We start from the raw sequence: 57,048 nt of genomic DNA on the forward strand, positions 1-57,048 counted from the left end.
GCCGTGCGCCTCGACGATCTCGGCGAAGCGGGCGTTCTCGCTCAGGAAGCCGTAGCCGGGGTGGACCGCGTCGGCGCCGGTGATCTCGCAGGCGGCGACGAGCTGGGGGATGTTCAGGTAGCTCTCCCGCGCCGGCGGCGGCCCGATGCAGACGCTCTCGTCGGCGAGGCGGACGTGCATGGCGTCGGCATCGGCGGTCGAGTGCACCGCGACGGTCTTGATGCCGAGCTCCTTGCAGGCGCGCAGCACCCGGAGGGCGATCTCGCCGCGGTTGGCGATCAGGATCTTGTTGAACATCCGCGCCTCGCTCACTCGATCACGACGAGCGGTTCGCCGTATTCGATCGGGGAGGCGTCGTCGAACAGGATGGCGGTGACCGTGCCGGCGCGCGGGGCGGGGATCTGGTTCATGGTCTTCATCGCCTCGACGATGAGCAGCGTCTGGCCTTCACGGACCTTGGAGCCGATCTCGACGAAGGGCGGCGAGCCGGGCTCTGAGGCGCGGTAGGCCGTGCCCACCATGGGGGACTTCACCAGGCCGGGGTGGCTGGTGTAGTCGGGCTCGCCCGCCGCCGCCTTCGGCGCCAGGCCGGCGGGCACGGGCGCGGGCTGCGCGACGGCCGGCGCGGCGACCGACTGGGGCGCGGCCACGTGGACCGGCGCCGTGATAGTGACGTTCCGAGCCACCCGGATGCGCAGGTCGCCCTGGGAGACTTCGATCTCGGTCAGGTCCGTCTCGGCGATCAGCATCGCCAGATCGCGGATCAGGTCGGTATCGAACGGTTTCTTGGAATTGGCCATGTTGGATCGACTGAGCCTTCCCGGTTCGGGCGAGGTGCCGAGGGCGTGCGGGCGCGGAGCCGCGCCGCTGCCCGGGAGGCGGGCCGCCGATCCCCCCGCCCGGGCACCGTGGTGCCCGGCCGCGGGGACCCTGCGTCCCCGGGTGCCCGATCGGCGGCCAGCGGAGGCGACGAGGTCGCCCGACTCGCGGCCGGCCGGGGTGGGCCCCGATCCTCCGAGGCGCGCTTTATAGGCGCTCGCCCCCCGGAGGGAAAGCCCCTTCGCGCTGGGCCTGCGGGGAGGACGGCGTTCCGCCACCTGGTCGCACGGTACACGGACCGGCAGTATTACATCTTCGACGCGCGGGAGTTCCCGTCATCCGCCGCCCGATCCCGTTCCTGGACGAACCGCGGGCGATCGTTCCGGTCGGCGGCAGCCTGGTCCGGCCGCTGGGGACGATCCTGAAGGACACCAACCCCGCCCCGCCGGCGGTCATGCCCGCGCAAATGGCCTGATCGGCGCCATCGGGCAGTCCGGGCAAAGAAAAAGGCGTCCGGCGGGGGGCCCGGCCGGACGCCTCATGGCTTCCTGGGAATCGTGATCAGCAGGTCGTCTGGCCGCAGCGGGCTTCGGCGATGCGCTGCTTCAGCCGGTCATGGCCGATGGCGCCGGGCACGATCGACTCGCCGACCACGTAGGAGGGGGTGCCGGTCAGGCCGAGGCCGTTGGCGAGGGCGTAGGATTCCTCGATGGTCGCGGCGATCTCCGGGTGGGAGAGCTCCGCCTCGACCCTCTTGCGGTCGATGCCGACGGAGGCGGCGGCCTCGAGCGCCTTGGCCTTGTTGGCCTCGCCACGGCCGAGCAGCAGGGTCTGGTGGAAGTCGAGATACTTCTGCGGTGCGACGCGGTTGACGGCGGCGGCCACCTGGGCGGCCTCGACCGAGCCCGGTCCGAGGACGGGGAATTCCTTGAGGACGAAGCGGATGTTCTTGTCCTCGTTGATCAGCGCCATCATGTCGCCGAGCGCGCGTTTGCAGTATCCGCAGTTGTAGTCGAAGAACTCGACGACCGTGACGTCGCCCTTCGGATTGCCGAGGACGACCTGGCGGGCGGAGTTGAAGAGGACGCCGGACTTCTCCGAGATCGTCTGCTTCTGCTGGGCGGCGGCCTGGTCGGCCTTGCGCTTCTCCAGAAGGTTCAGGGCCTCCTCGACGATCTCCGGATTGGCCAGGATGTAGTCGTGGACGAGCTTCTCCACCGCGGCCTTCTGGTCCGCGCTCAGCGCCTCGGCGGCGACCGCCGGCCGGGCCGACAGGGGAGCGAGCGCCAGGGCGCCGGCGAGAAGGAGGGCGGTCGGGGCAAATCGCATGGGAACGGATCTCCGGGGCGCGCGGCGCGCCGCTTGCGCGTTATAGGGCGCCGCGGCTTACGGCACGAATAGGGCGCGCGGCCGTCCTATTCAACTTTCCTTGAGGACCGGTCGCCCGCGACGGTGAGCGGGCTGTGGCGTCGGGGCTTCGCGGGGGCGGGCGGGACTGGTAAGGGGAGGGTGTCCGGAGGAGCCCCATGCCGTTCGAACCCTCGTCCCGCAGCCGCGTCGAGCCCTTCATCGCCATGGAGGTGCTGGCGGCCGCCGTCGAGCGGGAGCGGCAGGGGCACCGGGTCGTGCGCATGGAGGTCGGTCAGCCGGGGGCGCCGGCGCCGCGGCCGGTGATCGCGGCGGCCGAGGCGGCGCTGCGGTCGGGGCGGCTCGGCTACACGGAGGCGATGGGGATCCGGCCGCTGCGGGAGGCGATCGCGGCGCACTACGCCCGGACCTACGGGGTGGCGGTCGCGCCGGAGCGCATCGCCGTCACGGCCGGCTCCTCGGGGGCCTTCACCCTGGCGTTCCTGGCCGCCTTCGACGTCGGCGCGCGCGTCGCCCTGCCGACGCCCGGCTACCCGGCGTACCGCAATCTCCTCGGCGCGCTCGGGCTCGAGGCGGTCGAGATCGAGACCACGGCGGCGACCCGCTGGACGCTCACGCCCGACATGATCCGGGCGGCGCATGCCGTGCGGCCGCTCCACGGCATCCTGATCGCCAGCCCGGCGAACCCGACCGGCACCATGTACACGCCCGAGGCCCTGCAGGCGCTCATCGAGGTCGCCGACGAGCTGGGGCTTTGGTTCATCTCGGACGAGATCTACCACGGCCTCGTCTTCGCGGGCGAACAGCGGACGGCGCTGTCCTTCTCGCCGCGGGCAATCGTGGTGAACAGCTTCTCCAAGTACTACTGCATGACCGGCTGGCGGATCGGCTGGATGGTGCTGCCGGAGGTGCTGGTCCGTCCGGTCGACCGGCTGGCGCAGAATCTCACACTCTCCAACAACGAGATCTCGCAGCGGGCGGCCGTGGCGGCCTTCGATCCGGCCTCCACGCTCGAACTCGACGCCGTGAAGGCCTCCTACGCGGTGAACCGGGCGCTTCTCCTCGATCGTTTGCCGCGGATCGGCTTCGACGAACTCCTGCCGGTGGACGGGGCCTTCTACGTCTACGCCTCCGTCAAGCGCTTCTCCAACGACAGCCTGGACTTCTCGCGCCGCATGCTGGTGGAGGCCGGCGTTGCCGCGACCCCGGGCCCCGACTTCGACGGCGCCCGCGGCCACGGCTTCATGCGATTCTCCTTCGCGGGCACGGAGGCCGACGTGGCGGAGGCGGTGGAGCGGATCGGGGGATGGCTCGGCCGCGGCTCGTCCTGAGACAAGGGACGGCGGCGGATCGGGTCAGACCGCGATCCGGCGGCCAGCGGCGGGGGTGGGATCCTTCGACCCCTCCGTCAGCAGGGGCGCGGCCCTGCGGACCCGCCTGTAGAGAGCCGGACAACCGTAGCAGAAGGAGCACTTTAGGGACGGATCGCGATCGGCCGCCGAGGGATCCGACGCGAGGCGGCGCATGTCGCGGTAGGCGGGCCCGTTCCAGATCTCTTCGAGGGGCGTTTCGAAGACGTTGCCGGCAGCCAGCGGGTCGGCGCCCTCGGCATACTGACTGCCGGTCCGGAAGTTGCAGCAGGGAATCACGTCGCCGTCGAACTTGACCACCATGGACGTGAAGGGCCAGTGGCAGCGCGGCATCAGCCCGGCGGGGTGGGGGCCGACGACGTCGTGGAGCTCCGGGTCCTCGTCGGTCACGTTGTCGAAGGGATAGGGCGTGATCGGCGTGAAAATATCAGCGCCGGCCTCGAGCGCCAGCGCGCGGACCCGGGCGGCCTCGCCGGCCGGGTGGTGGGCGTGGGTGACGTACTGCACTTCGACCACCGGGTGCGAGCGCCCGTCCCGGCGCCGGACGGCGCAGAGGCGCCGCAGGTTCGAGACGACCCAGTCGAAGCGTCCGCGGATGCGCGTCGAGCCGTAGACCTCGGGGGTGGACCCGTCGAGCGCGACGGTGACGTGGGAGATCCCGGACCGGGCGAGCGCCGCAATTCTGTCGTCCGACAAGGCGTAGCTGAAGTGCGTCGTGATGTGGACGTTCATGCCGGCATGGCTGGCGATGGCGCCGATCTCGTTCAGCCGGGGATGCATCAGCGGGTCGCCGAAATAGTAGAGACTGACGGCGAGCACGCGGCCGTCCGTCGCCTCGACGAGGCTGCGGAACGGATCGACTTCCATGCGGTCGGCCTTTCCGAAGCGCTGGGTCGCGAGGCGGCCGTGCCCGGCGCTGTTCGGATCCGCGTGGAGGCACACGGGGCATTGCAGCGCGCAGAGCGGAGAAATGTCGACCTTCAGCACGGAGGGCGTCCGTCCGGCCCGGCTCCGCCGGGTCGCATAGGCGAGAAGGTTGGCGAGGAGCGTGCGCAGCTTCCGTCCGTCGAGGCCCTCGAACAGCCAGGCGCGCCGGCGTGCCGCCGAGCGGACCACGCGCTTCGCCAAAGTCACGGACTCGGTCCAAACTCCCACAAGGGTCTCCTGGCCGGAAAACGCGCCGGCCCGCGCATGCGGTCGAGCGCTTTCGAGAGAGGCCGCGCTCGTATCGCGGGCGCCCTGATCGTCGCAATTCGATGCAAATCCATGCATCTACGCTCGTGCTGATAAAAAAATAACGGAGGTTGCTCGGGTGGAGCAACCTCCGTTCTTGAAGATCGGCAGAGACCGTTAACGCAGAGACTGGACGTCAGCTCTTGCGAGCCCACCAGCCGGAGCGCTTGGGCTTCGAAGGATCAACCTCGGTCGAGCTCGGGATCGGACGGGCCGCGGCCTGGGGGACCTCGGCGACTTCCGCCAGCTCCGGCTCGGCGGCGGGCCGTTCTGCGTCCGCGTCGTCCGCCGGGGCAGGGGCCGGGGCAGGGGCCGCCGCCTCGGTTGCGGCGGCCTCGGGCTCGCTGGCCGGCGTCTCGGCCACGACTTCGGCGGCCGGCTCCGCGGCGACCGCCTTCTTGCGGCTGCGCGGTTTGGCCGGCTTCTTGGCCTTGCGGCCTTCCTCGACCTCCGCGGTCAGGGTCTCGCGATCGACGACCAGCACGTCCGGCACGGTCTCGGCGGCGGCCTCGACGGGAACGCCGACAGCCTCGGTGCCGGCGCCGTCGGCAACCGGCTCTGCGGGCTCGGCGGTTACGCCGCCCGTAGCCTCGCCGCCGGTCACCGCACCGGCCGTCTCCTCGCCACCCTCGTCCGACTCGTCCTCGGCGCCGCCGAACTCCATGTCGGACCCGGCCGTGGTCTCGCCACCCTCGCCGCCTTCACGGCGGTTGCGGCGGCCGCCGCGCCGGCCGCGGCGGCGACGCTTGCGGCCCTCGCCGTTGCGGTCGCCCTCGGCCGAGGCACGCTCGCCCTCCGCGCCGGCCATCGCCTCGTCCTCGCCCTCGGCCTCCTCGCCCTCGTCGCCCTCGTAGGATTCGCCGGCCTCGTAGACATCGTCCTGGCGGACGGCACCCTGGGCCTGCGGCGCGCCGGGACGAACCTCCTCGCCGTTGCGGCCACGGCCGCGACGACGGCGGCGGCGACGGCGGCGTCCACCGTCCTCGCCCTCGGCGCGCGCCTCGCGCGGGCCCTCACGCTCCCGGTCGCGGTCGCGATCCCGCTCCCGGCTGCGCGGCGGCTCGGCCGCCTCCTCGTCCTCGTCCTCCTCGACGGGCTCCTCGTAGACCTCGTCCTCGGGCTCGATCGACTGCGGCGTGACAAGCGCCTGCGGACGCGGCTCGGCGGCACGCGTGACCGGGTCGCCCTTCTCGACGACGAACAGGTGGCCGCCCATCGAGGCGTGGTCGTCGGCCAGGATCGCGATGTCGAGGCCGAAGCGGCGCTCCAGGTCCGACAGGTGGCCGCGCTTCTGGTTCAGGATGTAGAGCGCCACCGTGGTCCGCGTGCGGACGATCAGGTCGTGGGTGACGTTCTTGATGAGCGCCTCCTCGAGCGAGCGCAGGACGTGGAGCGCGACCGATTCGGTCGACCGCACCATGCCGGTGCCGCCGCAATGCGGGCAGACGATCATCGAGGATTCGAGCACGCCCGTGCGGATGCGCTGGCGCGACATCTCGAGCAGGCCGAAATGCGAGATGCGGCCAACCTGGATGCGCGCGCGGTCGTTCTTCAGGCAGTCCTTGAGCTTGCGCTCGACCGACCGGTTGTTGCGCTTCTCCTCCATGTCGATGAAGTCGATGACGATCAGGCCGGCCAGGTCGCGCAGGCGGAGCTGGCGGGCGACCTCCTCGGCGGCCTCGAGGTTCGTCTGGAGGGCGGTGTCCTCGATGTTGTGCTCGCGGGTCGACTTGCCGGAGTTCACGTCGATCGAGACCAGCGCTTCCGTCTGGTTGATGACGATGTAGCCGCCGGAGCGCAGGACGACCTGGGGCGAGAACATCGCGTCGAGTTGGCTCTCGACCCCGAAGCGCGTGAAGACCGGGGTCGGCTCCTTGTACTGCTGGACGTTCTTGGCATGGCTCGGCATGAGCATGCGCATGAAGTCCTTGGCCTCGCGGTAGCCGTCGTCGCCGGAGACGAGGATTTCGTCGATGTCCTTGTTGTAAAGGTCGCGGATCGACCGCTTTATCAGGCTGCCTTCCTCGTAGACGAGCTTCGGCGCGGTCGACTTCAGGGTCAGTTCGCGCACGTTCTCCCAGAGGCGGAGCAGGTACTCGAAGTCGCGCTTGATCTCGGCCTTGGTGCGGGCGGCGCCGGCGGTGCGGACGATGACGCCCATGCCCTCCGGAACCTCGAGTTCCTGGGCGATCTTCTTCAGCCGCTTGCGGTCGGTCGGCTGGGTGATCTTGCGGGAGATGCCGCCGCCCCGGGCGGTGTTGGGCATCAGCACCGAGTAGCGGCCGGCGAGCGACAGGTAGGTGGTCAGCGCCGCGCCCTTGTTGCCGCGCTCCTCCTTGACGACCTGGACCAGCAGCACCTGGCGGCGCTTGATGACCTCCTGGATCTTGTAGCTCCGCTTCAGCCGGGGCGCGGAGCGGCGCTCCGGCAGCTCCTCGAGGGCGTCCTCTGAGCCGACCGATTCGACCTGATCCTCCTCGTTCTCGGCATCCTCCGAGGCCTCGTCGCCGTTCGAGGCGGCCGCCTGGGCCTTCTGGCGGCGCGGGCGAGCGTCCTCGCGGTCCTCGGCGGAGTGCATGCGCGCCTCCTCCTCGAGGAGGGCCTGCCGGTCGGCGACCGGGATCTGGTAGTAGTCGGGGTGGATCTCCGAGAAGGCCAGGAAGCCGTGCCGGTTGCCGCCGTAGTCGACGAAGGCGGCCTGGAGCGACGGCTCCACGCGGGTGACCTTCGCGAGGTAGATGTTACCCCTGAGCTGCTTCTTGCTGGCGGCCTCGAAGTCGAATTCCTCGACTCGGCTGCCGCGCACCACCACGACCCGGGTCTCCTCCGGGTGGGTGGCGTCGATGAGCATCTTGTTCGCCATTGACAGAAAACTCCGCGGCCCATGCGCGTCGGCCCGGCGACCCATGGGGGTGGCCGGGGCTCGAGGGGGCCGTTCTGACGGGAGGGAGGAAGAACAGGGCGGGCGCGGAGGCGTGCGCGGCGCGCGATCGGGGCGACAGACGACGCGACGGGTCGCGGTGGTGCTCCGGACCTCCTTCGGTCGTCCTGGCGGTGATCGTACCCCTCATGGCCTCGGCATGGACCCTGTCACACGAGCGCGACCGCGCAGTCCTCGTGGAAGGGGGGCACGGCCGGTATTCACGATGCGCGTCGGAGACCGCACCACGCGCGGACGTCCTCGGCGGCGAGGACCCTGCCACCAGCATGCGCGGGCACGCGTCGGCGGCGAGATCCAGGACGTCCCGCCCTGAACATCCGGATGAAAAGTCGCGACGTCCGCTCCGGCCGCGTGGTTCGCCGCTCGGGCGAAAACCGGTTCGGGACGCTTGTCCGCGACGTCGTTTTCCGGAACACGTGTTCGGACGGATGACGAATTCCTTGAGCCCATCTTTTAAGGAGGCATGGCTTCGAATGCAAGGGAAACACCATACGGGCCGTCGAGGGCGGTAAATGGACCGCGACACGGCGGCGGTCATCCAAGTATCGGGCGGACAACAGGGATCGAGACGGGAGCGGGGCGTGACGGAACGGATGAAGATGTCGGCGGACGAGGTATCGGCCTTCCTGGATCGGGAGTTCCCGCAGATCCACGAGGGCGGGCGCTGCTTCAGCGTCGAGTCGCTCGCCCCGGGCGAGGCGGTGATGCGCCTGAAGGCGGCGGAGCGGCACCTGCGGCCGGGCGGGACGGTCTCGGGGCCGACGCTCTTCACGCTCGCCGACCTCGCGGCCTACGTGGTCATCCTCGGCCATATCGGCCCGGTGGCGCTGGCGGTCACGACGGGCGCCACGATCAACTTCCTGGCGAAGCCCGAGCCCGGGGATCTCCTCTGCACCTGCCGAATCCTGAAGCTCGGCCGCCGGCTCATCGTGGTCGAATGCGCGATTCGGGCGGAAGGTCATCCCCAGATCGTCGCCCATGCCACCGCGACCTATTCGGTACCGACTAAGACTTGATTGAGAACCGGGCCGATCACCGCTGAATTTCCCGATCCGCCGGCGGGCACGGCCATGATCTTTCTCACGATCGTCTCAGCTCGCGATGCCCTTCGTGGCGGTGCCGCAACAGGGTCGTGGGATTTCACCTCGCCGGTCTCGCTTTCATCTTGAACGTCGGGCAGGGACCCGTAGCGTCAGGTGCTGCCTGCACTTCGGAGATCCCGGCATGATCGGCTCGCGACTACTCCCCGGCGTCCTTCTGGCCGCCGGCCTCCTCGTCGGCCCCGCCGCCACCGCCGGCCAGCCTGCGGCGCCATCGGCCGCACTCGTCCCGGAGGACGACGGTTTCGAGATCGAGAACGCCTTCGGGTTCGGGCAGGGGGCGGGCATCGCCCAGAAGGGCGAATGGGAGGTCGGGACGACGCTGTCGGGCCGCTTCGGCAAGAGACGGGGCAGCTATCGGGCGCTCGGCACGGAGACCGAGGCGGAATACGGCATCACGGACCGCATCCAGGCCGGCTTCGCGGCCTTCACGTCGAGCCACCGCATCCGTGGTGTGCCGGGCCTCGACAACCGCTCGGCCTTCGGCTTCGACGGGTTCGCGGTCGGCGGCAAGGCGGTGATCCTGGAGCGCGACGTCGACGGGCCGATCGGCTTCTCGGTGGCGACCGAACTGGAATGGCATCGCTACGACGAGACCGAGGGCGCGCGCGGCCGCACCTTCGGCAACGAGACGGCGGCGATCCTCGAGGCCTCGCTGGTGCCGAACCTGCTCTACGTCGCAGCCAATGCCGGCTTCGAGATCGAGCGCGGGCGCGCCCGGGGCGAGAAGGCGGAGACCGAATCGAGCCTCTTCACCAGCGCGGCGCTCGCCTGGCGGTTCCAGCCGCGCATGACGCTGGGCGCCGAGGCGCGGCTGGAGCACGCCTTCGAGGGCGTCCTCGGGCGGCACGAGGGCAGCGCGCTCTTCCTCGGCCCGACCTTCTACGCGAAGGTCTCCAACAAGGTGACGATCTCGGCGGCCTTCGGCACGCAGGTCTGGGGCAGCGGCCCGGGACGGCTCAACCTCGACGCCTTCGAACGGCATCGGGCGATGGTGCGGGTCGGGGTCGAATTCTGAGGCGCGGCACGATCCTCTGCGGATCCCCGGCCCTTGCGCCGGAGCCGGACGACTGTGGTGATAGGATACCGCTATGTGGTATCTGGTTGCCACCATACTCTAAGCCATTGTGTGATCGAAGATTTCGTCCCGGCTCGCCTGCGAGATCGCGCTTGACTTCCGCCGTCCCTGGCCTTATCACCCCGACCGAACGCGGCGGCCGGGAGGTCGCCGCACGATTTTCCGGATCAGGACAAACAATATGAGCACCTATACGGCGAAGCCGGCCGAGGTGGAGAAGAAGTGGATCCTGATCGACGCCCAGGGCCTGGTCGTCGGTCGCGTCGCTTCTCTCATCGCCATGCGGCTGCGCGGCAAGCACAAGCCGACCTACACGCCCCACGTCGATTGCGGCGACAACGTCATCGTGATCAACGCCGACAAGGTGGTGTTCACGGGCAACAAGCTGGCCGACAAGGTCTACTACTGGCACACCGGGCATCCCGGCGGCGTCAAGGAGCGGACGGCGCGCAAGCTGCTCGAGGGCAACTTCCCGGAGCGCGTGCTCGAGAAGGCCGTCCTGCGCATGCTGCCGCGCGGGCCGCTCGCCCGCAAGCAGATGACCCACCTGAAGATCTACGCCGGCACCACGCATCCGCACGAGGCCCAGCAGCCCGTCGCGCTCGACGTGAAGAGCCTCAACCGCAAGAATGCGAGGGCCTGACCATGGCCGAAGTCCAGTCTCTCTCCGAACTCGGCCAGGCCATGGGCGCGCGTCCGGCGGCCCAGCCGGACGCTCCCGTCCACGTCCGCAAGGTCGACGCCCAGGGCCGCTCCTACGCGACCGGCAAGCGCAAGGACGCGGTCGCCCGCGTGTGGCTGAGCCGCGGCACCGGCAAGATCACCGTCAACGACAAGGACTTCACCGCCTATTTCGCGCGGCCGGTCCTGCAGATGCTGATCATGCAGCCGATCCTGGCGGCCAACCGCGACGGCCAGTTCGACATCGTCGCCACCGTCGAGGGCGGCGGCCTGTCGGGCCAGGCGGGCGCGCTGCGCCACGGCCTCTCCAAGGCGCTCACCTACTTCGAGCCGGAGCTGCGCGGCGTTCTGAAGCCCTACGGCTTCCTGACCCGCGACAGCCGCACGGTGGAGCGCAAGAAGTACGGCCGCCGCAAGGCCCGCCGCAGCTTCCAGTTCTCGAAGCGCTGACCGGCGCAGACCGGCGCGAAGGTTGCTGAGGGGCGGGCCGCGAGGCTCGCCCTTTTTGCGTATCTCCCTGTCGGTCTTGAGATGAGAGCGTGCTGCCCCAACTCTCGATGCGATGCTTTGAAATACGAGTTTGTAGCGCATGACCGAAGCGGAGGCATATGTTAAGTTGAGTTCCGTAACGTCGGTTTCCTCGATTCTGCGCCGAGGCTCAATCATGAGGATGAAACGAAAGGAAACTGGAAACACCGGTACTCCGATTGTGGCGGGGTTGGCTCAGAGCGGTACCGCAGTACTGAAGACGTACACGCTCCCAGGGGGAAAGAAGATACGTCTGCTACGCCGCGACGCACTGCGGAAGGCGGCAGCTGCTCTTGCGAAAAGCAGCCATGGCTGAAGTAGAGACAGGCGAGGTACGGATCGTCGGTGCTAGCCGAAGTCTGCGACGGCTGGCAGAGGACAGGAACGACCTCGTCGGGATGATCGCCTACTCGCTTTTCAAGTTCGAACAATCCGAATGGGCCGAGAGCGCCAAGCCTAAACGTGACGAGGTCGACCGCCATCATGTGACGCTTCAGGAGGCTAGAATCGAAAGCCTGCGGTCGAACGCCGCCCTGAAGCTGAGCGAATGGGTGGAGGATCTTGAGGCGGCGTGGCGGGCCGACATGTATGACCAGATCCGTGCCGAGGTGATTGCGGAGATCGTTAAGGAGATCAATCTCGGAGTTCGGCGCGAGATCGAGCCGCTCGGAGCCAGAATTGATGCGCTCGGTCTCGATGTCTCACGAAGCAACGATTTCTGGCGCGCTGTCTGGACAAACATGGTGGCCTGGCTTCTCAGTCTCATGGTGTCCGCACTCATCATTGTGTTGTATCTGTTGCCGGGTCTGAAAATCGTACCGGCGAACTGATGGTCACCACCCCGAAAGACCCCCTGCGTCCCCGTCCCACCGACAATGCCGTGTTCGGCCCCTCGCTGCTCGGCGGGGCGGCGGAGCCGACCTACGGGGGGGTGCTGTCGTTCATGCGGCGGCGGCTCACGCGGGATCTCGCGGGGGTCGACGCTGTCGTGTGGGGCATCCCGTTCGACAGCGCGGTGTCGAACCGATCGGGCGCGCGCTTCGGGCCGCAGGCGATCCGGCGGGCCTCGGCGATCTTCGACGGCGACCCGCAGTATCCCTTCGAGGCGGATCCCTTCGCCGAGATGGCGGTCGTCGACTACGGCGACGCGGTCTGGGACTACGGGCGACCCTGGGAGGCGCATGGGCTCATCGAGGCGCAGGCGCGCGAGATCCTGGCGGCGGGCTGCCACCTGTTCTCGCTCGGCGGCGACCATTCGGTCACCTGGCCGCTCCTCAAGGCGCATGCGGAGGTCTACGGGCCGCTCGGGCTCGTGATGTTCGACGCGCATCAGGACACCTGGCCGGACGACGGCGAGCGGATCGACCACGGCTCCTTCGTGCTGCGCGCCGTGCGGGCTGGGGTGATCGACCCGGAGCGGTCGATCCAGGTCGGCATCCGCACCCATGCGCCGGAGACCTGCGGGATCGAGATCCTGCATGGCTACGAGCTCGACGACATCGGCATTTTCGGGGTGATCCGGCGCATCGAGAACCGGGTCGGGGAGGGGCCGGCCTACATGACCTTCGACATCGACTGCCTGGACCCGGCCTTCGCGCCGGGAACAGGCACGCCGGTCTCGGGCGGACTCTCCTCCCGGGAGGCGCTCTCGATCCTGCGCGCGCTCGGCGACGTCGGCTTCGTCGGCGGCGACGTGGTCGAGGTCGCGCCGGCCTACGACCATGCGGACATCACCGCGATCGCGGCCTCGACGGTGGCGCAGACCTACCTCGGCGTGCTGGCGGAGCGCCGGCGGGGCGGGGACTGAGGCCGGCCCTCGCGGTCGGGATCAGCCGGCGGCGCGGCGGTTCTTGCGGTCGGCGCGCTGGGAGGCGACCTCGATGGCGATGACCTTGCGACCGTCGAAGGACAGGGCGATCTCGCCGCGCTTCAGCTTCAGCGCGGTCTCGCCGAAGAGCTCCCGCCGCCAGCCCTTCAGGACCGGGATGTCGGCGTTGTCGTCGGCCGCGATGGCCTCCAGGTCGTCGACGGTGGCGATCACCTTGGCGGCGACGCCGTGGTTCTCGGAGGTCAGCTTCAGAAGCACCTTCATCAGGTCCACGGCGGCCCCGGCGCCGTCCGGCATCGGCTTGCCGCGCGGGATCGCCGGAAGCCGCTCGCGCGGCGTGGCGAGCGCGCGCCGCACGGCGGCGACGATCTCCTCGCCCTGGCGCGAGCGCTCGAAGCCCTTCGACAGGCTGCGCAGGGTGGACAGGCGGGACGGGTCGGTCGGCTGTTCGGCGACGATCTCGTAGATGGCCTCGTCCTTCAGGACGCGCGAGCGCGGCACGTCGCGGGCGCGGGCCTCGCGCTCGCGCCAGGCGGCGAGTTCCTTCAGGATGGCGAGCTCGAGCGGCTTCTTGACCCGCATCTTCAGCCGCTCCCAGGCGTCCTCCGGGTCGAGGTCGTAGGTCTGGCGGGCGGTCAGGACGTTCATCTCCTCGGCCACCCACTCCTCGCGCCCCTGCTCGCTCAGAGAGGCGTTGAGATAGTGGTAGACGTCGCGCAAGTGCGTGACGTCCGAGAGCGCGTAGGCGAGCTGCTTGTCGGTCAGCGGCCGGCGGCTCCAGTCGGTGAAGCGCGACGACTTGTCGATGTGATGGCCGGTGATGCGGTTGACGAGCTGGTCGTAGGAGATCGAGTCGCCGAAGCCGCAGACCATGGCGGCGATCTGCGTGTCGAAGACCGGGTGCGGGATGAAGCCGCCCAGGTTCCAGACGATCTCGATGTCCTGGCGGCCGGCATGGAAGACCTTCACCACGCGCTCGTCGCGCAGGAGGTCCAGCAGCGGCGTCAGGTCGAGCCCGGGGGCGAGCGCGTCGATGACGACGGCGGTGTCGGGCCCGGCGAGCTGCACCACGCAGAGCTTCGGCCAGTAGGTCGTCTCGCGCAGGAATTCCGTGTCGATGGCGACATAGGGGTGCCGCGCGAGGCGGCTGCAGGCTTCCGCGAGGGCCGCGGTCTCGGAGATCATGCTCATGGCCGCTCTATAGCGCGAGATCTTCGGCTTGTCCCCTCGCACAAACAGATATCGGGCAGAAGCCGCGCGAAACGCTCGGTCCAACTCCTCGCTTCTCTTCACGCGCGAAGGCGGATAGAAGTGCGTCCCGTTCAGCACCCCCTCTCGCATGTGGAAGCAGGATCCGATGCATCGCTATCGCAGCCATACTTGTGGGCAGCTCCGCCGGTCCGACGTGGGGCAAACCGTCAGGCTCTCGGGCTGGGTGCACCGGGTGCGCGACCATGGCGGCGTGCTCTTCATCGACCTGCGCGACCACTACGGCATCACCCAGGTGGTGGCCGATCCGGACAGCCCGGCCTTCAAGACCGCCGAGGCTGTGCGCGCCGAATGGGTGATCCGGCTGGACGGCAGGGTCAAGGCGCGCACGCCGGAGACCGTGAACCCGAACATCCCGACCGGCGAGGTCGAGGTCTACGCCCGCGAGATCGAGGTTCTCGGCCAGGCCCGGGAGCTGCCCCTGCCGGTCTTCGGCGAGCCCGACTATCCGGAGGACATCCGCCTCAAGTACCGGTTCCTCGACCTCCGGCGCGAGACGCTGCACGCCAACATCATGCGGCGGACGAAGATCATCGCCGACATGCGCCGGCGCATGAACGACGCCGGCTTCAACGAGTTCACCACCCCGATCCTGACCGCCTCCTCGCCGGAGGGCGCGCGTGACTTCCTCGTCCCGAGCCGCATCCACCCGGGCAAGTTCTTCGCCCTGCCGCAGGCGCCGCAGCAATACAAGCAGCTCCTCATGGTGGCGGGCTTCGACCGCTACTTCCAGATCGCCCCCTGCTTCCGCGACGAGGACCCGCGCGCCGACCGGCTGCCCGGCGAGTTCTACCAGCTCGACCTGGAGATGAGCTTCGTCACCCAGGAGGACGTCTGGGACACGATGGAGCCGGTGATCCGCGGGGTGTTCGAGAGCTTCGCGGACGGCAAGCCGGTGACGCAGACGTTCCCGCGCATCCCCTACGACACGGCGATCCGCAAGTACGGCTCGGACAAGCCGGACCTCCGGAACCCGATCGAGATGCAGGCCGTGACCGAGCATTTCGCCGGCTCCGGCTTCAAGGTCTTCGCGCGCATGATCGCGGACGATCCGAAGGTCGAGGTCTGGGCGATCCCCGCCAAGGGCGGCGGCAGCCGCGCCTTCTGCGACCGCATGAACGGCTGGGCGCAGAGCCAGGGCCAGCCGGGGCTCGGCTACATCTTCTGGCGCGAAGAGTCGGCCGACGATGCCGTACCGGTCTCGACAGGCCTCGAGGACAAGGGGGGCGTGGTCGGCGCCGGCCCGCTCGCCAAGAACATCGGGCCGGAGCGGACGGAGGCGATCCGCGAGCAGCTCGGCCTCGGGAAAGGGGACGCCTGCTTCTTCGTCGCGGGCGATCCAGCGAAGTTCTACAAGTTCGCCGGCGAGGCGCGCACGCGGGTCGGCACGGAGCTGAACCTCGTCGACCAGGACCGGTTCGAGCTCTGCTGGATCGTCGACTTCCCCTTCTATGAATGGGACGAGGACGAGAAGAAGGTCGAGTTCTCGCACAACCCCTTCTCGATGCCGCAGGGCGGCATGGAGGCGCTGACCTCGCAGGACCCGCTGACCATCAAGGCGTTCCAGTACGACCTGGTCTGCAACGGCTACGAGATCGCCTCCGGGTCGATCCGCAACCAGTCGCCGGAGACCATGGTCAAGGCCTTCGAGATCGTCGGCTTGAGCCGGGCGGACGTGGAGGAGCGTTTCGGCGGCATGTACCGGGCGTTCCAGTACGGCGCGCCGCCGCACGGCGGCATGGCGGCGGGCATCGACCGGATCGTGATGCTCCTCTGCGGCGTGCAGAACCTGCGCGAGATCACGCTCTTCCCGATGAACCAGCGCGCCGAGGACCTGCTCATGGGCGCCCCCTCGGACGCCTCGTCCAAGCAGCTCCGGGAGTTGCACATCCGCCTGAACCTGCCCGAGAAGGGCTGAGGCGGGGAGGGCAGCGGGATGCTGCGGCTCGCCCTCGTCGCCGTGGCGGCGGCCATCGCGGGCGCGGCCGGCGGCGCCGCCGGGTGGTATACGTTCGGGCCGCTGCTGCAGACCCGTGCGGTCGACGAGCCGCTGCCGCCGGAGTTCTCCGGGCGCGTGGAGGCCCGCGGGACGTTCCGGGACGGCGACGCCCGCCACCGGGGGCGCGGGTCGGTGCGGCTCCTCGTCACCGAACGCGGCACGCAGGTGCTCCGCTTCGAGGGATTCGCGGTCACCAACGGGCCGGACCTGAAGGTCTGGCTCGTGGACGCTCCGGCGATCCGGGCGGGCGGCGACGTCAAGGCCGCCGCCGCCCTGTCCCTCGGTCCGCTCAAGGGCAACATCGGCAACCAGACCTACATCCTGCCGGCCGGCATCGACACGCGCCGATATGGCGGCGTCGTGGTCTGGTGCGAGGCTTTCGGGGTCCTGTTCAGCGCCGCCGACCTGGAGCGCTGACGCGCGACTCCGCGCGATCGGGACAGCCCGCGACGCACGGCCCTTCGACCGCGACGAACGGGGTCACGGGGATGCGTTCGCGTCCGCTCGGGAGGATCTCGACCGGATGGCGTGGCTCACCGGCCGCTCCAGGTAGCGCCAGGAGAGGAGGGCCAGCACCGTCGTCGCAGTGGACAGGATGGCGAAGGTCGGCAATCCGGCTTCCAGCGACCACCAGCCCGTCCTGTCGCCGACCTTGGAAGCGACCCACCACAAGGGCAAGTGAAACAAGTACATGCCGAGGCTGATCCGGCCGAGAAGGACGACGGGTCCGATCAGGCGCTCGACGGCAGGGGAGCATGTCTTCACGGTGAAGGCCCAGTAGGCGAGCGCCGCCACGGGAAACAGCCGGTAGCAGTCCCAGAGCAGCGGGTAGGCGGCGGCGGCTGCGTCAGGACGAAGCGCGCTCAGGGCCGCGAAACCGGCCGGCAGAGCCATCGCGCATCCGAGCATCGCCCGAAGACCTCGATCCCCGCGCCGTGGATACCCCAGGGCGAGAAGGACGCCGAGGCCCAGGGCATCGAACATCGCCGGCGGCCAGGTGGCGGAGCCGGGCGTCGCGTAGAGTCCCGCGGCAAACAGCGCGACCCGAAACGCCCAACCGACGACGATCAACGCGACGGCGATGCGCGCCAGGTCCTGGCGGCGGACCCCGAGGACGACAAAGGGCCAGACCAGATACAATTGTTCCTGGAGGCTCAGCGTCCAAAGGTGACAGAGCTGCCATGGAACCTCCCAGGTCCCCATTGCCGCAATGGCTATGTTGGTCGCGAACAAGAGATGCCACTCGAGATTGAAGTCCTCCGAGCCAGCCAACGAGACGATGAGAAAGAACAGAAGCATCGTGTAGTACACGGGAAAGACCCGGCTGATCCGGCGAATGTAGAAGCGTCTCGCGATGCGGAATGGCTCGTCCGTTGTTCTTGACTTCTCACCCGCAATCGAGCGCGTGACGAAGTAGGCGCTGAGACAGATGAAATAAGAAACGGCAAGATCGCCTACTCGAAGCCCCAGCATGTAGTCTGTGTAGTGGTCGAACAAAACGGCCGTAATCGCGATTCCCCGGAGCGCATCAACCATCAGGTATCGGGAGCCGTCGGAACCCGGTCCGGTGTTCCCAGGCATTATCGAGTGCCCATGCAACAAGATCCTGGTCTCTTGGAATGAGGGGAAGGCGGACCGATGGATCATGGACCGTCTTCAAGTGAAATCCTAGCTGCCGCCGCCGAGGCCACGGCGGGCGATGTCGAGGGAGCGCTCACGCGGTGGGGGGAATCGCTCCGGAGCGGCCGCCCCGGGCCTCGCTCGGCGGCGGACCCGGCCGGGGGATCGGCGTCGCCTCGCCCGGCGGACGCTGGAGGGGGGCTGCCGTGCCGCGAGCCGGGACGCCGTCATCCCCGCCCGGCATGGCGCGGGTGACCGGCGGGCTCGACGGAGGCTCGCGTGTGAGGGGGAAGGGCGCCGGGGGAGGGGGATGGACCGGCCTTTCCGCGACGGATCACTCCTCGGAGGTGTCGGTCCGGCGGCCCCAGCCGGCGGAGCCGTCGCGCATGGCGAAGTAGCTGCCGCAACCGTATTTCCAGTCGCGCGGCGTGCCGACGTCGACATGGACCATGGACTGGTGGCAGTACTGGCCGACGCCGCCGACGCCCGAGACGGTCCGGGCATAGACGGTCAGCGCCTGCGCGCTGACGCCGGGAACGATGATGTCGGCGGCCGCGCAGCGGCGGTGCAGTGAGCCGGGGCGGCCGCGGTCGCGGTAGCCGGAGGTGATCACGACCTTCTTGCCGTAATGGCTCTCGATCTTGCGCAGCACTTCGATCAGGTCCGGCCGCAGGCAGGCGGTCTCGACGGACTCGGTCTGCAGCACGTAGGGCACGCCGAACGGCGTCTTCGTGACGATGGGCGCACCGGGGGCACCCGGCCCCTCGGTATCGGGCTGCGGGTTGAAGATGGCGGCCAGCAGGTTGCGCTCGCGCGGCGCCGGCTGGGCGGCCGGCGGCGGGACGGCGGCGGCGACGCTCGGCGGCTCCAGCGGCTTGGCGCCGGGCAGGGGGAGGTCGGCCGACTTCGAAAGGCCCGGGGGCGTGATCTCGCCGGGCTTCGCCGCGGGCGCGGCGGCGAGGTCGCCGGGCTTGGCGGAGGGAGCGGGAAGGCCGGGCGCCAGGCCGGGCTTGGCGGGCGGCATGGGCATGCGGCCGACGTCGAGGGCCGCCACGGCGCCGAGCTTCGGCTTCGGGCGCGGCAGCGGCAGGAGTTCGACGACGTCGTCGTCCTCCTCGGCCACCGGCGGCGGCTCGACGGCGCGCTGCGGCGCGATGGCCGGCTGGGCCGGGACGATCAACTTGTCGAAGGGGCTGGCGCGGTCCGCGTCGAGCGCCGCATAGGCGAGCGCCGGCATGGCCACGGTGACGCCGCCGTCCGGCATGGTGGTGGTGATGGTCATGCCGCCTTCCGCGGCCGGCCGGCGCGGCTCGGCCGGGCGGCCCGCGGCGGCGGCGAACTTCGGCGTCGGCAGGGGCAGGCGGTCGACCTTGGCGGCGGGCGGCTTCGGCCGGGCCGGCGTCGGGATGACCGCGGCGCGGGCGGACTTCGGCGCTTCGGCGGCCTGCTCGACGGGACCGGACACCGAGGCCGTCTTCACGCTCTCGTCGGGCGGCACCTCCGCCGAGGCGGCGGGCGGCGCCGGGGGCGAGGCGGGCGCGTCCTCCGCCCAGAGATCCCAGACGGCCGCCGCGCCGAGGGCGATCCCGACGCCCAGGGCAGCCAAGCCGTAACCGGGACCGCCGATCGATCGCATGCGCCTCCACCCTGTCCCGGCCGCTCCGGCCGTCGTCCCGGACCGTTCCGTGCGTCTCTCCGGAGCCGCGGGGCCCACAAGAGAGCGGTGGGACCGCCGGCCGCTTTCGGCAGTCCGCCTCGGTAAGGTTTCAGTCACCATACCCCGAGGCCCGAGCGGTCGCACTGTACCGTTTCGCGCCAGGGAGACAAGTCAGAACGGGTCGGGAACGAATCGTATTCAACTGTTCGTAGAATCTCACCTGTGTCCCGCCGACGTCAACGGGCTCTAGTCATCCGCACTTCATTCGGGTGCCCGAAACATCTGCGGATCAGCCGTGGGCAGTACGGAAACAACGCTTTGCGCAAAGGTTCGCCAAAGAAAAAGCCCGCCGGGACGACCGGCGGGCCAGATAGGACGGGCGGCCGCCGGTGGCGGCCGGGCCTCACTTGTTCGCCTGGATGTCCACGGCGAGCACGTTCGGGATGGTCTGCGGGGCGACGAGCGCGGTGCCGACGATCTGGGCGACCGGAACCGGCTGGGCCGGCTTGGCGGTCACGGTCAGGGACTTCGGCGTCTTCAGGAAGGCCGAGACGGCGTCCGAGACCTTCTTCTCGAAGTCCTTGTTGCCGATCGCCGAGATCATCAGGGGCACGGCGGCGGCGATGCCGGTGACGTACTGCTCGCGCTTGGTGCCCTGGGCCTTGGCCTGCTGGTCCAGCACGCGGTCGACGATCGAGGCGTTGTCGAAGCGGATGGTGAGGCCCTCCACCGAGAAGCCCTGCAGGATCTCCATCTGCTTGGTGCTGTCGTCGGCGGCGGCCTGCAGGGCCTTGACGGCCTCGGCCGAGACGCCCCCGAAGGCGAGCGCGATCTTGAGCGCGCCGATGTCCTTGCCGTTGATCGTGAGGTTGTCGACCGACAGGCGCTGGGCCTGCTCGTCCCAGGCGCCCGAGGCCGTCACGTCGACGGCGATCTCCTTGTAGCCGAGGGCGGCGATGTCGCGAGCCTCCGGCTTCGCGGCGTCGATCGGGATGACGAGACCCTTCACCTCGGTCGACATCTTGCGCGGGATGCCGTCGACATGACCGCTCGTATCGACCACGACGGAATAGATCGGGACCTTGGCCTCGCCCTCGTTCTCGATCTCGATGCCGGTCAGTTCCATGCGGCCGAAGCGGTCGCCGAAGCCCTTGGTGGCGGCGACCTTGGCGGGGCCCTGGCCGACGTAGTTGGTGATCTTCCAGCTGTCGACCGAGATGGTCGTCTGGTCGTCCTCGATGGCGAGGTCGGCGATGTCGATCTGGCCGACCGTGTAGCCGCCGCCGGCGGCCGGGGCGGCGTTGGTGTAGGTGGCCGAGGCGGCGGTCATCTCCGAGGAGCGGCCCTCCATCTCGATCTCGGCCTTGATGTCCTTGAGGGTGAACTTCGCGTCGTCTCCGGTCACGGAGCCATACGTGACGGTCTTGGCCCCGGCGGCCTTGAGGGCCTCCACCACGGCGCTCACGACCGTGTCGCGGGCGGACTGGGCGTGGGCGGCGGGCGTGAGCAGGAGGGTCGCGCCGAGCGCGGTGGCGGCGAGGCCGCCGCGAAGGAAGTTCATGGTCATTCTGTCGAGATCCTCGGAGGGGCCGGCCAGGGCCGGACCGGGGGACATTGGCGAGGGACCCGCGCCCGCGCAAGCGGGAACGGGGCCCTCGCGATCACGTTGCCGACAGGCCGCGGAGCAGAAGGCGGCGCCGTCACTGGTTGGCGGTGACGTCGAGCTGCAGGATATTCGGGAGCTGTTGAGGACCCGTCACCGCGGAGCCGACGATCTGCGTGACCGGGAGCGGGCGGGGCAGGCGGGTCACGATCGTGAGGGAGCGCGGAGCGCGCAGGAAGGCCGTGATCGCGTCGATCGCCTTCTGGCGCAGGCCAGGGTCGCGGATGTCCTTCAGGAGCGCGGGCACGGCGGCGATCGCCTGCTGGCGCAGGGTCTCGGGCGGCTGCTTGGCCTCCCGGGCGGCGAACTTCAGGAGGCGCTCGGCGAGGGACGCGTCGCGGTAGGCGAGGCCGAGGCCCTTCACGGTCATGCCGACCGCATATTGCTGGGCGTTCTCCGGGTTTTCGAAGAGCGCGCGGGGGACGTTGCCGAGCGCCGCGTCGAAGGCGAGCGTGCCGCCGTCGGCGAGGCTGGCGGACACGGTCTCCACCTTCAACTCGCCGGCTCCCTCGTCCCAGCGGACGACCACGTCGGAGGAGAGGTCGAGGGTCTTGTAGCCCAGGGCGTCGAACAGTTCGCGCGCCTTGGGGTCTTCCGCGAGCGCGGTCGGGATCACCACGTTGGCGAGCTTCATGCGCAGGCTGGTCGGGATCGCCTTGACGTAGTTGCCGAGGTCCAGGGAGAAGCCGCCGAGGCCGAGCGAGCCCTTGCCGGCGGCCTCGATCAGGACCCCGTCGAGCTTCACGAAGCCGAGGGTGGGGATGACGGAGGTCGGGTCGAAGTCGACGCCGGACTTGCCGGCCTCGATGGCGCGCTCGAAGTTGCGGTAGTCGGGGAAGCGGAGGCCGCCGAAGGCGAAGCGGGCGAAGCGGACGGCGTTGCCCTGCGCGGCCGCGTCGAGACCGTCGAAGGAGACTTCGCCGAGGCCGTCGGCGGACAGGTCGCGGACCGTGAAGCGGCCGAGCTGGAAGCGGTCGAGGTCGGGCCCGGCCAGCGACCAGCCGTCGAGCGTATAGTGCTCGATCGCCATCGCGCGGAGGATGCCGAAGCCGAAGCGGGCGGCGAGCTTCTCGTCGGCCTCCAGCGCCTTCGGGTCGCGGATGATCCGGTCGAAGATCTCGCCGATGGGCTCGTCCAGCTGGCGCATGCGCACCGCGCCCATGCTGGCGCGGGCGAGGGTGAACCGGCCGGGGCCGGCGGCGATCGAGATGTTCTCGACGGTGGCCGACTTCTGCAGGTCGCGCCAGACGCCGTCGCCGCGGCCGCCCGCGTAGGCATCGCCGTCCATGACGCGCACGTAGGCGCCGAGGTCGTAGCCGACGACCTCGCCCTTGCCGATGCGGATCTCGACGGGCACGGCCTGGCCGTCCTGCGGGCTCGTGCTGTTGATCAGCATGGGGCCGGACTGGATGCGGTCGACCCGCCCGCCCGCCATGCCCGTGAGGGTCAGGCCCTCGTAGGTGAGGTTCACGCTGGCTTCGGGCGCGCGCACGTCGAGGGTGACGCGGCCCACCGTCATCGAGTCGGCGCGGACGGCGGCGAGGCCCTTCAGGATGCGGATCTGGCTCGTGAAGGGGCGGGCCGGGTCGATGACGAAGTCGGCGAAGTTGGGCAGGGCCACGTTGGCGGCCTCGATCCCGGCGACCGCGAAGCGCAGCGTGCCGTCGTCGGCCATGCCCTCGACGCTGGTCACCCGCATGGACTTCGCCTGCAGGCCGCCGTCCGCCGGCCGGGTCAGGCCGATGAAGCCGAGGGAGGGGACGCGGATCGAGCCGCCGGGCTTGCCGGGCGCCGGCTTCGGCACGATGCGGAGATCGCGAACCTCCAGGATGTCGTTGCGGCGGTTGTAGTTGACGACGCCGGTCTCGACGGTGGCGCCGCCCGCCCGCATGGCGTCGAGCCAGGAGCGGACGATGTCCTCGGCCGACTGCGCGGCCGCCGGGCCGGCCGGGCCGAGCAGGGCGAGCGCGAGGGCGGCGGCGGGCGCGAGCCGTCGGGCCAGGCGGCGGAGGGGTACGCGGACGGGAAGAGCGATCATGGGAACTCTCCGGTTCGGACCATCCGCGAGGGGGCGGCACCGTGGGCGCGGGGCGTCGGCGCTCGTTGTGGCTCGGCGGCCACGACCTCCGGTGAAATCCGAAGGTGGCCACGGCTCCCGTCGGCTTTCGCAAGGCCCGCGGATTCTGTCAAGACGAGCCGCTGACGCCGGGGATTCCTGGCGCCCGCGACCGAAGCCGCCCAAGGCGTCCCGGATCCCGGCGGGCCGATCCGCGGTTCGGTTTCGCGTGACCGGGCCGCGGCGGGGTTACCGGGCCTTAACCAGGGCGCGATCATGCGTTATGAGCGATCGGAGCGGACGGGCATTGCCGTTCGGGAAGGGAGTTCCATGCCGCTCAGGAGCCTCGCCGCGCTCGGCCTCCTGGCCGTCGCCTGCGTCTGCGGCGCCGCCGCGGCGGAGGAGGGCGCGCGCGCCGGGAGGGGCAAGGCCGAGGTCCGCCGGCCGCAGGTCGCCGCCAAGGCCGACACCGTACGGCCGCGGGAGGGCGAGGACCGGCGGCAGCGCATCACCATCGAGAAGACTCCTGCCGCGAAGGCTTCGGCCGAGAAGCCGCGCGCCGAGCCGGCCGCGGCGACGCCGGCGTCCGGGGCGACCGCGCCCGCCGCCGCGCGGGCGGCGGCCCCGGAGACCACCGGCTCCGTCGGGCGCGGGGCCGACGCGGGGGCCGGGCTGCGGGCGGTGCCGGGGGCGCCGTCGGAGCCCGTGCATGCGCGGGCGGCTTCCTTCGAGGTCGAGGACGGGCTGACGCGTTTCACGCTCGAGCTGTCCAAGCCGGTCGCCTTCGACGCCTTCGGGCTCACCGACCCCTACCGCCTGGTGATCGACCTGCCGGAGACGCGCTTCGACTTCGCCCCGGATCCGCACAGGGAGGGCAAGGGGCTCGTCACGTCCTGGCGCCACGGGCTGTTCATGACCGGGCGGTCGCGGCTGGTCTTCGACCTCGCGGGCCCGGTGCGGATCGAGACCGCCTCGATCGAGCCGCAGGACGGCGGCGGCGCGCGGGCGGTCTTCGCGTTCCGGGCCGCGGCGCGGGCGGAGTTCGAGGTCAACCACGTGCGCCGCGCCAAGGCGGCCCCGGTGGTCGAGGGCACCGGCATCCTGCCGAAGGGCGACCGGGAGGCGACGCGGCCGGAGCGGGCGAAGCCGATGGTCGTCATCGACCCCGGCCACGGCGGGCTCGACGTGGGCACCCGCAGCCCCGCGTCGGGCACCTTCGAGAAGACGGTCGTGCTCGACATCGCGCGGCTGCTCGAGAAGAAGCTTCTGGAGACGGGGCGCTACGAGGTGCGCATGACGCGGTCCGACGACCGCTTCATCCCGCTCGCCGAGCGGGTCGCCATCGCGCGCGCGCACCACGCGGACCTGTTCCTTTCGATCCACGCGGACGCCGAGTACGACCGCAGCGTCCGGGGCGCGACCGTCTACACGCTCGACGACCGGGCCTCCGACACGGCCGCGGCGGCCCTCGCCGCGAAGGAGAACGCCTCCGACGCCCTCGCCGGCGTGGTGCCGGAGGAGACGATGGACGCGGTGGCCGACATCCTGATCGACCTCACGGTGCGCGAGACGAAGCGTTTCAGCCAGGTGCTCGCCCGCACCCTCATCGACGACCTGCGCGCGGTCGGCCGGCTCGTGAAGGCCAACCCGCACCGGTCCGCCAATTTCCGCGTGCTCAAGGCCCACGACATCCCCTCGGCGCTGGTCGAGCTGGGTTTCCTGTCGAACAGGGACGACGAGCAGCTCATGATGTCGACGGACTGGCGGGAGAAGACGACCGCGGCGCTGATCGGCTCCATCGACCGCTTCTTCCAGGGCCGCGTCGCCAAGGCCTCGGACTGAGCCCGCGGAGCCCCGCGCCGTAGGTTTGCCATAAACTTGAAAAATAAGGGCACCCACCCTAAAGGGTCGCGCCGATCGGGTGTAACGCGTAGATTTCGCGGGCGCACGGAGCCTCGAGTCGAGGGGCGGGCGGCGGCCGCGGAGCGGCGATTTCCAGGAGGCGGACCGGCGGCATGTTCTTCTTCAGGTTCCTCGGCTACCTCCTCTCGATCGGCACGGTGTTCGTGCTCGCCGCGGCCGGAGCCGCCGCCCTCGCGTACCGCTACTTCGCCTCCGATCTTCCGGACTATGCGGGCCTCAAGAACTACGAACCGCCGGTGATGACGCGCGTCCACGCGACGGACGGCAGCCTGATGGCCGAGTACGCGCACGAGCGGCGCCTGTTCCTGCCCATCCAGGCGATCCCGGCGCTGGTCAAGAACGCCTTCATCTCGGCCGAGGACAAGAACTTCTACGACCACCACGGCGTCGATCCCGAGGGGATCGCGCGCGCGGTCTTCACGCTGGTGCAGGACCGCATCCGCGGCGGCAACCGGCGGCCCCAGGGCGCCTCGACCATCACCCAGCAGGTGGCCAAGAACTTCCTGCTGACGAACGAGCAGAGCCTGGAGCGCAAGGCCAAGGAGGCGATCCTGGCGCTGCGCATCGAGGAGGCCTACAACAAGGAACAGATCCTCGAGCTCTACCTCAACGAGATCTACCTCGGCCTCGGCGCCTACGGGGTGGCGGCGGCGTCGCTTCTCTACTTCGACAAGTCGGTGCACGAACTCACCGTCGCGGAGGCGGCCTATCTCGCCGCCCTGCCGAAGGCGCCGAACAACTACCATCCCTACCGCTTCCCCGAGCGGGCGGTCGGCCGCCGCAACGACATCGTCGACCTGATGGCGCAGAACGGTTTCATCACGCGCGAGGAGGCCGACAAGGCGAAGAAGCAGCCGCTGACGGTCACGCCGCGCCAGACCGGACCGCACATCTTCGCCTCGGAGTATTTCGCCGAGGAGGTCCGCCGCGAGCTCCTGGAGCGCTACGGCGAGAAGGGCCTCTACCAGGGCGGCCTGTCGGTGCGCACCACGCTCGATCCGCGCCTGCAGGTGATCGCCCGCAAGGTGCTGCTGAAGGGGCTGATGGATTACGACACCGATGCCGGCTGGCGCGGGCCCGTGACGAAGATCGACCTCGGCCTCGGCGACTGGGGGCCGAAGCTCGCCGACGTGAAGTCCTACTCGGACATTCCGGAATGGCGGCCGGCGGTCGTGCTCTCGGTGCTCGACCAGGAGGCGCAGATCGGCCTGCAGCCGCCGAAGCTTTTCGGCGGCACGGTGTCGACGGCGCGCGAGCGCGGGGTGCTGCCGCTCGAGCACGTGAAATGGGCGAAGTGGGCCGACGGGCCGAAGCGCGGGGCACCAGTCAAGACGGTCGGGCAGGTGCTGTCGCCGGGCGACGTGGTCTATGTGGAGAAGGTGGGCACGGGGACGGGCGACCGGCCGGTCTACAAGCTCCGCCAGTTCCCGGAGATCTCCGGCGCCATCGCGGTCGTCGACCCGCACACGGGCCGCGTGCTCGCGGTGTCGGGCGGCGCCTCCTTCTTCGAAAGCGAGTTCAACCGCGCCACCCAGGCCTGGCGCCAGCCGGGCTCGTCCTTCAAGCCCTTCGTCTACTCGGCCGCGCTCGACAACGGCTACACGCCGTCGAGCGTCGTCCTCGACGGGCCGATCGAGATCAGCCAGGGCCCCGGCCAGCCGCCGTGGCGGCCGGAGAACTATTCCGGCAAGTTCTACGGCCCCTCGACGCTGCGCATCGGCATCGAGCAGTCGCGCAACACCATGACGGTCCGGCTCGCCAAGGACATGGGCATGCCGATCGTGGTGGAATACGCCAAGCGGTTCGGCATCTACGACGACCTGTCCCCGGTACTCTCCATGTCGCTCGGCGCGGGCGAGACGACGGTCCTGCGCCTGACTTCCGCCTATGCGACCATCGCCAACGGCGGGCGGCGCGTGAAGGCGACCTTCATCGACCGCATCCAGGACCGCTACGGGAAGACCATCTTCAAGCACGACCCGCGCGTCTGCCAGGGCTGCGAGGCCTCGGCGTGGGCCGGCCAGGAGGAGCCGAAGCTGATCGACGACCGCGAGCAGGTGCTCGACCCGATGACCGCCTACCAGATCACCTCCATGATGGAGGGCGTGGTCCAGCGCGGCACGGCGACGGTCGTCAAGGAGGCCGGCCGGCCGGTGGCGGGCAAGACCGGAACGACCAACGACGAGAAGGACGTGTGGTTCGTCGGCTATACGCCGGACCTCGTGGTCGGCGTGTTCATGGGCTACGACAAGCCGCGCCCGCTCGGCAAGGGCCAGACGGGCGGCCATGTGGCGGCGCCGATCGCCAAGGACTTCTTCGTCGAGGCCCTGAAGGACAAGCCGGCGGTGCCGTTCCGCGTGCCGCCCGGCATCCGCCTCGTCGCCATCAACCGCAAGAGCGGCCTGAAGGCCTCGCCGGGCGACCCGGATACCATCATGGAGGCCTTCAAGCCCGGCACCGCGCCGCCGGACAGCTACTCCATCATCGGCTACGACCAGGGCGAGTTCTCGCGCGCCAAGAAGGTCACGCCGGAACAGGAACGCGGGCTGCAGCCGGGCGGGTTGTACTGACTAGGGTACGTTCGACCGGCTCAGAACGGATTGGACGACCAGTCCTCCCTGAGGTGGCGGACTCGGACGATCAAGACCTCGTCCGAGTCGTCGATCACATAGAGGATGAGATGAGACCGATGGGGATGTGCCCGCAGGCCCGGTGATATCTCGTTGCGTTCGCGAGCCAGCCTCGGGTTGCGGGCGATCAGATCGAAGATGTCGTTGATCTTCCTGACGTATCGCACTGCCCGTTCGAAACCGAACTCCCGATCACCTTCCAGGAGTATGCGGACGAGGTCCTCGTCGGCCGCCGCGGTGAGGCGGTAGCCCATCAATTCCCCGTCCGGTTCAATCGGGCCCTTGCATCTTCGACGATCTCGTCGATCGTCCGCGTGCTGATCCCGCTCGCCATCCCCTCTTCGATCAGCGCCTGCATCGCGGCGATCTTCTCGGCGCGCTCCTGGTCGCGGCGGATCAGGTCGCGCACGTAGTCGCTCGCGTTGGCCCAGCGTCCGGTCGCTGCGCGGCTCTCGACCCAATCCTTCATCTGATCGGGAAGCGAAACGTTCATCGTGGCCATGGTCCTGTCCTCCTCGCCGGAGAATGTCGGGGCTTGGCAAAGTTTGTCAACGGGTCGGGCCGGGGGCGAACCCGGCCTCAAAAGCCACGGGCCCGAGATACGCGGCCGCTGACGCCGGGGTCTCGGGGATTGGCCCGGGAGCCTGGCATGCCGATACGTCATGACGCCGTCCGTCCCCGGTTCGACCGGCCCCGCACGGGTCGCGGCCGAGCCGCGGTTTACACCTCCGGCCCCCGCCGCTATGGTCCGCGCCGACGAGCAACCCCCGTCGAGCGGAACCCTCATGCGCCCCGAAATCGAGACCATCGTAGACGAGATCAAGCAGGCGCTCAGCCTGCTGAGGAGGCATCTTTGACTGGGATGTCGCGCTGAAGCGGCTCGACGAGCTGAATGCCCGGTCCGAGGATCCGACCCTGTGGAACGACCCGCAGGTGGCCCAGAAGCTGATGCGCGAGCGCGACCAGCTCGCCCGCTCGATCGCCGCCGTGCAGGGCATCGAGCGGGAGCTCGACGACCACCTGACGCTGCTCGAGCTCGGCGAGGCCGAGAACGACGCGGCGACCGTGACGGAGGCCGAGGAGCAGCTGAAGCACCTGGGGCACGACGTGCAGCGCCGGCAGATCGAGGCGCTCCTGTCGGGCGAGGCCGACAGCTTCGACACCTACGTGGAGTTCCACGCCGGCGCGGGCGGCACCGAATCCCAGGACTGGGCCGAGATGCTGATGCGCATGTACATGCGCTGGGCCGAGCAGCACGACTACAAGGTCGAGATCATCGAGTACACGGCCGGCGAGGGCGCGGGCATCAAGGGCGCGACCCTGCTGGTCAAGGGCCCGAACGCCTACGGTTGGCTGAAGACCGAATCGGGCGTGCACCGGCTGGTGCGCATCTCGCCCTTCGACGCCAATGCGCGGCGGCAGACGAGCTTCGCCTCCGTGTGGGTCTATCCGGTCATCGACGATTCGATCGACATCCAGATCAACGAGGGCGACGTCCGGGTCGACACCTACCGTTCGTCCGGCGCCGGCGGCCAGCACGTCAACACGACCGACTCGGCCGTGCGCCTGACCCACATCCCGACCGGCATCGCCGTCGCCTGCCAGGCGGAGCGGTCGCAGCACAAGAACCGGGCCAAGGCCTGGGACATGCTGCGGGCGCGGCTCTACGAGATCGAACTGAAGAAGCGCGAGGAGAAGGCCAACGCCGAGGCCGCCGCCAAGACGGACATCGGCTGGGGCCACCAGATCCGCTCCTACGTCCTGCAGCCCTACCAGATGGTCAAGGACCTGAGGACCGGCGTGCAGTCGACCGATCCGGCCCGGGTGCTGAACGGCGACCTCGACCTCTTCATGGAGGCCTCGCTCGCCGCACGGGTCACCGGCGGGGCCGTGGACGCGGTGGCGGACATCGACTGAGAACGGACGGGCGGCCGCGCGCCATTGCACCCCGCACCCCGTGACGTGCGGGGCGCAATGGGGCGCGGCCCCGCCTCACTTCAGGAGCGGCAGGATGGCCTCCCCGGCGTCGACCCAGCGCGCGGGGTCGACGGCGTCGCCGTTGATGCGCGTCTCGTAGTGGACGTGCGGGCCGGTCGAGCGGCCGGTCGAGCCGGCATAGCCGATGACCTGCCCGCGGCGGACGACGGTGCCCGGCTCGACGGCGATGCGCGAGAGGTGGCCGAAGCGGGTGGAGACGCCGCTGCCGTGGTCGATCTCGACCATCAGGCCGTAGCCGCCGTTGCGCCCCGCGTCGCTGACGGTGCCGGGGCCGGTAGCAAGGACGGGGTCGCCGGTCTCGGCACGGAAATCGATGCCGGTGTGCATGGCGAGGACACCGAAGAACGGGTCCGAGCGGTTGCCGTAGCCCGAGGTGACGGTCGGGTCGCCGGCGACCGGCACGCCGAGTGGCAGGATCGCGGCGGAGCGGCGGGCGGCGACGAGGCGGGCGAGCGCGGTCTCGGCCCGGCGCACCAGGGTCACGGGTTCCATGGCGGGGACGAGCGGGCCGCCGACGCCGGCGACCGGCTTCGGGCGGGGGACCGGCTCGGCGCGCTCCGTCGCCGGCATGGCGAGCCGCAGCCCGAGACGGCCGACCGCGGATTCGATGCGGCTGGCGTCGCGCTCGGCCATCTCGGCGACCATGGAGACCGCCAGCGTCCGGCGCGCGACGAGGCGGTCGAGCGTGTCCTCGGCGGTGGCGATGCGGGTGGCGACGCGGCCGTCGGGACGCTTGGCGCCACGCGCGGAGAACGGGTCGAACCAGGACGACGATCGCAACGGGGCCGGTTGGACGGCGGGAGCCGGGGTGGTCCGCTCCGGCTCCAGCGTGGCGGTCGGCGCGGCGGCGGGCACCTTGAGACCGCTCTGGCGGGCGCGCTCGATGACGGCCGCGATCGCCATGTCCTGCTCCTTCATGGCCTCCTGGCGGGCCATCAACCGGTCGATCTTGGCCTCGAAGGCCTCCTGGTCGAGGAGCTGGCGCGAGTTGATCCGGTCGATCTGGGCGCGCAACGCCGCGATCCGGTCCTCGTAGCTCTGCTGCAGGCTCGCCTGGCGGGCGAGGGCGGCGCCGAGGATGTCGTCCCGGAACATCAGGTAGCCGGTGGCGCCCAGGTACGCGAGGGTGAAGAGGACCACCGCGGCCGCGCCGGTCAGCATCCAGGCGGGCGTGAGCGTCAGGCTGCGCTCCCGGCCGTTGGCCGTGAACGAGATGCGGGGGAGCTCGGCGCGCTTGCCGAAGGAACGATGGCCGGTGGAGGTGGTCGTCATGGACGGGCCCCGGTACGCAAGAGACCGGCGACGCTCACGGTCGCCTCGGGGCCATTACATCTCTGTTAAGGTTAACAAAGCGCTCACGTGGCGTGAGCGGGCGCGGGGCGGCGCGCCGGGCGGATCGCGGCGGAGAGGGCGACCCGCCCGGGGCGGCGGCTCAGAGCCCCTTGGCGGCGGCGAGGACCTCCTCGGCGTGGCCCTCGACCTTCACCTTCGGCCAGATGCGGGCGATGCGGCCGTCCTTGCCGACCAGCATGGTGGTGCGCTCCACGCCTATGTACTTGCGCCCGTACATGCTCTTCTCGGCCCAGACGCCGTAGGCCTCCAGCATGCCGTGATCCTCGTCCGACGCGAGGCGGACCGCGAGGTCGTACTTGGCGCGGAACTTGTCGTGGCTCTTCGGACTGTCGGGCGAGACGCCCACGACGGGCACGCCGATCTTCTCGAATTCGGCCGCCAGGCAGGAGAAGGACTGGGCTTCCTTTGTGCAACCCGAGGTATCGTCTTTCGGATAGAAATAAAGCACGTAGGCTTTGCCGGCGAGATCAGCGGAGGCGATTCGGCCTCCTCCGTCACCCGGCAGGTCGAAGTCCGGGGCTTTGTCCCCCACGGTCAGCGGCATGTCGCCTTCCTTTCGTCGCGTTTGGTGGTCACAGGGCTGGGCCGGGGAATACTACGCGAAGACGGCCGCGACGGATTGCGGCCGCGGCGGCCCGCGGGAACGGGTCAGGGATCGACGACCGGGGCGAGCCGAACCGTATCGATGAGGTCGAACGCTGACACGACCGGCGGCAGACGCCGCCGAGGAGGGCGCCGGGTGCTCCGCATCCTCGCCGGCCTGTTCGGATTCGTCGTGGTGGCCGGGCTCGTCGCCTTCTCGTATGTCGCCTGGCATCTGACGCAGGGACCCATGGAGCTCGCGCCGGCGGCGCGGATCGCCGAACGCGTCGTGGCCGAGGCGCTCGGTGGGGGGCGGCGCACGAGCGTCGCGCGGGCCGACCTCAGCGCCAGCCTCTCCGAGGGCCTGGCGATCCGCCTGACGGACGTGCGCGTGGGCGAGGAGGGCGGGGGCGTCGAGGTGGTCGTGCCGAGCGCGGCGATCGGCCTGCAGCTCCTGCCCATCCTGACCGGAGACTTCCGCCCTTCCTCCCTGGACCTGCACCGGCCGCGCGTGGTGGTGGACCTGCCGGCGCTCGACCGGGAGCGGGCCGAGCGGGCAGCGCAGGCGGCCACGGTCGACCCGGTCACTGGCACGGGGGACCCGGCTTCCTCCGCCCCGCCGCCCGAACCGGCACAGCCCGGCCCGGCGAACGGGGTGCAGGGGCCCGGACCGAGGGGCGCGGCGCTCCTCGAAGCGAGGCTGACCGAACTCGGCAAGGCGGTCGACCGCAACCTGCGGCTCATCCGCGCGGAGGGGCTGGAGAGCCTGTCGGTCCGCCAGGGCGAACTGGTCGTCGTGCGGGGGGACGGGCAGGGCGGGACGAAGCGGACGACCATTCCGCAGGTCGAGGTGTCGAGCGTTTTCGGCACATCGGCGGGCGACATCGACCTCGGCTTCACCGCCAAAGGCGATATCGGCCGCTGGTCCTTGCGGTTCCGGCAGATCCCCGGGGCGGACGGCGGGCGGCGCATCCTCGCCGAGGCGGCCGACGTCACGCTCAAGGACCTGTTCGGCGAGCAGGACCCCCTGCTCAAGGCCGACATGCCGCTCTACCCGACCGTCGACCTCGCCTACGACCGGAGCGACCGGCTCGTGCAGGCGCGGCTCGACGCGCGGGTCGGCGCCGGCATCCTGCGCTTCGGCAAGGAGCCCGAGGACGAGATCCTCGCGGACGAGGGGCAGGTGGTGCTCGGCTGGGTGCCGGCGGCGGGGCGGGTCGCGATCGAGCGCGCCGGGCTGCAGGTCGGGCCGAGCGCGCTCTATCTGCGGGGCGAGGCCACGCAGCCGCGGGCGGAGGGGAACGGGCGCTGGGCGATCGACCTCGGGCTGGAGTCCGGTGCGCTGGCACCGCGCGACGTCGGCGGACCCGCGGTGGCGATCCAGGGCTTCGCCGCCAAGGCGGGCTTCGACGAGGGGCGCAAGGTGCTGCTCCTCGACGACCTGCAGATCCATTTCGGCGGCGGGGCGCTGCGCTCGATCGGCCACGTGGACTTCGCCCAGCCCAATCCGCTCGTCAGCGTCAACACGGTCTTCACGCCGGTGGACGCGGCCACGATCGCCCGGGTCTGGCCGCACTTCATCGCCGCCAACGCCCGGCGGTGGTTCATCGACCACGTGAAGGCGGGCCGCGTCTCGGACGGGCTCATCAAGCTGCGCTTCCCTTTCGGGATCGACCCGCCGCTCTGGCCCGCGGACGCGGTGGTGCTGACCGCGCGCTTCGACCAGACCACGACGGCCACCTTCGGCGATCTGCCGCTCGTCACCGAGGCGTCCGGGACGCTCTCGATGCAGCGGCGGCGTTTCGAGGCCGTCGCGGAGCGGGGCGTCGTGGCAACGCGGCACGGACGCCGGCCGAACCTCCTCGCCTTCCGGTTCGACGTCCCGGACGCAATGATCAAGGGCCCGCGGGCCGGCATGGAGATGCGCCTCGCCGGCGAGAACGTCGCGCTGGGCGAGATCATCGACGCCGAGCCGCTCCTTCTCCTGCAGGCGGCCGGGGTCAAGCTGGAGGGGCTCGCGGGCACGGGCGACGTCAAGGGGCGCGTCGACCTCACCTTCGGCAAGGAGTTCGACCCCGGTTCGCTCGACTACCGTTTCGAGGCGAACCTCGACAAGTTCGGCAGCCCGTCGCCCATCCTCGGCCGCCGCTTCCAGGACGCGGTGCTGAAGGTCACGGTCGACCGCAAGGGCACCACGGTCACCGGCAAGGCCAAGATCGACGGCGTGCAGACCGACGTGAACATGTACGAGCCGAGCGACAAGTCGAATGCCGCCGAGCGGCGCGACTTCACCATGACGCTCGACGACGCCGCGCGCGCCCGCATGGGGCTCGACCTCGCCGGGCTCGTCACCGGCGCCGTCAAGGTGGAGATCGGCCAGCCGCCGAACGGGGCTGCGGAGACCAAGCGGATCACCTCCGACCTGACCACCGCGCGGCTGGTGATCCCCCAGTTCGGCTGGACCAAGGGGGCGGGCGTGCCCGCCAAGGCGGTGCTCGACGTCACCGAGGACGACAAGGGCGGCACCCGGATCGACAACTTTGCCATGGACTCCGAGGGACTTCAGGTCCGCGGCGCGATGACGGTCGACAAGGAGAAGCGCCTGGCGTCCGCCGACCTCTCCCGCTTCGCGCTGCGCAAGGGCGACGACGCCAAGCTGAAGCTCGTGCGCGGGTCCGACCAGGTGCTGAACGTCACCTTCGAGGCGGGCAGCTTCGACCTGCGCAGCCTACTGCAGTCGCTGAAGAAGCAGGACGGGCCCGAGGTGGACCCGAAGAAGCAGAGCGACATGTCGATCAAGGCCCGCGCGGCGCGCCTCGTCGGCTTCAACGACGTCACGCTCTCCGACGTGGTGATTGACGCGCAGGTGCGCAATCAGGTGGTGACGCGCCTGCAGATGACCGCCCGGGCGCCGGGGGGCCGGTCGATCGAGATCTCGATCCGGCCGGACGGCACGCGGCGGATCCTGACGGTGTCGGCGGACGACGCCGGGGCGGCGCTCGGGTTCCTGGACGTCTACGAACGCCTGCGCGGGGGCACGCTCCAGATGGCGGCCCTGTTGTCCGGGCCGGGCACGGCGGACGGCAGCGTGCGGGTGGTCGGCTTCGGCCTCCTGCCGCCCAAGAACGAGCGCGGCAGCGTGCTGCGGACGACGCCCGACGGCCTGCGCGAGGTGGCGGTGCGCGACGTGCCGGTGACGGAGGACGCCACCTTCGACCGCTTCGAGGTCAAGTTCGCGATGCGCAAGGGCGTCATCAACGTGACGGAGGGCATCGCCAAGGGCCCGGCGACGGGCGCCACCATGAGCGGGCAGATCGACCTCAACGCCCAGCGCCTGCAGATCGCCGGGACCTTCATCCCGCTCTACGGCCTGAACAACCTGGTCAGCCGGATCCCGATCTTCGGCGAGATCGTCGGGGCGGGGCGCAACGAGGGGCTCGTCGGGGTCACCTTCAAGGTCGTCGGCAACGTCGACAACCCGGTCCTGCAGTTCAACCCGATCTCGGCGATCGCGCCCGGCATCTTCCGCAAGATCTTCGAGTACCGGGTCGACGGCGGCGAACCGCCGCCGCAGGCGCCGGTCCAGTAGGGAACGCCCCCGGTCGGGGGGTGATGAACGGAGCCCGATTTCCGGGCACCGACCCTCCCGCCGCATCGCCGGCCGGAGCGCAGCGGTGGGCCGGGGCCCAGCGCCGGCCGCAGCGGCGCGGATCGCGGCCCGCTCTGGATCCCGGATCCGCGTCGCGTGCCGCGCCTTGTCCGGGGTTGCGGGTCGAGGGTGGACGGCCCGGCGGGGTCAGCCGACCCGCTTCAGGACGATGATCTTCTTGCGGCTCAGGGCGACCTTGGCGACGCCGTCCTGGAAGAGGGCAGCGTCGACCTTCTGGTTGTGGTCGGAGAGCTTGCGGTCGTTGACCGAGACCGAGTTGTTGGCGATCAGGCGGCGGTACTCGCCCATGCTGGCGACGTAGCCGGCGCTCTGCAGGACATGGCCCAGGAAGGGGCTTTCGGCGAGCTTGTCGCCGCTGATCTCGATGACCGGAAGGTCGCCGCCGAGGCCGCCCTCCTCGAAAGTGCGGCGTGCGGTCTCGGCCGCCTCCTGGGCGGGAGCCCGCCCGTGCACGAGCGCGGTCACCTCGGTCGCCAGGACCTTCTTGGCCTCGTTGATCTCGGCGCCCCGGAGGGCGGCCAGGCGGCTCACCTCGTCCATCGGCATCAGGGTATAGAGCTTCAGGAAGCGCTCGACGTCGGCGTCCTCGGTGTTGCGCCAGTACTGCCAGTAGTCGTAGGGCGACAAGAGGTCGGCGTTGAGCCAGACCGCGCCGGAGGCGGTCTTGCCCATCTTGGCCCCGGAGGCGGTGGTGAGGAGCGGAGAGGTCAGGGCGTAGAGCTGCACGCCGTCCATGCGGTGGCCGAGCTCGATGCCGTTGACGATGTTGCCCCACTGGTCGGAGCCGCCCATCTGCAGGATGCAGCCGGTCCGCCGGTAGAGCTCGACGAAGTCGTAGCCCTGCAGGATCATGTAGTTGAATTCGAGGAAGGACAGCGACTGCTCGCGGTCGAGACGGAGCTTCACGGAATCGAAGCTCAGCATGCGGTTGACCGAGAAATGACGGCCGACGTCGCGCAGGAATTCGATGTAGTTGAGCTTCAGCAGCCAGTCGGCATTGTTGATCATCAGGGCGTCGGAGGGGCCGTCGCCGAAGGTCAGGAATTTGGCGAAGACCTGCCGGATGCCCTCGAGATTGCGGGCGATGTCGGCCTCGGTCAGGAGCTTGCGGGCCTCGTCCTTGAAGGAGGGGTCGCCGATCATGGTGGTGCCGCCGCCCATCAGCGCGATCGGCCGGTGCCCGGTGCGCTGCATCCAGGCGAGCATCATGATCTGGATGAGCGAGCCCGCATGGAGGCTGGTCGCGGTCGCGTCGAAGCCGATATAGGCGGTGACCGGGCCCTTGCAGAAGGCTGCGTCGAGGCCCTCCGGATCGGAGATCTGGTGGATGAAGCCCCGCTCGGAGAGAACGCGGAGGAATTCGGACTTGAAACCGGTCATGATGCGTCGAACCTCGTGGGCCGCGGAGCCCTCCGGCCGCGGCGTCGGGCGTTCCTAGCACCGTCGCGCGCGGATTACACGGGGGAAGCGGCGCCGCCGCGGGGTTTCGGAGGGGAGTGTCGGAATGAGCGGATTGCGCCTCGCCATCGGGCTGATGAGCGGCACCTCGATGGACGGTGTCGACGTGGCCCTGATCGAGACGGACGGCCGGGCGGTCGGCGCGTTCAGACCGACGCAGTTCCGGCCCTATTCGGACGAGGAGCGGGCGGCGCTCAGGGCCGCGCTCGCGGCCGGGCCGGCGCTGAAGGACCGCTGGGAGCGCCCGCCGGTGGTTGCCGAGGCGGAGCGGATCGTCACGGAGGCCCACGCGGATGCCGTGAGGGCCTTCATGGTCCAGAACGGGCTGACCGCCGACGCTGTGGCGGTGGTCGGCTTCCATGGCCAGACCGTGTTCCACGCGCCGGGGCGCGGGCTGACCATCCAGATCGGCGACGGCCTCGCGCTCGCCCGCGCGCTCGGCATCCGGGTCGTCTACGACTTCCGGTCGGCCGACGTGGCGGCGGGCGGGGAGGGGGCGCCGCTGGTGCCGGCCTACCACGCGGCCCTGGTGGCGCGGGCGGGATTGAAGTTTCCGGCGGCGGTGCTGAACATCGGCGGCGTGGCCAACCTCACGTGGATCGGCGGGCCGGGGGAAGGGGCGGAGGACCTCGTCGCCTTCGATACCGGTCCCGGCAACGCGCTCATCGACGACTGGTGTCATTCGCGCACGGAGCGGCCGGTCGACTCGGACGGCCGGCTCGCCGCGAAGGGGCGTGTCGACCCGGCGGTGCTCGACCGCCTGCTGGCCCATCCGTACTTCATCGCGAAGCCGCCGAAGTCGCTCGACCGCAACGCCTTCTCGGCCGCGCCCTGCGAGGCCCTGTCGACCGCCGACGGGGCCGCGACCCTGACCGCCTTCACGGCGGCCGCGGTCGCCCGGTCGCTCGACCTGGTGCCGGAACGGCCGGGGTCGCTGGTGGTCGCCGGGGGTGGGGCGCACAATCCGACGCTCATGCGGATGATCGCCGAGCGCGCCAACACGGAAGTGATCGCCGCCTCCGACATCGGGTGGTCGACCGACTTCCTGGAGGCGCAGGCCTTCGGCTTTCTTGCGGTGCGGCATCTGGAGGGTCTGCCGATCAGCTTCCCGGGCACCACCGGCGTGGCGCAGCCGACCGGCGGGGGCGTGCTGGCGGTGCCGTGAGGGGTCCGCGGCGGGCGCGGGTCTGGTATGCCACGGGGCGCGCCGTCAGCGTACCGTGGCGGTGGCGTGCATTGCGCTTGTGCGGGGAAGGACTTACCTGCCGTCTGCCGAGGGTCGGCACGGGCCGCCGGGCCGCGGGTCGGGCCGCCCCCGGGCAGGCTCGTGGGATATGCGAAAGCGGCTCCGCGGAGCCGTCCCCGACGGTGCGCGAGTGCGCCGAATTGATGTAGGAACGAGCACCAGGGAGCGGGGGTTTGCGCTTGCGTGAGCCCGGTCGCTGGGCTAAGCGTGCGGCGGTTGCGGTGCGGAAATCGGCTGGATCACGCGGCATCGAGTCGCGATCCGGCGGGTATCTCGCGGGCTGGTGACGGTGGCCTGACGATCGTCGCGAGCCCATCGGCCTCCCCGTCCGGGGAGGCTGCGGCCAGGGGCAATCCGCTCGCGACCGGCGTACCGGCCGCGCGGAGCGACGAGGACGAAAGCATGGACACCCTGCTCAGCGCCTATCTCCCCATCGTGGTGTTCGTCGGCGTGGCGGCGTTCATCGGCCTGGCGCTCCTGATCGCGCCCTTCGCGGTCGCCTACCAGGCGCCGGATCCGGAGAAGCTGTCGGCCTACGAGTGCGGCTTCAACGCCTTCGACGACGCCCGCATGAAGTTCGACGTCCGGTTCTATCTTGTCTCGATCCTCTTCATCATCTTCGACCTCGAGGTCGCGTTCCTGTTTCCCTGGGCCGTCGTGTTCGGCGACCTCGGCTGGTTCGGCTTCTGGTCGATGATGACCTTCCTCGGCGTGCTGACCATCGGCTTCGTCTACGAGTGGAAAAAGGGAGCCCTGGAATGGGACTGATTCAGCCGTCGGGCGAACCGCTCGTCGCGCCCGCGCCCAAGGGCATCATCGACCCCAACACGGGTAAGCCGGTCGGGGCGAACGACCCGTTCTTCCTGGAAGTGAACGCCGAGCTCGCCGACAAGGGCTTTCTCGTCACCGCCACCGACGACCTGATCACCTGGGCGCGCACGGGCTCGCTCATGTGGATGACCTTCGGTCTCGCCTGCTGCGCGGTCGAGATGATGCAGATGTCCATGCCGCGCTACGACGCGGAGCGCTTCGGCTTCGCGCCGCGCGCCTCGCCGCGGCAGTCGGACGTCATGATCGTCGCCGGCACGCTCACCAACAAGATGGCGCCGGCCCTGCGCAAGGTCTACGACCAGATGCCGGAGCCGCGCTACGTCATCTCGATGGGCTCCTGCGCCAACGGCGGCGGCTACTATCATTACAGCTACGCCGTGGTGCGCGGCTGCGACCGGGTCGTCCCGGTCGACATCTACGTGCCGGGCTGTCCGCCGACCGCCGAGGCGCTCCTCTACGGCGTGCTGCTGCTCCAGAAGAAGATTCGTCGCACGGGCACCATCGAACGGTGACCGGAGGCCGGCGGGAAACGACGGGCCGGCGCCGTGGCGGTGCCCGCCCGCGGACGGGATCAGAGGTGGAAATCCGATGAGCGAGGCTCTGAAGGAACTCGGCGATCACGTCGCCTCCGCGCTCGGGACGAAGGTCTCGGGCTGGGCGGCGGGCCTGGACATGCTGACGCTCGAGGCGACGCCGGAGACGATCCTGGACGTGCTGGCCTTCCTGCGCGACGACGCCCGCTGCCTGTTCATCAGCTTCATCGACATCGCCGGGGTGGACTACCCGGCGCGGCCGAAGCGGTTCGACGTCGTCTATCACCTTCTCTCGCCGAAGCACAATCAGCGCGTGCGCATCAAGGTGCAGACCGACGAGGTGACGCCCGTGCCGTCGGCGACGGGGCTCTTCCGCGGCGCCGACTGGTTCGAGCGCGAGGCCTACGACCTCTACGGGATCCTGTTCACCGGCCACCCGGACCTGCGCCGGATCCTGACCGACTACGGCTTCGACGGCCATCCGTTGCGCAAGGATTTCCCGCTGACGGGCTTCGTCGAGGTCCGCTACGACGAGGAGCAGAAGCGGGTCGTCTACGAGCCGGTCCGCCTCACCCAGGAGTTCCGCAACTTCGACTTCCTGTCCCCCTGGGAGGGGCCGGACTACGTGCTGCCCGGAGATGAGAAAGCGAAGCAGTAGGGGGTGAGCGGCATGCCACCAAGACCTGCTGCCGACTGCCGACTGCCGATTGCCGAGGACCGCCTAAATGGCTGAAGCCCAGCTGCGCAACTTCAACATCAATTTCGGGCCGCAACACCCGGCGGCGCATGGCGTTCTGCGTCTCGTGCTCGAGCTCGACGGCGAGGTCGTGACGCGGGTCGATCCGCATATCGGGCTGCTCCACCGGGGCACCGAGAAGCTGATCGAGGCGAAGACCTACATGCAGGCGGTGCCGTACTTCGACCGGCTCGACTACTGCGCCCCGATGAACCAGGAGCACGCCTTCTGCCTGGCGGTGGAGAAGCTGCTCGGCATCGAGGTGCCGAGGCGCGGCCAGCTCATCCGCGTGCTCTACAGCGAGATCGGCCGCCTGCTCTCCCACCTCCTCAACGTGACGACCCAGGCCATGGACGTCGGCGCGCTGACCCCGCCGCTGTGGGGCTTCGAGGAGCGCGAGAAGCTGATGGTCTTCTACGAGCGCGCCTCGGGAAGCCGCATGCACGCGGCCTATTTCCGGCCCGGCGGCGTGCACCAGGACCTGCCCGACCGGCTGGTCGCCGACATCGGCGACTGGTGCGACCCGTTCCTGAAGGTGGTCGACGACCTCGACGCGCTCCTGACCGAGAACCGCATCTTCCGCCAGCGCAATGCCGACATCGGCGTGGTCAGCCTGGAGGAGGCCTGGAACTGGGGCTTCTCGGGCGTGATGGTGCGCGGCTCGGGGGCGCGCTGGGACCTCAGGAAGTCGCAGCCCTACGAGTGCTATTCCGAACTCGACTTCGACATCCCGATCGGCAAGAACGGCGACTGCTTCGACCGCTATCTCATCCGCATGGAGGAGATGCGCCAGTCGACGCGGATCATGAAGCAGTGCGTGCACCGCCTGCTCGGGTCCGACAAGGTCGGGCCGGTCTCGTCCACGACCAACAAGATCGTGCCGCCGAAGCGGGGCGAGATGAAGCGGTCGATGGAGGCTCTGATCCACCACTTCAAGCTCTACACCGAAGGCTTCCACGTCCCCGAGGGCGAGGTCTACGCCGCCGTGGAGGCGCCGAAGGGAGAGTTCGGCGTCTACCTGGTCTCCGACGGCACCAACAAGCCGTATCGCTGCAAGATCCGCGCTCCCGGCTTCGCGCACCTGCAGGCGATGGACTTCATGAACCGCGGCCACATGCTGGCGGACGTCTCGGCGATCCTCGGTTCGCTCGACATCGTGTTCGGGGAGGTGGACCGGTGATCGCTCGACTTCTCGCAGCCGCCCTGGCGGCCTCGCTGCCCGCGACCGGCGCCCTCGCGCAGGCGCTCGACCAGCAGCCGACGAAGGCGCTCGCCGAGCTCCTCAACGACGGCTTCGCGGTTCTCTCGACGACCGGGAACGGGCGGCCGGGCGAGCTCCTGCTGACGCTGCGGCGCGAGGCGAAGCACTATGTCTGCGTCCTCTCCGAGGTGCGCGGCAACACCTATTCTGAGGCGAAGGCCAAGCCCCTCGCCAATCCCTGCATTCCGCTCAACTGAAGGCCATACCGATGGCAGTGCGCAGACTGGCCCCCGCGGACGTCCAACCGGCGAGCTTCGCCTTCACGGCGGAGAACCTCGCCTGGGCCGACGCCACGATCGCCAAGTATCCGCCGGGCAAGCAGGCCTCCGCGATCATCCCGCTGCTCTGGCGGGCGCAGGAGCAGCATGACGGCTGGGTCCCGGAGGCGGCGCTGCGCTACCTCGCCGACATGCTCGGCATGCAGTACATCCGCGTGCTCGAGGTCGCGACCTTCTACACGATGTTCCAGCTCGCGCCGGTGGGCAAGACGGCGCATGTCCAGGTCTGCGGCACCACGCCCTGCATGCTGCGCGGCTCGGACGACATCATCAAGGTCTGCAAGAGCCGGATCGCTCCGCACCAGCACGAACTCTCCGCGGACGGCGCCTTCTCGTGGGAGGAGGTCGAGTGCCTCGGGGCCTGCGTGAACGCGCCGATGGTGCAGATCTGGTCGGACTGCTACGAGGACCTGACGCCGGAGAGCTTCGAGGCGGTGCTCGACGCATTCGCGCGCGGCGAGAAGCCAGTGCCGGGTCCTCAGAACGGGCGGCACCAGTCCGTGCCCGAGGGCGGGCTGACGACGCTGACCGACCCAGGCCTCTACGACGGTTCCTACCGGGTCAACATCGTCACGGAGACCAAGCCCGCCGAGGCCGTCGTGGCGGAGGCTCCCGCGCCTGCCGCGCCGGCTCCCGCTCCGGCCGCGAAGGCCGAGGAAAAGCCCGCCGCGCCGGCTCCGGCCCCCGAGAAGCCCGCCGCCGCACCGGCCGAGACGGTCGCGGACGAGTTCAAGCCCGAGATGCTGACCGGCCCGCGCGCGGGTGCGGAGGCGGACGACCTGAAGCTCATCTGGGGCGTCGGGCCCAAGCTCGAGGCGATGCTGCATTCCATGGGCGTCTGGCACTTCGACCAGATCGCCGCGTGGACCGACATGAACCTGAAGTGGGTCGACCAGAACCTCGGCGCGTTCCGGGGCCGCGCGGTGCGCGACAAGTGGATCGACCAGGCCAAGAAGCTCGCGAGCGGCTGGCGTCCGTCCGACAAGGACGGCGACCGGCCGCCGGCGGAGTAAGCCGCTCCATGACCGCGCATGCCACCAGACCCCAGTCGGTAAGGATCTGATCGAGATGCTCCAGGACAAGGACCGCATCTTCACGAACATCTACGGTCTTCAGGACAAGAGCCTGAAGGGCGCGATGTCGCGCGGGCTCTGGGACGGCACCAAGGCCATCCTGGACATGGGCCGCGACTGGATCGTCGACCAGATGAAGGCCTCGGGCCTGCGCGGGCGCGGCGGCGCCGGCTTCCCGACGGGCCTGAAGTGGTCCTTCATGCCGAAGAAGTCGGACGGGCGGCCGCACTATCTCGTGGTCAACGCCGACGAATCCGAGCCCGGCACCTGCAAGGACCGCGAGATTCTCCGGAACGACCCGCACCATCTGGTCGAGGGCTGCCTGATCGCCTCCTTCGCGATGGGCGCCAACGCGGCCTACATCTACGTGCGGGGCGAGTTCATCCGGGAGCGCGAGGCGCTGCAGCGGGCGATCGACGAGGCCTACGAGGCCCGGCTGATCGGCAAGGACAACATCCACGGCTGGCCGTTCGATCTCTACGTCCACCACGGGGCCGGCGCCTACATCTGCGGCGAGGAGACGGCGCTGCTGGAGAGCCTCGAGGGCAAAAAGGGCCAACCGCGCCTGAAGCCCCCGTTCCCGGCGAATGTCGGCCTCTACGGCTGCCCGACGACGGTCAACAACGTCGAATCCATCGCGGTCGCGCCGACCATCCTCCGGCGCGGCGGGGCCTGGTTCGCGGCACTCGGCAAGCCGAACAACACCGGCACGAAGCTCTTCTGCGTCTCCGGCCATGTGAACAAGCCGGCGACTTTCGAGGAGGAGATGGGCGTCTCCTTCCGGGAGATGATCGAGAAGCATTGCGGCGGCATCCGCGGCGGCTGGGACAACCTGCTCGCCGTGATCCCCGGCGGCTCCTCGGTTCCGCTGGTGCCCGCGGCGCAGATCGCCGACGCCGCCATGGACTTCGACACCTTGCGCAACCTCGGGTCCGGCCTCGGCACGGCCGCCGTGATCGTGATGGACAAGTCGACCGACATCGTCCGGGCCATCGCGCGGCTCTCCTACTTCTACAAGCACGAGAGTTGCGGCCAGTGCACGCCGTGCCGTGAAGGCACCGGCTGGATGTGGCGCGTGATGGAGCGGATGGTCCGCGGTGAGGCCACCAAGCGCGAGATCGACACCCTCTTCCAGGTGACGAAGCAGATCGAGGGCCACACCATCTGCGCCCTCGGCGACGCCGCCGCGTGGCCGATCCAGGGCCTCATCCGGCACTTCCGGCACGAGATCGAAGCCCGCATCGACGCTCGCGCGGCCCAGTCCGCGCGGCCCCTCGTGGCGGCGGAGTGAGTGGACCCATGGCCAAGATCAAGATCGACGGCATCGAACTGGACGTCGCCCCGGAGGCCACGCTCCTGCAGGCCTGCGAGGCGGCCGGCGCCGAGGTGCCGCGCTTCTGCTTCCACGAGCGTCTGTCGATCGCCGGCAATTGCCGCATGTGCCTCGTCGAGGTGAAGGGCGGGCCGCCGAAGCCGCAGGCGTCCTGCGCCATGTCGGTGCGCGATCTGAGGCCCGGCCCGAACGGCGAGCCGCCGGAGGTCTTCACCAGGACCCCGATGGTGAAGAAGGCGCGCGAAGGCGTGATGGAATTCCTGCTGATCAACCATCCGCTCGACTGCCCGATCTGCGACCAGGGCGGCGAGTGCGACCTGCAGGACCAGGCGATGGCGTACGGGGTGGACACCTCGCGCTACTGGGAGAACAAGCGCGCCGTCGAGGACAAGTATATCGGGCCGCTCGTCAAGACGAGCATGAACCGCTGCATCCAGTGCACGCGCTGCGTCCGCTTCACCAACGAGGTGGCGGGCGTCGGCGACCTCGGCCTGATCTCGCGCGGCGAGGACGTGGAGATCACCACGTACCTGGAAAGCGCGATGAAATCGGAGCTGCAGGGCAACGTGGTCGACCTCTGCCCGGTCGGCGCGCTGACGTCGCGGCCCTACGAGTTTGTGGCGCGGCCGTGGGAGCTCGGCAAGACCGAATCGGTCGACGTGATGGACGCGCTCGGCTCCAACATCCGGGTCGACACGCGCGGCCGCGAGGTGATGCGCATCCTGCCGCGGCTGAACGAGGCCGTGAACGAGGAGTGGATCTCCGACAAGACCCGCCACATCGTCGACGGGCTCAAGACCCAGCGGCTCGACCGGCCGTACATCCGCGGCGCCGGCGGACGGTTGCGCGCGGCCTCCTGGGGCGAGGCGTTCCAGGCGATCGCCTCGAAGGTGACGGCGACGCTGCCGGGCCGCATGGCGGCGATCGCTGGCGACCTCGCGTCGGTCGAGGAGCTCTTCGCGCTCAAGGCCCTGATGACCTCGCTCGGCGTCGCCAGCATCGACGCCCGGCAGGACGGCACGGTCCTGCACCCGTCGATGGGGCGCGGCGGCTACCTGTTCAACGCGACCGTCGAGGGGATCGAGGCGGCGGACGCGCTCCTGATCGTGGGCTCCAATCCGCGCAAGGAGGCGCCGGTCCTCAACGCCCGCATCCGCAAGCGCTGGCGGCAGGGCGGCTTCCGGGTCGCGGCGATCGGCGAGCCGGTCGACCTCACCTTCGAACACGAGCATCTGGGTGCGGGGCCGGAGACGCTGGACGCGCTGATCGCGGGCCGGATCGGGTTCCTGGACGTGCTGAAGGGCGCGAAGCGTCCGCTCATCCTGGTGGGCCAGGGGGCCTTGGCGCGTCCGGACGGCTTCGCGGTCCTGTCGGCGGCGGCGCGGCTGGCGCGGGACGTCGGCGCGGCGACGGACGAGTGGAACGGCTTCTCGGTGCTGCACACGGCGGCCTCGCGGGTCGGGGCGCTCGACATCGGCTTCGTGCCGGGCGAGGGCGGGCTCGACGCGGCCGGCATCATCGCGGCGGGCGAGGGCGGCAAGCTCGACGTGCTGTTCCTGCTCGGTGCCGACGAGGTGCCGCTGCAGGGGCTCGGCGCCACCTTCACGGTCTATATCGGCACGCACGGCGACGCCGGCGCGCACCGGGCGGACGTGATCCTGCCGGGCGCGGCCTACACCGAGAAGAACGGCACCTACGTGAACACCGAGGGGCGGGTGCAGCAGGCCAACCGGGCCGGCTTCCCGCCGGGCGAGGCGCGGGAGGACTGGGCGATCCTCCGGGCGCTCTCCGACGTGCTCGGCAAGCGGCTCCCCTTCGACAGCCTCGCACAGCTGCGCGCCCGCATGGTCGCGGCGCATCCGCATCTCGGCGAAGTGGACGAAATCGTGCCGGCGGATCCCGCCGACGTGCTGGCGCTCGCCGAGCTCGGTGGCACCATGGGGCGCGCGGCGTTCCGCAGCCCGGTCGTGGACTTCTACCTCACGAACCCGATCGCGCGCGCCTCGGCCGTCATGGCCGAGTGCTCGGCGCTCGCGCGGGCCATCACGCGCCAGGCGGCGGAATAAAGGACGGGGACGATGGCCGACTTCTGGGGCAACTACCTCTGGCCGCTGATCGTCATGGTGGCGCAGTCCGTGCTGCTGATGGTGATCCTGCTCGTGGTGATCGCCTACGTGCTCTATGCGGACCGCAAGATCTGGGCGGCGGTGCAGCTCCGGCGCGGGCCGAACGTGGTCGGGCCCTGGGGGCTCTTCCAGTCCTTCGCGGACCTGCTCAAGTTCGTGCTGAAGGAGCCGGTGATCCCGGCGGGCGCCTCGAAGGGGCTCTTCCTGCTGGCGCCGCTCGTGACGGTGATCTTGTCGCTCGCGGCCTGGGCGGTGGTGCCGGTGGCGCCGGGCTGGGTGATCGCCGACATCAACGTCGGCATCCTCTACATCTTCGCGATCTCGTCGCTCGGCGTCTACGGCATCATCATGGGCGGCTGGGCGTCGAACTCGAAGTATCCGTTCCTGGCGGCGCTGCGCTCGGCGGCCCAGATGGTGTCCTACGAGGTCTCGATCGGCTTCGTCATCATCACGGTGCTGCTCTGCGCCGGCACGCTGAACCTCTCGGGCATCGTGCTCGCCCAGCAGACGCGCGGCATCGCCTCGCTGATCGGCCTGCCGTGGCTGACCTTCCTGAACTGGTACTTCATCCCGCTCTTCCCGATGTTCGTTATCTTCTTCATCTCGGCGCTGGCCGAGACGAACCGGCCGCCCTTCGACCTGGTCGAGGCGGAGTCGGAGCTGGTGGCGGGCTTCATGGTCGAGTACGGCTCGACGCCCTACATGATGTTCATGCTCGGGGAATACGTGGCGATCGCGACCATGTGCGCGCTGACCACGATCCTGTTCCTCGGCGGCTGGAGCGCACCGATCGGCCTGCCGCCTTTCACGTGGATCCCGGGCGTGTTCTGGTTCCTGCTCAAGGCGCTCCTGGTCTTCTTCATGTTCGCCATGGTGAAGGCCTTCGTGCCGCGCTACCGCTACGACCAGCTGATGCGGCTGGGCTGGAAGGTGTTCCTGCCCATCTCGCTCGCCTCGGTGGTGGTGGTCGCCGGCTTCCTGCAGCTGACGGGGACGGCGCCGTGAGGGCTCGGTGATGGATCTGTCGCTGCCCGGCGCGATCGGGGCTGGTGTGGGGCTCGCGGTCGGACTGATCGACTATGGGCTGATCGCCATGCTGATCCGGCGGGCGGCGGAGAAGGCGAACGGCGGGGCGGTGGTCGAACGATCGCAGGCCGCGCGGCTCGACCTGATCATGAAGGTGGTGTTCGTGGTCAACTGCCTCGTCTTTGCGGGGCTCGGCTACTGGTTCGGGGCGGCCGTCGGCGGGTGAGCCGCGGGGTCCGGAGGGACGGAAGAATGAAGCTCGATCAGGCTGCGAAAGCCCTGTTCCTGAAGGAGTTCGTGGCGGCCTTCTGGCTGTCCATGCGCTATTTCTTCAAGCCCAAGGCGACGATCAACTATCCCTTCGAGAAGAACCCGATCTCGCCCCGCTTCCGCGGCGAGCACGCGCTGCGCCGCTATCCGAACGGCGAGGAGCGCTGCATCGCCTGCAAGTTGTGCGAGGCGATCTGCCCGGCGCAGGCGATCACCATCGAGGCGGGCCCGCGCCGCAACGACGGCACGCGGCGGACGACCCGCTACGACATCGACATGGTGAAATGCATCTATTGCGGCTTCTGCCAGGAAGCCTGCCCGGTGGACGCCATCGTGGAGGGGCCGAACTTCGAGTTCGCCACCGAGACGCGCGAGGAGCTCTACTACGACAAGGAGAAGCTCCTCGCCAACGGCGCCCGCTGGGAGCGCGAGCTCGCCCGCGCCATCGAGATGGACGCGCCCTACCGCTGAGTTCGACGGAAGGACGGGTCGCGCGCGGCCCGCCGAGGACGTAGAGACAAGCCGGCCCGCCGGCACGGGGAACCACGATGGTCCTGAAAGCCCTCTTCTTCTACCTCTTCGCCACCGTCACGGTGGCGTCGGCCTTCATGGTCATCTCGGCCAGGAACCCGGTCCACTCGGTCCTGTTCCTGATCCTCGCCTTCTTCAACGCGGCCGGGCTCTTCCTGCTCGTCGGGGCCGAGTTCCTGGCGATGATCCTGGTCGTCGTCTACGTCGGCGCGGTCGCGGTGCTGTTCCTCTTCGTGGTGATGATGCTGGACGTCGACTTCGTCGAGCTCCGGCAGGGCTTCCTGCAGTACCTGCCGGTCGGCGGCGTGCTCGGGGGGATCCTGCTCGTCGAGCTGATGATGGTGCTCGGCGGCTGGGCGATCGACCCGGGCATCCTGGCAAAGCCGGTCACGCCGATCCCGGCGCCGGTGGAGATGTCCAACATCGCGGCGCTCGGGCAGGTCCTCTACACGCGCTACGTCTTCTTCTTCCAAGTGTCCGGCCTCGTGCTGCTCGTCGCGATGGTGGGGGCGATCGTGCTGACGCTCCGCCACAAGGTCGGGGTGAAGCGGCAGGACATCGCCCGGCAGGTCTCGCGGCCCGTGTCCGCCTCCATCGAGGTGGTCAAGGTCGAGAGCGGCAAGGGGCTCTGAAATCAGCGAAGGGCGGCCGGCGGGGCAGGGGCTCCCGCGGGGCGCGCGGAAGGAACGTCCGGCGGGCGGCGGTGCCGATCCCGCGTCGAGGGGGTGACCCATGGAAATCGGATTGTCGCACTACCTTTCGGTGGCCGCGATCCTGTTCACGCTCGGGGTGTTCGGCATCTTCCTGAACCGGAAGAACGTCATCATCATCCTGATGTCGGTCGAGCTCATCCTGCTCGCCGTGAACCTCAACTTCGTCGCCTTCTCGGCCTTCCTCGGCGACCTCATGGGGCAGGTCTTCGCCCTCCTGGTGCTGACCGTCGCGGCCGCGGAGGCCGCGATCGGCCTCGCGATCCTGGTGGTCTTCTACCGCAACCGCGGATCCATCGCGGTCGAAGACATCAACACGATGAAGGGTTGAGCGGCCCATGTATTCTGCCATCGTCTTCCTGCCGCTCCTCGGCTTCCTGATCGCCGGCGCGATCGCGCTGTTCGCGCATCCGCGCGGGCCGGACGGCGCCGCCGCGCTCTCCGGGCATGGTCACGACCACGGCCACGGCCATGCCCACGACGAGCACGGTCACGGCGCCGACGACCACGGCCACGGGCACGACGACCACCATCATGCGCCGCCCGGCGCGAGGGTGGCGGAATACGTCACGTCCGGCTTCCTCATCCTGGCGGCGCTCCTCTCCTGGGTCGCCTTCGTGCAGGTGGCGCTCGGCTCGGGCGAGCCGGTGCGCGTGCAACTCCTCACCTGGATCCAGTCCGGCACGCTGTCGGTCGACTGGGCGGTCAGGGTCGACACGCTGACGGCCGTGATGCTGGTCGTGGTCAACACCGTGTCGGCGCTCGTGCATGTCTACTCGATCGGCTACATGAGCCACGACCCGCACAGGCCGCGCTTCTTCGCCTACCTGTCGCTGTTCACCTTCGCGATGCTGATGCTGGTGACCTCCGACAACCTGCTGCAGATGTTCTTCGGCTGGGAGGGCGTGGGCGTCGCCTCCTACCTGCTGATCGGCTTCTGGTTCCAGAAGCCGTCCGCCAACGCGGCCGCCATCAAGGCCTTCATCGTCAACCGCGTCGGCGACTTCGGCTTCGCGCTCGGCATCTTCGGCGTCTACCTGCTGTTCAACTCGATCGAGTTCACGACCATCTTCGCCAACGCCTCGGCGATGGCGGGCAAGACGATCCACTTCCTGAACTGGAACTTCGACGCGCTCACCTGCGTGTGCCTGCTGCTCTTCATGGGTGCGATGGGCAAGTCGGCGCAGTTCCTGCTGCACACCTGGCTGCCGGATGCCATGGAGGGCCCGACGCCGGTCTCCGCGCTCATCCACGCCGCCACCATGGTGACGGCGGGCGTGTTCATGGTGGCCCGGCTCTCGCCGCTCTTCGAACTGGCGCCGACGGCGCTGGCGGTGGTCACCTTCATCGGCGCGACCACGGCCTTCTTCGCCGCCACGGTCGGGCTGGTGCAGAACGACATCAAGCGGATCATCGCCTACTCGACCTGCTCGCAGCTCGGCTACATGTTCGCCGCGCTCGGGGTCGGGGCCTATTCGGCCGGCATCTTCCACCTGTTCACGCACGCGTTCTTCAAGGCGCTCCTGTTCCTCGGGGCGGGCTCGGTGATCCATGCCGTCTCGGGCGAGCAGGACATCCGGAAGATGGGCGGGCTCAAGGACAAGATCCCGCTCACCTACGCGATGATGGTGGTCGGGACCCTGGCGCTGACCGGCTTCGGCGTGCCCTTCAGCCAGCTCGGCTTCGCGGGCTTCAACTCCAAGGACGCCATCATCGAGAGCGCCTATGCGGCGCACGGGACCTTCGCCAGCTACGCCTTCGGGCTCCTGGTGATCGCCGCGCTGTTCACGTCCTTCTATTCCTGGCGGCTCATCTTCGTGACCTTCTGGGGGACGCCGCGCGCCGACGCCCATGTGATGGAGCATGTGCACGAGAGCCCGCCGGTGATGACGGTGCCGCTCATGGTCCTCGCCTTCGGGGCGGTCTTCGCCGGGATGCTGTTCACCGGCCTGTTCCTCGGCAACGGCCACGGCTGGGAGGCCATCAAGGGCTCGTACGACGCGTTCTGGAAGGGCGCCCTCTTCATCGGACCGGAGAACCGGCTCCTCGAGGAGAGCCACGAAGTGCCGCTCCTCGTGAAGGCGCTGCCCTTCATCGCGATGCTGATCGGCCTCGTGACGGCCTACCGGTTCTACGTGGTCGACCCGTCGATCCCGCGCGCGCTGGCGGAGCGCCACCAGCCGCTCTACCGGTTCCTGCTCAACAAGTGGTACTTCGACGAGCTCTACGACTTCCTGTTCGTCCGGCCGGCGAAACGCCTCGGGCGGTTCCTCTGGAAGGAGGGCGACGGGCGGGTCATCGACGGGCTCGGGCCGGACGGCATCTCGGCGCGGGTCGTCGACGTCACCCAGCAGGTCGTCCGGCTGCAGACCGGGTACCTCTACCACTATGCCTTCGTCATGATGATCGGCGTGGCCGCGCTCGTGACCTGGATGATGCTCGGAGGAGCGCGCTGATGTCCGGCTGGCCCCTTCTGTCCATCGTCACGTTCCTGCCGCTGGTCGGCGTCTTCTTCATCGCTCTGGTCACCGGGGAGGATGCGGTCGCGCGCCAGCGGATCCGGACCATCGCGCTGATCACGACGGTCTTCACCTTCCTGGTCTCGCTCCTGATCCTCGGCCGCTTCGATCCCGCCAACCCGGGCTTCCAGCTCGTGGAGAAGACCGCCTGGATCGGCGGCTACTTCAACTACCACATGGGCGTCGACGGCATTTCGGTGCTGTTCGTCATCCTGACCACGTTCCTGATGCCCTTCTGCATCCTGGCGAGCTGGGAGAGCGTGGAACGGCGCGTGCAGGAGTACATGATCGCGTTCCTGGTGCTCGAGACGCTGATGATCGGCGTCTTCACGGCCCTGGACCTCATGCTCTTCTACGTGTTCTTCGAGGCCGGCCTGATCCCGATGTTCATCATCATCGGCGTCTGGGGCGGGCCGCGGCGGGTCTATGCGTCGTTCAAGTTCTTCCTCTACACGCTGCTCGGCTCGATCCTGATGCTGGTGGCGATGATCGCCATGTACTGGCAGGCCGGCACGGCGGACATTCCGACGCTCCTGCAGCATTCGTTCCCGGCCGGCATGCAGACCTGGCTGTGGCTCGCCTTCTTCGCCTCCTTCGCGGTCAAGATGCCGATGTGGCCCGTGCACACCTGGCTCCCCGACGCGCATGTCGAGGCGCCGACGGCGGGTTCGGTGATCCTGGCCGGCATCCTCCTGAAGATGGGCGGCTACGGCTTCCTGCGCTTCTCGCTGCCGATGTTCCCGCTCGCCTCCGAGCACTTCGCGCCGCTCGTCTTCACGCTGTCGGTCGTGGCGATCATCTACACCTCGCTCGTCGCGCTGATGCAGGAGGACATCAAGAAGCTGATCGCCTACTCGTCGGTCGCCCACATGGGCTTCGTGACGATGGGCATCTTCGCGGCGAACCAGCAGGGCGTGCAGGGCGCGATCTTCCAGATGATCAGCCACGGCTTTGTGTCCGGCGCGCTGTTCCTCTGCGTGGGCGTGGTCTACGACCGGATGCACACCCGCGAGATCTCGGCCTATGGCGGCCTCGTCAACCGGATGCCCTGGTACGCGGTGGCGTTCCTGGTCTTCACCATGGCGAATGTGGGCCTGCCGGGTACGTCGGGCTTCGTCGGCGAGTTCCTGACGCTGATCGGCGCCTTCCAGGCGAACACCTGGGTGGCCTTCTTCGCCACCACGGGCGTGATCCTGTCGGCCGCCTACGCGCTCTGGCTCTACCGCAAGGTCGTGTTCGGCGCGCTCACCAAGCCGAGCCTCGCCGGCATCCTCGATCTCGACCGGCGCGAGATGGCGGTGGTCTATCCGCTCGTCATCGTGACGGTCCTCTACGGGGTCTGGCCGGCTCCGATCCTGAACACCATCGCGGCCTCGAGCCAGGCGCTGGTGACCAAGTACCACGCGGCGATCGAGGCGGCGGTGAAGACCGCCGCGGCGGTCGCGCACTGACGCGGTCCGGCCCGGGCGACCGGGCCCGGCCGAGGCCTGCCGGCCGGCAGGCGCCACCGATCCTCGGGACGCGCGGCCCGCCGCCGCGCCGTTCCGGCACTCGAAGGGAATGACGCTCGTGATGGCTGCCCCCGCTTTCGGCCCGGCGCTGCCGGAAATCCTCCTCGCGATCGGCGCGATGGCGCTCCTCATGTGGGGCGCCTTCTCGGGCGAGCGCTCGGGGCGGCCCGTGGCCTATGGCGCCATGGGCCTGATCGCGGTGGCCTTCCTGGTGCTGCTCCTGTCGCCGACTCTCGGGACGACCTTCCAGGGCGCCTTCATCCTCGATCCCTTCGCGCGGCTGATGAAGCTGATGGCGCTGGCGGGCTCTGGCTTCGCGATCTGGATGAGCCTGGACTTCGCGCGCCGCGAGGGCTTCGAAAGCTTCGAGTATCCGGTGCTGATCCTGCTGGCGACCGTCGGCATGATGCTGATGATCTCGGCCGGCGACCTGATCGCGCTCTATCTCGGGCTCGAATTGCAGTCGCTCGCCCTCTACGTGATCGCCTCGATCAACCGCGACAACGTTAAGTCGACCGAGGCGGGCCTCAAGTACTTCGTGCTGGGCGCGCTTTCGTCGGGCATGCTGCTCTACGGCGCCTCGCTCACCTACGGCTTCACGGGCCAGACCACCTTCGCGGGGATCTCGGCCGTCCTGCAGGCGCAGGGCTCGTCGCTCGGCCTCGTCTTCGGCATCGTCTTCGTGCTGGCCGGCCTCGCCTTCAAGATCTCGGCCGTGCCGTTCCACATGTGGACGCCGGATGTCTACGAGGGCGCGCCGACGCCGGTGACGGCCTTCTTCGCGGCCGCCCCGAAGGTCGCGGCGCTGTCGCTGCTCACCCGCGTCGTCATCGACGGCTACGGGCCCGTGACCAAGGACTGGCAGCAGATCCTGGTTTTCGTCTCCGTCGCCTCGATGCTGCTCGGCTCCTTCGCGGCGATCGGGCAGCGCAACATAAAGCGGCTGATGGCCTATTCGTCGATCGGCCACATGGGCTACGCGCTGGTCGGCCTTGCCGCCGGCACCCAGCAGGGCGTGGAGAGCGTGATCGTCTACATCGCGATCTACCTCGCGATGACGCTCGGCACCTTCGCGTGCATCCTGTCGATGCAGCGGCGGGACGGGCCGGTGGAGGACATCGCGGAACTGGCGGGCCTCAGCCGTACGAAGCCGATGATGGCCTTCCTGCTCGCCATGCTGATGTTCTCGCTCGCCGGCATCCCGATCCTCGCCGGCTTCTTCGGGAAGCTCTACGTCTTCCTGGCCGCCGTGCAGGCCGGGCTGGTGACGCTCGCGGTGATCGGTGCGGTGACCAGCGTGGTCGGCGCCTACTACTATCTCCGCATCGTCAAGATCATGTATTTCGACGAGCCGGCGCCCGCCTTCGAGCCGATGGCCTTCGAGATGAAGGTGGTGCTCGGGCTCTCCGGCGTCTTCGTGCTCGCCTACGTGGTGATCGCCAACCCGATCGGCAACGCGGCGGCGGCGGCGGCGAAGAGCCTGTTCTGAGATGACCGGGCCGGGAGCGGACCCGGCGCTCGGGGCGAAGGCGATCGGCGCTGGATACCGGCTCGCCGCCTTCGAGACGATCGGGTCGACCAACAGCGAGGGTCTGGCGCGCGGCCGGTCCGGGGATCCGGGCCGGCTTTGGCTCGTCGCCGGGGAGCAGACCGCCGGGCGCGGGCGCCGCGGCCGGGCATGGTCGAGCCGGCGCGGCAACCTGGCGGCAAGCCTGCTCCTCATGAGCGACGCGCCCGCGACGGCGGTCGCGACGCTCGGCTTCGCCGCCGGCGTGGCTCTCGTGACGGCCCTCGACGGGCTGCTCCCAGAGGGGGCGCGCGGTCGTGTCGCGCTGAAATGGCCCAACGACGTGGTAGCGGATAGGAAGAAGCTCGCCGGCATCCTGCTCGAGGCGGAGCCGGCCGGACCCGGGCGGCTGGCGGTCGTCGTCGGCATCGGCGTCAATGTCGTGTCGGCGCCGGACGACCTGGCCTATCCGGCCACCGCGGTCGCCGCGCTCGGCGGCGCGCCGTCCGCGGCGGCCCTGTTCGCCGGGCTGTCGGACGCGTGGGTCGATGCGGAGCGGCTCTGGGACGGCGGCGCGGGACTGGACCGCCTGCGGCGGGCATGGCTCGCCCGGGCGCATGGGCTCGGGGCGCCGGCCTCGGTCCGGGTCGGCAGTCGCCACGTGACCGGGGTATTCGAAACGCTCGACGAAGAGTGCCGGCTGGTCATCCGGCAGGCGGACGGGCGACGGGAAACGGTCGCGGCGGGCGAAGTGCATTTCGGAGAAGCTGCATCTGTTCCCGTCGACCCGGGCGTCGCGCCGGGGTAGCTAGGACAGGAACCAACTCGGACTCCTGCGATCGGGCCGGGGTCTCGGATCGCGGGCCACCTCCGGTGCGAGGGGCTCAAGCGCAAGAACAGGACGGTCGGGACATGGCAAAGCGGCGTACGGGCGACGAGCTCGTCTTCCTGCCCCTCGGGGGCGTCGGCGAGATCGGAATGAACTTGTCGCTCTACGGCTTCGGCCCGGACGGGAACCGGCAATGGATCATCGTCGACTTCGGGATCACCTTCGCGAACGAGTTCGACGAGCCGGGTGTCGACCTGATCTTCCCGGACCTCCGCTTCGCGGAGGCGGAGCGGAAGTCGATCCTCGGCATCATCATCACGCATGCGCACGAGGACCACTTCGGGGCGCTTCTCGACCTCTGGCCGAGGATCAAGGCCCCGGTCTACATGACCCCCTTCGCGGCCGGGCTGCTGGCCGCCAAGGCGGAAGGCCACGCGGGGGCACCCGACATTCCCGTCAAGTCCTACAAGGCGGGTGACCGCTGGCGGCTCGGGCCCTTCGACATCGAGGCGATCAACGTCGCCCATTCGATCCCCGAATCGAACGCGCTGGCGATCCGCACGGGGCTCGGCACCGTGCTGCACACCGGCGACTGGAAGATCGACGCCACGCCGGTGCTCGGCCATCCGACCGACTTCGAGCGGATCGGGGCGATCGCGGCTGAGACCGGCATCCGGGCGCTGGTCGGCGATTCCACCAATGCGGTCCGGGAGGGGATCAGCCCGAGCGAGCGGGAGGTGGCTGCCTCGCTCACGGAGATCATCGGTCAGGCGCCGGGCCGGGTAGCGGTGACCACCTTCGCGTCGAACGTCGGGCGCATCCGGGCGGTGGCGGAGGCCGCCGCGGCGACCGGCCGGGACGTGGTCGTGCTCGGCCGGGCGATGCACCGGTCCCTCGACGTGGCCCGCGAGCTGGGTCTGCTCGACGGGATCAAGCCATTCCTGGGCGAGGACGCCTACGGATACCTGCCCCGGGACAAGGTCGTCGCCCTGATGACCGGCAGCCAGGGGGAGCCGCGGGCGGCGCTCGCCAAGGTGGCGACGGGGGAGCACCGGAACATCACGCTGGCCCCCGGCGACACGCTGATCTTCTCCTCGCGGACGATCCCGGGCAACGAGAAGTCCGTCAACGCGATCCAGAACGCGCTCGCCGGCAAGGGGGTGCGCATCCTCACCGACCGGGACGCGCTCGTGCACGTCTCCGGCCATCCGCGCCGGGGCGAACTGGCGCGCATGTACGAGTATGCCCGTCCGGAGGTGGCCGTGCCGGTGCATGGCGAGGCGGTGCACCTCAATGCCCATGCGGACCTCGCACGGCACGTGGGGGTGCCCGAGGTGGTGGTCGGCGGCAACGGCAAGATGATCCGGCTGGCGCCGGGGCCAGCGGGCATCGTCGACGAGGCCTTCGCGGGCCGCCTCTTCAAGGACGGGCGGCTGGTGGTCCTGCCGGACGCGTCGGGCGTGAAGGAGCGGCGCAAGGCGTCCTTCGCGGGCGTGGTCGTCGTGTCGCTGGCCCTCGACGGCAAGGGCGGCATCGCGGCGGACCCGGAGGCGGTGCTGATCGGCATTCCGGACGAGGACCAGCGCGGCGAGGATTTCGAGGACGTGGTGATCGACGCGGCGGAATCGACCCTCGAGGGCTTGTCGCGGCCGCGCCGCCGGGACCTCGACACGGTGGCGGAAGCCATCAAGAAAGCGGTCCGGGCGGCGGTCGCGGAGCGGTGGGGCAAGAAGCCGATCGTCGAGGTGGTCGTCCACGAGGTCGACTGAGCGGGCGAGGCCGGGCAGGGGAGCGGCGATCGGTCCCGCCCCCGCGCGCGGGCTTTCGCCGAAGGGCCGGGTTGCCGGGCAAGGCGGCGCGGCCTACATCCGCGGCACCAGAACGCCAAAGCGGGAGCCGGGCCA

Annotated in this window: 48 protein-coding genes (2 of these 48 running past the window's edge); 33 read left to right on the plus strand and 15 right to left on the minus strand. The window is 69.6% G+C overall.

Annotation, left to right across the window (positions count from 1 at the left end; translation table 11 throughout):
- The 3 genes from accC to WBG79_RS24030 all read right to left on the minus strand — a co-directional run.
- On the minus strand, window positions 1–297 hold the start of the coding sequence (gene accC / locus WBG79_RS24020; protein ID WP_337359774.1) for an acetyl-CoA carboxylase biotin carboxylase subunit. 1,062 nt of this gene lie to the left of the window's left edge; only the first 297 of its 1,359 coding nucleotides appear in the window; the start codon lies at window positions 295–297; its stop codon lies beyond the left edge, outside the window.
- A gap of 11 nt (window positions 298–308) precedes the next feature.
- A complete protein-coding gene (gene accB, locus WBG79_RS24025; protein WP_337359775.1) occupies window positions 309–800 on the minus strand; it encodes an acetyl-CoA carboxylase biotin carboxyl carrier protein in 492 nt (163 codons plus the stop codon).
- Between the two features lie 580 nt (window positions 801–1,380).
- Window positions 1,381–2,148, minus strand: a complete 768-nt coding sequence (locus WBG79_RS24030) for a DsbA family protein (RefSeq protein ID WP_337359776.1) — start codon at window positions 2,146–2,148, stop codon at window positions 1,381–1,383.
- Window positions 2,149–2,345: 197 nt separating this feature from the next.
- Here WBG79_RS24030 and WBG79_RS24035 point away from each other — a divergent pair, with 197 nt between their 5' ends.
- On the plus strand, window positions 2,346–3,518 hold the full coding sequence (locus WBG79_RS24035) for a pyridoxal phosphate-dependent aminotransferase (protein ID WP_337359777.1): 1,173 nt from the start codon (window positions 2,346–2,348) through the stop codon (window positions 3,516–3,518).
- A 24-nt stretch (window positions 3,519–3,542) separates the two neighbouring features.
- On the opposite strand, the gene WBG79_RS24040 is transcribed toward WBG79_RS24035, so the two are convergent.
- Together WBG79_RS24040 and WBG79_RS24045 are read right to left on the minus strand one after the other, a co-directional pair.
- Window positions 3,543–4,712: a radical SAM/SPASM domain-containing protein gene (locus tag WBG79_RS24040; protein WP_337359778.1), complete on the minus strand. Its 1,170-nt coding sequence runs from the start codon at window positions 4,710–4,712 to the stop codon at window positions 3,543–3,545.
- Between the two features lie 214 nt (window positions 4,713–4,926).
- A complete protein-coding gene (locus tag WBG79_RS24045) occupies window positions 4,927–7,653 on the minus strand; it encodes an Rne/Rng family ribonuclease (protein ID WP_337359779.1) in 2,727 nt (908 codons plus the stop codon).
- A gap of 659 nt (window positions 7,654–8,312) precedes the next feature.
- On the opposite strand from WBG79_RS24045, the gene WBG79_RS24050 reads away from it, so the two are divergent.
- The 6 genes from WBG79_RS24050 to speB all read left to right on the plus strand — a co-directional run bounded on the left by WBG79_RS24050 (window position 8,313) and on the right by speB (window position 12,925).
- Window positions 8,313–8,747 carry a PaaI family thioesterase gene (locus tag WBG79_RS24050; RefSeq protein WP_337359780.1) on the plus strand — a complete coding sequence of 145 codons (435 nt, stop codon included), beginning with the start codon at window positions 8,313–8,315 and terminating at the stop codon, window positions 8,745–8,747.
- 208 nt (window positions 8,748–8,955) lie between these two features.
- A complete protein-coding gene (locus WBG79_RS24055) occupies window positions 8,956–9,849 on the plus strand; it encodes a hypothetical protein (RefSeq protein WP_337359781.1) in 894 nt (297 codons plus the stop codon).
- Between the two features lie 241 nt (window positions 9,850–10,090).
- Window positions 10,091–10,552, plus strand: coding sequence for a 50S ribosomal protein L13 (gene rplM, locus WBG79_RS24060; RefSeq protein ID WP_337359782.1), 462 nt, complete (start codon window positions 10,091–10,093; stop codon window positions 10,550–10,552).
- A 2-nt stretch (window positions 10,553–10,554) separates the two neighbouring features.
- Window positions 10,555–11,040: a 30S ribosomal protein S9 gene (gene rpsI, locus WBG79_RS24065; protein ID WP_337359783.1), complete on the plus strand. Its 486-nt coding sequence runs from the start codon at window positions 10,555–10,557 to the stop codon at window positions 11,038–11,040.
- 386 nt (window positions 11,041–11,426) lie between these two features.
- Window positions 11,427–11,948 (plus strand): hypothetical protein, encoded by a 522-nt coding sequence (locus WBG79_RS24070; RefSeq protein WP_337359784.1) that lies wholly within the window; start codon window positions 11,427–11,429, stop codon window positions 11,946–11,948.
- Window positions 11,948–12,925, plus strand: a complete 978-nt coding sequence (gene speB, locus WBG79_RS24075) for an agmatinase (protein ID WP_337359785.1) — start codon at window positions 11,948–11,950, stop codon at window positions 12,923–12,925. The genes WBG79_RS24070 and speB overlap by 1 nt, the downstream gene beginning before the upstream one ends.
- A 21-nt stretch (window positions 12,926–12,946) precedes the next feature.
- Here speB and rnd read toward each other — a convergent pair whose 3' ends face one another.
- Window positions 12,947–14,131 carry a ribonuclease D gene (gene rnd / locus WBG79_RS24080; RefSeq protein WP_337359860.1) on the minus strand — a complete coding sequence of 395 codons (1,185 nt, stop codon included), beginning with the start codon at window positions 14,129–14,131 and terminating at the stop codon, window positions 12,947–12,949.
- A gap of 172 nt (window positions 14,132–14,303) precedes the next feature.
- Between rnd and aspS the strand changes: the two genes are divergently transcribed.
- A complete protein-coding gene (aspS, locus tag WBG79_RS24085) occupies window positions 14,304–16,133 on the plus strand; it encodes an aspartate--tRNA ligase (protein WP_337359786.1) in 1,830 nt (609 codons plus the stop codon).
- Between the two features lie 18 nt (window positions 16,134–16,151).
- Window positions 16,152–16,631 (plus strand): DM13 domain-containing protein, encoded by a 480-nt coding sequence (locus WBG79_RS24090; protein ID WP_337359787.1) that lies wholly within the window; start codon window positions 16,152–16,154, stop codon window positions 16,629–16,631.
- Between the two features lie 63 nt (window positions 16,632–16,694).
- Here WBG79_RS24090 and WBG79_RS24095 read toward each other — a convergent pair whose 3' ends face one another.
- The 4 genes from WBG79_RS24095 to WBG79_RS24110 all read right to left on the minus strand — a co-directional run bounded on the left by WBG79_RS24095 (window position 16,695) and on the right by WBG79_RS24110 (window position 23,192).
- Window positions 16,695–17,750, minus strand: a complete 1,056-nt coding sequence (locus tag WBG79_RS24095; protein ID WP_337359788.1) for an acyltransferase family protein — start codon at window positions 17,748–17,750, stop codon at window positions 16,695–16,697.
- Window positions 17,751–18,168: 418 nt separating this feature from the next.
- Window positions 18,169–19,470 (minus strand): D-Ala-D-Ala carboxypeptidase family metallohydrolase, encoded by a 1,302-nt coding sequence (locus tag WBG79_RS24100; RefSeq protein ID WP_337359789.1) that lies wholly within the window; start codon window positions 19,468–19,470, stop codon window positions 18,169–18,171.
- A 424-nt stretch (window positions 19,471–19,894) separates the two neighbouring features.
- On the minus strand, window positions 19,895–21,058 hold the full coding sequence (locus tag WBG79_RS24105; protein ID WP_337359790.1) for a hypothetical protein: 1,164 nt from the start codon (window positions 21,056–21,058) through the stop codon (window positions 19,895–19,897).
- 133 nt (window positions 21,059–21,191) lie between these two features.
- Window positions 21,192–23,192, minus strand: coding sequence for a hypothetical protein (locus tag WBG79_RS24110; protein WP_337359791.1), 2,001 nt, complete (start codon window positions 23,190–23,192; stop codon window positions 21,192–21,194).
- A gap of 348 nt (window positions 23,193–23,540) precedes the next feature.
- Here WBG79_RS24110 and WBG79_RS24115 point away from each other — a divergent pair, with 348 nt between their 5' ends.
- Both WBG79_RS24115 and WBG79_RS24120 read left to right on the plus strand, forming a co-directional pair.
- Window positions 23,541–25,052 (plus strand): N-acetylmuramoyl-L-alanine amidase, encoded by a 1,512-nt coding sequence (locus tag WBG79_RS24115; protein WP_337359792.1) that lies wholly within the window; start codon window positions 23,541–23,543, stop codon window positions 25,050–25,052.
- A gap of 173 nt (window positions 25,053–25,225) precedes the next feature.
- Window positions 25,226–27,703, plus strand: coding sequence for a penicillin-binding protein 1A (locus WBG79_RS24120; protein ID WP_337359793.1), 2,478 nt, complete (start codon window positions 25,226–25,228; stop codon window positions 27,701–27,703).
- Between the two features lie 20 nt (window positions 27,704–27,723).
- Here the strand turns inward: WBG79_RS24120 and WBG79_RS24125 are convergent, their stop codons facing one another.
- Both WBG79_RS24125 and WBG79_RS24130 read right to left on the minus strand, forming a co-directional pair.
- Window positions 27,724–28,017, minus strand: coding sequence for a type II toxin-antitoxin system RelE/ParE family toxin (locus WBG79_RS24125; RefSeq protein WP_337359794.1), 294 nt, complete (start codon window positions 28,015–28,017; stop codon window positions 27,724–27,726).
- A complete protein-coding gene (locus WBG79_RS24130; RefSeq protein WP_337359795.1) occupies window positions 28,017–28,265 on the minus strand; it encodes a type II toxin-antitoxin system ParD family antitoxin in 249 nt (82 codons plus the stop codon). The genes WBG79_RS24125 and WBG79_RS24130 overlap by 1 nt, the downstream gene beginning before the upstream one ends.
- A 283-nt stretch (window positions 28,266–28,548) precedes the next feature.
- Here WBG79_RS24130 and prfB point away from each other — a divergent pair.
- Window positions 28,549–29,680 (plus strand): peptide chain release factor 2 gene (prfB, locus tag WBG79_RS24135; RefSeq protein WP_337359796.1). Its coding sequence is split into 2 segments (ribosomal slippage): window positions 28,549–28,617 and window positions 28,619–29,680, totalling 1,131 coding nucleotides; the frame shifts between segments, so codons are not numbered across the junction.
- A gap of 75 nt (window positions 29,681–29,755) precedes the next feature.
- Here the strand turns inward: prfB and WBG79_RS24140 are convergent.
- Together WBG79_RS24140 and WBG79_RS24145 are read right to left on the minus strand one after the other, a co-directional pair.
- A complete protein-coding gene (locus WBG79_RS24140; protein WP_337359797.1) occupies window positions 29,756–31,033 on the minus strand; it encodes a M23 family metallopeptidase in 1,278 nt (425 codons plus the stop codon).
- 160 nt (window positions 31,034–31,193) lie between these two features.
- The gene (locus WBG79_RS24145) at window positions 31,194–31,658 is read right to left on the minus strand and encodes a peroxiredoxin (RefSeq protein ID WP_337359798.1); all 465 of its coding nucleotides are present in this window, start codon (window positions 31,656–31,658) and stop codon (window positions 31,194–31,196) included.
- A gap of 195 nt (window positions 31,659–31,853) precedes the next feature.
- Here WBG79_RS24145 and WBG79_RS24150 point away from each other — a divergent pair, with 195 nt between their 5' ends.
- A complete protein-coding gene (locus WBG79_RS24150; RefSeq protein WP_337359799.1) occupies window positions 31,854–35,285 on the plus strand; it encodes an AsmA-like C-terminal domain-containing protein in 3,432 nt (1,143 codons plus the stop codon).
- A gap of 207 nt (window positions 35,286–35,492) precedes the next feature.
- Here WBG79_RS24150 and tyrS read toward each other — a convergent pair whose 3' ends face one another.
- On the minus strand, window positions 35,493–36,746 hold the full coding sequence (gene tyrS, locus WBG79_RS24155) for a tyrosine--tRNA ligase (protein ID WP_337359800.1): 1,254 nt from the start codon (window positions 36,744–36,746) through the stop codon (window positions 35,493–35,495).
- Between the two features lie 124 nt (window positions 36,747–36,870).
- On the opposite strand from tyrS, the gene WBG79_RS24160 reads away from it, so the two are divergent.
- The 20 genes from WBG79_RS24160 to mce all read left to right on the plus strand — a co-directional run.
- Window positions 36,871–37,989: an anhydro-N-acetylmuramic acid kinase gene (locus WBG79_RS24160; protein ID WP_337359801.1), complete on the plus strand. Its 1,119-nt coding sequence runs from the start codon at window positions 36,871–36,873 to the stop codon at window positions 37,987–37,989.
- 483 nt (window positions 37,990–38,472) lie between these two features.
- On the plus strand, window positions 38,473–38,838 hold the full coding sequence (locus tag WBG79_RS24165) for an NADH-quinone oxidoreductase subunit A (RefSeq protein WP_337359802.1): 366 nt from the start codon (window positions 38,473–38,475) through the stop codon (window positions 38,836–38,838).
- The gene (locus WBG79_RS24170) at window positions 38,829–39,413 is read left to right on the plus strand and encodes a NuoB/complex I 20 kDa subunit family protein (RefSeq protein WP_337359803.1); all 585 of its coding nucleotides are present in this window, start codon (window positions 38,829–38,831) and stop codon (window positions 39,411–39,413) included. The genes WBG79_RS24165 and WBG79_RS24170 overlap by 10 nt, the downstream gene beginning before the upstream one ends.
- A 76-nt stretch (window positions 39,414–39,489) precedes the next feature.
- On the plus strand, window positions 39,490–40,092 hold the full coding sequence (locus tag WBG79_RS24175) for an NADH-quinone oxidoreductase subunit C (RefSeq protein ID WP_337359804.1): 603 nt from the start codon (window positions 39,490–39,492) through the stop codon (window positions 40,090–40,092).
- A gap of 67 nt (window positions 40,093–40,159) precedes the next feature.
- Complete coding sequence (locus WBG79_RS24180; RefSeq protein ID WP_337359805.1) at window positions 40,160–41,350, plus strand: NADH-quinone oxidoreductase subunit D; 1,191 nt, start codon at window positions 40,160–40,162, stop codon at window positions 41,348–41,350.
- Window positions 41,347–41,628, plus strand: coding sequence for a hypothetical protein (locus WBG79_RS24185; RefSeq protein ID WP_337359806.1), 282 nt, complete (start codon window positions 41,347–41,349; stop codon window positions 41,626–41,628). The genes WBG79_RS24180 and WBG79_RS24185 overlap by 4 nt, the downstream gene beginning before the upstream one ends.
- Before the next feature lie 11 nt (window positions 41,629–41,639).
- Window positions 41,640–42,722, plus strand: coding sequence for an NADH-quinone oxidoreductase subunit NuoE (gene nuoE, locus WBG79_RS24190; protein WP_337359807.1), 1,083 nt, complete (start codon window positions 41,640–41,642; stop codon window positions 42,720–42,722).
- Window positions 42,723–42,777: 55 nt separating this feature from the next.
- Window positions 42,778–44,073, plus strand: a complete 1,296-nt coding sequence (nuoF, locus tag WBG79_RS24195) for an NADH-quinone oxidoreductase subunit NuoF (protein WP_337359808.1) — start codon at window positions 42,778–42,780, stop codon at window positions 44,071–44,073.
- An 8-nt stretch (window positions 44,074–44,081) separates the two neighbouring features.
- Window positions 44,082–46,181 carry an NADH-quinone oxidoreductase subunit NuoG gene (nuoG, locus tag WBG79_RS24200; RefSeq protein ID WP_337359809.1) on the plus strand — a complete coding sequence of 700 codons (2,100 nt, stop codon included), beginning with the start codon at window positions 44,082–44,084 and terminating at the stop codon, window positions 46,179–46,181.
- Between the two features lie 12 nt (window positions 46,182–46,193).
- Window positions 46,194–47,246: an NADH-quinone oxidoreductase subunit NuoH gene (nuoH, locus tag WBG79_RS24205; RefSeq protein ID WP_337359810.1), complete on the plus strand. Its 1,053-nt coding sequence runs from the start codon at window positions 46,194–46,196 to the stop codon at window positions 47,244–47,246.
- A 10-nt stretch (window positions 47,247–47,256) separates the two neighbouring features.
- Window positions 47,257–47,493, plus strand: coding sequence for a hypothetical protein (locus WBG79_RS24210; protein WP_337359811.1), 237 nt, complete (start codon window positions 47,257–47,259; stop codon window positions 47,491–47,493).
- 26 nt (window positions 47,494–47,519) lie between these two features.
- Window positions 47,520–48,008, plus strand: coding sequence for an NADH-quinone oxidoreductase subunit NuoI (gene nuoI, locus WBG79_RS24215; protein ID WP_337359812.1), 489 nt, complete (start codon window positions 47,520–47,522; stop codon window positions 48,006–48,008).
- 77 nt (window positions 48,009–48,085) lie between these two features.
- On the plus strand, window positions 48,086–48,700 hold the full coding sequence (locus WBG79_RS24220; RefSeq protein WP_337359813.1) for an NADH-quinone oxidoreductase subunit J: 615 nt from the start codon (window positions 48,086–48,088) through the stop codon (window positions 48,698–48,700).
- A 100-nt stretch (window positions 48,701–48,800) separates the two neighbouring features.
- Entirely contained in the window at window positions 48,801–49,109 is a 309-nt protein-coding gene (gene nuoK, locus WBG79_RS24225) for an NADH-quinone oxidoreductase subunit NuoK (RefSeq protein ID WP_337359814.1), read from the plus strand.
- Window positions 49,110–49,116: 7 nt separating this feature from the next.
- Complete coding sequence (nuoL, locus tag WBG79_RS24230; protein ID WP_337359815.1) at window positions 49,117–51,234, plus strand: NADH-quinone oxidoreductase subunit L; 2,118 nt, start codon at window positions 49,117–49,119, stop codon at window positions 51,232–51,234.
- Window positions 51,234–52,748 carry an NADH-quinone oxidoreductase subunit M gene (locus WBG79_RS24235; RefSeq protein ID WP_337359816.1) on the plus strand — a complete coding sequence of 505 codons (1,515 nt, stop codon included), beginning with the start codon at window positions 51,234–51,236 and terminating at the stop codon, window positions 52,746–52,748. Before nuoL ends, WBG79_RS24235 begins: the two co-directional genes overlap by 1 nt.
- A gap of 121 nt (window positions 52,749–52,869) precedes the next feature.
- Entirely contained in the window at window positions 52,870–54,297 is a 1,428-nt protein-coding gene (nuoN, locus tag WBG79_RS24240; RefSeq protein WP_443147506.1) for an NADH-quinone oxidoreductase subunit NuoN, read from the plus strand.
- 1 nt (window position 54,298) lies between these two features.
- The gene (locus WBG79_RS24245) at window positions 54,299–55,123 is read left to right on the plus strand and encodes a biotin--[acetyl-CoA-carboxylase] ligase (RefSeq protein ID WP_337359818.1); all 825 of its coding nucleotides are present in this window, start codon (window positions 54,299–54,301) and stop codon (window positions 55,121–55,123) included.
- 104 nt (window positions 55,124–55,227) lie between these two features.
- Window positions 55,228–56,913, plus strand: coding sequence for a ribonuclease J (locus WBG79_RS24250; protein WP_337359819.1), 1,686 nt, complete (start codon window positions 55,228–55,230; stop codon window positions 56,911–56,913).
- Between the two features lie 134 nt (window positions 56,914–57,047).
- Window position 57,048, plus strand: partial view of a methylmalonyl-CoA epimerase gene (gene mce / locus WBG79_RS24255; RefSeq protein WP_337359820.1) — a 1-nt sliver only. It continues 404 nt past the right edge of the window; just 1 of its 405 coding nucleotides falls inside the window; its start codon straddles the right edge of the window (only 1 of its three bases is visible, at window position 57,048); its stop codon lies off the right edge, out of view.

Source organism: Prosthecomicrobium sp. N25, from assembly GCF_037203705.1.
Classification (GTDB): domain Bacteria; phylum Pseudomonadota; class Alphaproteobacteria; order Rhizobiales; family Ancalomicrobiaceae; genus Prosthecodimorpha.

What these genes read in the sequence shown, in the direction of transcription:
- accB (WP_337359775.1), bottom strand. Translation starts at nt 800, where the DNA reads ATGGCCAATTCCAAGAAACCGTTCGATACCGACCTGATCCGCGATCTG.
- WBG79_RS24030 (WP_337359776.1), bottom strand. Translation starts at nt 2,148, where the DNA reads ATGCGATTTGCCCCGACCGCCCTCCTTCTCGCCGGCGCCCTGGCGCTC.
- WBG79_RS24035 (WP_337359777.1), top strand. Translation starts at nt 2,346, where the DNA reads ATGCCGTTCGAACCCTCGTCCCGCAGCCGCGTCGAGCCCTTCATCGCC.
- WBG79_RS24045 (WP_337359779.1), bottom strand. Translation starts at nt 7,653, where the DNA reads ATGGCGAACAAGATGCTCATCGACGCCACCCACCCGGAGGAGACCCGG.
- WBG79_RS24055 (WP_337359781.1), top strand. Translation starts at nt 8,956, where the DNA reads ATGATCGGCTCGCGACTACTCCCCGGCGTCCTTCTGGCCGCCGGCCTC.
- rplM (WP_337359782.1), top strand. Translation starts at nt 10,091, where the DNA reads ATGAGCACCTATACGGCGAAGCCGGCCGAGGTGGAGAAGAAGTGGATC.
- rpsI (WP_337359783.1), top strand. Translation starts at nt 10,555, where the DNA reads ATGGCCGAAGTCCAGTCTCTCTCCGAACTCGGCCAGGCCATGGGCGCG.
- WBG79_RS24070 (WP_337359784.1), top strand. Translation starts at nt 11,427, where the DNA reads ATGGCTGAAGTAGAGACAGGCGAGGTACGGATCGTCGGTGCTAGCCGA.
- speB (WP_337359785.1), top strand. Translation starts at nt 11,948, where the DNA reads ATGGTCACCACCCCGAAAGACCCCCTGCGTCCCCGTCCCACCGACAAT.
- rnd (WP_337359860.1), bottom strand. Translation starts at nt 14,131, where the DNA reads ATGATCTCCGAGACCGCGGCCCTCGCGGAAGCCTGCAGCCGCCTCGCG.
- aspS (WP_337359786.1), top strand. Translation starts at nt 14,304, where the DNA reads ATGCATCGCTATCGCAGCCATACTTGTGGGCAGCTCCGCCGGTCCGAC.
- WBG79_RS24090 (WP_337359787.1), top strand. Translation starts at nt 16,152, where the DNA reads ATGCTGCGGCTCGCCCTCGTCGCCGTGGCGGCGGCCATCGCGGGCGCG.
- WBG79_RS24095 (WP_337359788.1), bottom strand. Translation starts at nt 17,750, where the DNA reads ATGGTTGATGCGCTCCGGGGAATCGCGATTACGGCCGTTTTGTTCGAC.
- WBG79_RS24100 (WP_337359789.1), bottom strand. Translation starts at nt 19,470, where the DNA reads ATGCGATCGATCGGCGGTCCCGGTTACGGCTTGGCTGCCCTGGGCGTC.
- WBG79_RS24105 (WP_337359790.1), bottom strand. Translation starts at nt 21,058, where the DNA reads ATGACCATGAACTTCCTTCGCGGCGGCCTCGCCGCCACCGCGCTCGGC.
- WBG79_RS24110 (WP_337359791.1), bottom strand. Translation starts at nt 23,192, where the DNA reads ATGATCGCTCTTCCCGTCCGCGTACCCCTCCGCCGCCTGGCCCGACGG.
- WBG79_RS24115 (WP_337359792.1), top strand. Translation starts at nt 23,541, where the DNA reads ATGCCGCTCAGGAGCCTCGCCGCGCTCGGCCTCCTGGCCGTCGCCTGC.
- WBG79_RS24120 (WP_337359793.1), top strand. Translation starts at nt 25,226, where the DNA reads ATGTTCTTCTTCAGGTTCCTCGGCTACCTCCTCTCGATCGGCACGGTG.
- WBG79_RS24125 (WP_337359794.1), bottom strand. Translation starts at nt 28,017, where the DNA reads ATGGGCTACCGCCTCACCGCGGCGGCCGACGAGGACCTCGTCCGCATA.
- WBG79_RS24130 (WP_337359795.1), bottom strand. Translation starts at nt 28,265, where the DNA reads ATGGCCACGATGAACGTTTCGCTTCCCGATCAGATGAAGGATTGGGTC.
- WBG79_RS24140 (WP_337359797.1), bottom strand. Translation starts at nt 31,033, where the DNA reads ATGACGACCACCTCCACCGGCCATCGTTCCTTCGGCAAGCGCGCCGAG.
- WBG79_RS24145 (WP_337359798.1), bottom strand. Translation starts at nt 31,658, where the DNA reads ATGCCGCTGACCGTGGGGGACAAAGCCCCGGACTTCGACCTGCCGGGT.
- tyrS (WP_337359800.1), bottom strand. Translation starts at nt 36,746, where the DNA reads ATGACCGGTTTCAAGTCCGAATTCCTCCGCGTTCTCTCCGAGCGGGGC.
- WBG79_RS24160 (WP_337359801.1), top strand. Translation starts at nt 36,871, where the DNA reads ATGAGCGGATTGCGCCTCGCCATCGGGCTGATGAGCGGCACCTCGATG.
- WBG79_RS24165 (WP_337359802.1), top strand. Translation starts at nt 38,473, where the DNA reads ATGGACACCCTGCTCAGCGCCTATCTCCCCATCGTGGTGTTCGTCGGC.
- WBG79_RS24170 (WP_337359803.1), top strand. Translation starts at nt 38,829, where the DNA reads ATGGGACTGATTCAGCCGTCGGGCGAACCGCTCGTCGCGCCCGCGCCC.
- WBG79_RS24175 (WP_337359804.1), top strand. Translation starts at nt 39,490, where the DNA reads ATGAGCGAGGCTCTGAAGGAACTCGGCGATCACGTCGCCTCCGCGCTC.
- WBG79_RS24180 (WP_337359805.1), top strand. Translation starts at nt 40,160, where the DNA reads ATGGCTGAAGCCCAGCTGCGCAACTTCAACATCAATTTCGGGCCGCAA.
- nuoE (WP_337359807.1), top strand. Translation starts at nt 41,640, where the DNA reads ATGGCAGTGCGCAGACTGGCCCCCGCGGACGTCCAACCGGCGAGCTTC.
- nuoF (WP_337359808.1), top strand. Translation starts at nt 42,778, where the DNA reads ATGCTCCAGGACAAGGACCGCATCTTCACGAACATCTACGGTCTTCAG.
- nuoG (WP_337359809.1), top strand. Translation starts at nt 44,082, where the DNA reads ATGGCCAAGATCAAGATCGACGGCATCGAACTGGACGTCGCCCCGGAG.
- nuoH (WP_337359810.1), top strand. Translation starts at nt 46,194, where the DNA reads ATGGCCGACTTCTGGGGCAACTACCTCTGGCCGCTGATCGTCATGGTG.
- WBG79_RS24210 (WP_337359811.1), top strand. Translation starts at nt 47,257, where the DNA reads ATGGATCTGTCGCTGCCCGGCGCGATCGGGGCTGGTGTGGGGCTCGCG.
- nuoI (WP_337359812.1), top strand. Translation starts at nt 47,520, where the DNA reads ATGAAGCTCGATCAGGCTGCGAAAGCCCTGTTCCTGAAGGAGTTCGTG.
- WBG79_RS24220 (WP_337359813.1), top strand. Translation starts at nt 48,086, where the DNA reads ATGGTCCTGAAAGCCCTCTTCTTCTACCTCTTCGCCACCGTCACGGTG.
- nuoK (WP_337359814.1), top strand. Translation starts at nt 48,801, where the DNA reads ATGGAAATCGGATTGTCGCACTACCTTTCGGTGGCCGCGATCCTGTTC.
- nuoL (WP_337359815.1), top strand. Translation starts at nt 49,117, where the DNA reads ATGTATTCTGCCATCGTCTTCCTGCCGCTCCTCGGCTTCCTGATCGCC.
- WBG79_RS24235 (WP_337359816.1), top strand. Translation starts at nt 51,234, where the DNA reads ATGTCCGGCTGGCCCCTTCTGTCCATCGTCACGTTCCTGCCGCTGGTC.
- nuoN (WP_443147506.1), top strand. Translation starts at nt 52,870, where the DNA reads ATGGCTGCCCCCGCTTTCGGCCCGGCGCTGCCGGAAATCCTCCTCGCG.
- WBG79_RS24245 (WP_337359818.1), top strand. Translation starts at nt 54,299, where the DNA reads ATGACCGGGCCGGGAGCGGACCCGGCGCTCGGGGCGAAGGCGATCGGC.
- WBG79_RS24250 (WP_337359819.1), top strand. Translation starts at nt 55,228, where the DNA reads ATGGCAAAGCGGCGTACGGGCGACGAGCTCGTCTTCCTGCCCCTCGGG.